The following is a 55349-nucleotide window of genomic DNA, read 5'->3' as shown; positions in this document are numbered from 1 at the left end:
TATGACCTATCAGTTCAGGTCGCGGGCGGAAAGCTCAATGGCTGCTTTTTCAGCGTAGCTGCGACTTGGGACTTGGATTCGCTTCAACATTTTCGGGCTGACGATGATCACTCGGATGCTGGCGCAGCAGTGCGATCTGGAGCCGGGTGAAGTCATTTGGCAGGGCGGGGACGTGCATCTCTATCTCAACCACGCACCGCTGGTGGAGGAGCAGTTATCGCGTATTCCGCAAGGCGCGCCGACATTACGGATCAATCGGCAGCCTTCATCCATTTTCGATTACAGGATCGAAGATTTCGAGGTGCTGGATTACAGCCCGCAAGCCCATATCGCTGCGCCGGTCGCCGTGTGAAAACCGACATCGACAGCGACAGGTAAAGAGTAATTTGGGTCAGCAAGGCTTGCCTTCCGGTGCATTGAAATATAATATCCGCCTAAAGCAATATTATTGCAATGCACCATAGGAGCCAGGATGAGCGATCCCATTGGATCAGTGGAAGGACAGGCCGGGCGCAACCTGCCTCCGCTAAAGTTGCACGTTCCCGAACCGCCGGCGCGGCCAGGTGAGGCGGCGGACTTCACCCATTTCGATATCCCTGCCGCTGGCGCGCAGCCGCGACCCGATGAGGCTGCTCAGCCGGCAGACATGCGCGATATGGCCTATGGGCTGGTTCGTGTGCTGGATGACGATGGACAGGCCGTCGGCCCCTGGGACCCGCGCCTGCCCGTCGAAACATTGCTCAAGATGCTGCGCTATATGGCGTTGACCCGCGCATTCGACGCCCGGATGTTTCGCGCCCAGCGACAAGGCAAGACCAGTTTTTACATGAAGTCGACGGGCGAGGAAGCGGTGTCGATCGGCGCAGCGATGGCATTATCGCGCGACGACATGTGCTTCCCTAGCTATCGTCAGCAAGGTATCCTGATTGCACGCGACTGGTCCCTCGTCGACATGATGAACCAGATTTATTCCAATAAGGGCGACCGGATGAAGGGCCGCCAGTTGCCCATCATGTATTCCGCGCGCGAGGCGGGATTTTTCTCGATCTCCGGCAATTTGACGACTCAATATCCCCAAGCCGTCGGCTGGGCGATGGCGAGCGCTGCGAAGGGGGATACGCGGATAGCGGCGACCTGGTGCGGCGAGGGATCGACGGCCGAGGGCGATTTCCATTCGGCCTGCACCTTCGCCAGCGTCTATCGCGCGCCCGTCATCTTGAATGTCGTGAATAATCAGTGGGCGATCAGCAGCTTTTCAGGATTTGCCGGAGCGGAGGCGACGACCTTCGCCGCGCGCGCCGTGGGCTATGGCATTGCGGGGCTTCGCGTCGATGGCAATGACGTGCTGGCCGTCTATGCCGCAACGCGCTGGGCGGCCGATCGCGCCCGCGCCAATGCAGGTCCGACGCTGATCGAGCATTTCACCTATCGAGTGGAGGGGCATAGCACATCCGATGATCCATCCGCCTATCGCTCCGCCGAGGAAAGCAGCCAATGGCCGCTTGGCGATCCGGTTGCGCGGCTGAAGCAGCATTGCATTGCGCTCGGCATCTGGGACGAAGACCGCCATGCCGCGATGGACAAAGAACTGGCCGAACATGTCCGCGACGCTGCGCGCGAGGCGGAGAAGAACGGCATATTGGGCCATGGCCTGCACCATCCTATGGAGAGCATGTTCGAGGATGTGTTCGAAAAGATGCCCTGGCATCTAGAGGAACAGAAGCAGCAGATGCTCGACGAATGGAAGGCGGCCGGCCTGTGAGCAAAGCGAACGAAACTGACGCTGTGAGCAAAGCGACCGAAACTGACGCTGTGAGCAAAGCGAACGAAGCCGGTGTTGTGAGTGAGGTCATGACGGAGGATGAGGCGCAGGCCGACGTGCGGCAAATGAACATGATTCAGGCGATCAACAGCGCGCTGGACGTGATGATGGACCGAGACCCGAACGTCGTCGTCATGGGGGAAGATGTCGGCTATTTCGGTGGCGTGTTCCGCGCCACGGCGGGGCTTCAGCAAAAATATGGCAAGAACCGAGTGTTCGACACACCTATCACCGAATGCGGGATTATCGGCGTTGCGGTCGGGATGGGGGCCTATGGATTGCGCCCGGTGCCGGAAATCCAGTTCGCCGACTATATCTACCCCGCGCTCGACCAGCTGGTGAGCGAGGCGGCGCGGCTGCGTTACCGCTCGGCGGGCGAATTCATATCGCCGATGACGGTGCGATCGCCCTTTGGCGGCGGCATCTTTGGTGGCCAGACGCACAGCCAGTCGCCCGAGGGTATCTTCACGCATGTATCGGGCGTCAAGACGGTGATCCCGTCCACGCCCTATGACGCCAAGGGGCTGCTGATCGCGGCGATCGAGGATAATGATCCAACGATCTTCTTCGAGCCCAAGCGCATCTATAATGGCCCGTTCGATGGCCATTATGACACGCCGGCGAAAAGCTGGGCCGGGCATGCTGAGGCGCAAGTGCCACAGGGCTATTATCGCATACCGCTGGGCAAGGCGCGCACAGCGCGGGCGGGCGAGGCGCTGACGATCCTATGCTATGGCACGATGGTTCATGTGGTCGAAAACACCGTGGCGGCGATGGGCATCGACGCTGAGATTATCGACCTGCGCACGCTGGTCCCGCTCGACATCGAAGCGATCGAGGCATCGGTGCGCAAGACGGGCCGTTGCCTGATCGTCCATGAAGCGACGCGCACCAGCGGGTTCGGGGCGGAACTTCTCGCCCAGGTGCAGGAACGCTGCTTTTATCATCTCGAAGCGCCGATCGAGCGCGTTACCGGCTTTGACACGCCCTATCCGCACAGTCTGGAATGGGCCTATTTCCCCGGACCCGTGCGCATTCGCGAGGCCATCACCAAGATCATGAAGGATTGAGCGCATGGCTCTCTTTACATTCAAGCTGCCGGATATCGGCGAAGGCATTTCCGAGGCCGAGATCGTCGGCTGGCACGTCAAGGTGGGCGACCGGGTCGAGGAGGATCAGCCGATCGCCGACATGATGACCGACAAGGCGACGGTCGAAATGGAAAGCCCGGTTGCGGGCACAGTCGTGCGACTGGCAGGCGAGCCGGGCGATCAGGTGCCGATCGGGTCGATGCTTGTCGAAATCGAGGTAGAGGGCGAAGTCGCTGCTGCGCCGCCGCCGAGCGAAGAGACGATCGAAGCGGAAACGCCGGGCGAAGCCATGGTGGAGGAGGCCGCTGCGCCATCAGCGCAACCCGCGCCGACCCCTGAACCCGACTCTGCGCCGACATCTGCGCCCGCGCAACAGCCAGTCGCGGCCGCTGTAAAGGACCAGCCGATTCTCGCTTCGCCCGCGGTCCGAGCCAGGGCGAAGGAGTTGGGTATCGACTTGGGCCAAGTGAAGCCCAGCGGTGATCATATCCGCCATGCCGACCTGGACGCCTATTTGCTCTATGGGGCCGGGCAGGGTTACGCGCCCGCCGGACGCTCGGCACGGCGTGCGGACGAAGAGGTCAAGGTGATCGGCATGCGCCGCCGGATCGCGGAGAATATGGCCGCGTCAAAGCGTCACATTCCGCATTTCACCTATGTCGAGGAAATCGACGTGACTGCGTTGGAGGAGTTGCGCGAACAGCTTAACGCTGGTCGCGGCGAACGGCCGAAATTGACGATGCTGCCGTTGCTGATCGTTGCGATCTGCAAGGCGATCCCGGATTTCCCGATGCTCAATGCCCGCTATGACGATGAGGCAGGCGTGGTGACGCGCCATGGGTCGGTGCATCTGGGCATGGCGACGCAAACCGATGCCGGACTGATGGTGCCGGTGATCCGCGACGCACAGGATCGCAACGTCTGGCAACTGGCATCCGAAATCCGCCGGCTGGCAGAGGCGGCGCGCAGCGGCAAGGCCAAGTCTGAAGAATTGAGTGGATCGACGCTGACGCTGACGTCGCTCGGGCCGCTCGGCGGCGTGGCGACTACGCCGGTCATCAATCGGCCCGAAGTCGCGATCATCGGGCCCAATCGCATAGTTGAACGCCCGGTGTTCCGGGGCAAGGAGGTCGTCGCGGCAAAGCTGATGAATCTGTCAATCAGCTGCGACCATCGCGTGGTCGATGGCTGGGACGCGGCGAGCTTCGTGCAGGCGGTGCGCAAATTGCTGGAAGCGCCGGCGTTCCTGTTCGTCGATTGATCAACGGGAGGGCGTTTATTTGGTCATCACGACGACCGCGCCCTCTCGCACGTCCGGTTTGAAGATCATGCGGGCGGCACGGGCGAGCATCTTCCAGCGGCGCTTGCTGAACCATCGGCCCGAATAGTCGCGCTGCTGGTAGAAGGTGCTGTAGAGGAGGGACGGCATCGGCAGGACGCGAAAGCCTGTGAAGCCTGCATCCCGGCCACGCGCCATGATAAGATGGGGTGGCATGTCGCGTTCGTTGACGCCGAACCGCGCCATCGCCGCAATCGATTCCGCCGACTGGCTGTGGCCTTCGCCGGGTTCGTGGGTGATGAGAATGCCGCCCGGCTTCAGCGCGCGCCAAGCCGCATGGATGGCGAGCGCCTCATCCTCCGCATGATGCAGCGAGTCGAAAAAAATCGCCGCGTCATATTGCGCGCCGAGCTCCATGTGCTCGAAATCCCCGCACAGGAAGTCCGTGCGCGATCCGACATCGTTGATCCGCGCATTGTCCCGCGCCACGGCGATCATGTCGGGCGCGATGTCCTGCCCTGTCACCTGATAGCCCAAGCGCGCGTAGAAGATGCTGGTCCAGCCGCCCCCGCAGCCCAGATCCAGGATACGGGCGGGAGGCGGTGGCAAAAGGCGCATGATGAAGCCGATGGCGGCCAGATGCATGCCGCACTCCGGATCGGAAAAAGGCTTGTTGAGCGAATGGTCGACGCCCTGGGCGCCTAGATTGGCGAGGTAGGCGCGCTCGGCGTCTTTGGGCATCATGGGGTCTCCGGTCGGCGCATCGCCCTAGGATAGCTGGCGATCGGCCTCAAGCCCCGGCGTTTTATCGCAGGGTGAGCCGATAACTGAGCCGGCCGGTTTGGCCGGGTGCCGCCTGCGCCAGTGGCCAGCGTATATGCGTGACATCGGCCGGGACAGCGCGGCGCACGCCGCCCAAAGGGGTTGGCAACCACAAGTCTTCAAGCCGTCCCCAATGCGCACCGCCATCGACCGAAATCTGCATCACCGGATCATCCAGGTCGGGTTCCGATCCATTCGGGACGGGGCGCGTGATGGCGACGTTGCGCAGCGGCGCTGGTCCGTCATTGCGCCAGTCGAGAATGACGATCAACTGGTCGCCGCGCATCGGCCTGTCGGTAGTGGCGATTATGCGGCGTGGGCGGCCATTGATGTCCGTAGCAACCCGCTCGACGAAAGTTTGACTTGTCAGCCGCAGGAGCGGTTGCGCCGAAGCAGGAATAGCGGAGGCGGCCACACCGGGGATTACCATGGGGACGATAAGCCGCAACGATATGATGTTCATGCCCCGCCCCCCATTGCCGGCACCATCCAAAATAGCGTGCAGATGCAAAAAATTGGTTAAGTGACTGTTTTCCTTTCGCGCGCTCTTGGCTTTGCAAATTGACGCGGGGGAGCGGGCAGCGCACATCCATTGTGTGGACGGCATGAAAGAATCGAGCGTGACGGCGGCGGAACAACAGGAAATCAACCGGCGGCGCGATCGGTTGCTGGCTTCGATCGCGCTGTCGACAGGGCTGGGCTTGATTCTGGCGCTGCCTTTCGCGTTACGCGCGGGGGCGGAATTTTTCCTGCCGCTGACGGCCGCCCTGGTCATAGCCATCGCCTTGGTGCCATTGCTGGAATGGATGGAGCGGCGCGGCCTGCCATCGGGCGTAGCGGCATTGCTGTCGGTGATCGGCTTTCTGCTGGTGGCCAATACCGCGCTGGTTCTGATCGTCGTGCCCGCCACGGATTGGTTCAGCGCGCTGCCGCAGCGCCTGCCGCAGATCCAGGCGAATTTGGCGCCGGTGATCGACCTTTATTCCAATCTCCAGCGCTTCGTCGATGAAACCCTCCAGATGCTGGCGACAGGCCCGGTCGCAGCGGCGCAGACGGCGGTTGTGGACGCGCCGCGATCACTGTTGCAATTTGCCGCGACGTCAGCGCCAGCGGCGATCATTCAGATGGTCTTCGCCTTGCTGATCATCTATTTTTTCCTGGCTGGGTGGACCCGGCTGCGGCGGCGGACGATCAACAGCCGGGGCAGCTTCGACGGGGCAATGGCGGTGGCCCGCGTGATCCAGAATGTGGTCGATGCGACATCGGCCTATGTCATCACGATCGCCACCATCAATCTGTGCCTGGGCCTGGCGGTCGCGGTGGCGCTGTGGCTCATCGGCATGCCTTCGCCGCTGATGTGGGGTGGGATCATCGCCCTGTTGAACTTCGTACCCTATTTTGGGCCCATGCTCGCGGCCGCGCTGCTGGCGCTGGGCGGATTGATGGTGTTCGACGACGTGTGGTTCGCGCTGCTTCCGGCCGCGCTGCAGATCGCGTTTCATCTGGTCGAGGCCAATGTCGTCACGCCGATGCTGCTCGGGCGGCGATTGACCATGAACCCTTTGCTGATCCTGGTGTCGCTCACTTTTTGGGGATGGGTATGGGGAACGCCCGGCGCGTTGCTGGGGGTGCCATTGCTGATTATCTTGCAAACCGTCGTGGCGGCCGCCGGAACGCCCGATATAGCCGGTTTCCTGTTCGAGCAGGGGACGCTGACGGTGCCGCGCATGAAAGAAAATGCGGATAAAGAGGAAACAGATGTTACGGACGGTTGACAGTATCTTCTGTCCCGCATAGACGGCCGCCCACACCGAACGCGGGTGTAGCTCAGTTGGTTAGAGCGCCGGCCTGTCACGCCGGAGGTCGCGGGTTCGAGCCCCGTCACTCGCGCCACTTTTCCGGACGGGAAAAGCGGAAAAAGGTTTTCAGATATGCATCGTCTGGCGACCATAGGGTCGTGATAGGATGCCGCCCTGCGCGGGTGTAGCTCAGTTGGTTAGAGCGCCGGCCTGTCACGCCGGAGGTCGCGGGTTCGAGCCCCGTCACTCGCGCCATTTCCTGCCATGAGGCAGAATATCAATATTTCTGCCAGATCCCGGTTTCCATCCACCGCATCAATTGCTTGAGCGGTAGAAGCCAGATCCACACGACGCCCAGCACGACATAGACCGGCACCTGAGCCCAGACGGGCAGGCTGCTGATCCAGCCGGACAGGCTGCCCACGAGTACGGCCCATAATAAAATGAGCGCAACGATCGCCAGCATGCCGACGGGCTTGCGCCAACTGGGCTGATGATGATGACGCGGGTTGATGGTCATGCCTTCGTCCCCTCAATCACTTCGACTTCGGTCAGGACCATATCGAGCGGAAGATCCCAGGGGTCTGCCGGCACGGCGTCCAGTTCCTGCGCTGACCAGGCAACACCGATGCGCAGGGCCTCGGGGAAGCGGGCAAGGGCGCGGTCATAATAGCCGCCGCCCTGACCCAGCCGGTTCATGCTGCGGTCGAAGGCGACAAGCGGCGTGACGATGACATCAGGGCTGACGACGCCGCCTGTCGGGTCTGGATGGTGGGTGCGATAGAGCCCGGGAACCAGGACATCATCCGCGTTCCACGCGATAAATTCCATGCTGCCGAGCCGGTCGATCACGCGTGGGAGGGCAATGGCCTTGCCCATGGCCTTAAGCTGCGGCGCGAGCCGTTGTGCCGGGGCTTCATCGTCAAGGCCCATGTAAAGCGCCACGATATGGGCATCGGCAATATGCCGGGCGAGCGGCGAAGGTACGACCTTGAACGCAAGCCGATGCGCCAGCGGATCGAGCGCGGCCACGAAATCGCGCCGACGCTGGCGGGCCGTTGCGCGCAGGCTGACCTTGTCGGCGGCGGGGCTCTGGTCGCTCATCATCGGCTTTCGTTCGGGCTGGAGAGGGTGACGGGACCGCCTCGGTCGTTTGCTGGAAAATCCTCTGACGCCTCAACGTCAGGTGGGGACCATGTAGATCGGGCCGGAACCCGCCCAGGGACAGCCCCCTTGGATGTGATTATCGCCTCAGGGATGTTCGCTAAAGCTCGTGCCGCGCAGTGCCCGTCGCTATGCAATCTAAGCGGCCGCAGCGGCCGCGGCAAGTGCCTCGCGCAGCTTTTCGATCCGACTCGCTAACTGCTCAACGGTGCGAGCCGCCTGTTCGTCATCAGCCTCCAAACTGAGCTTTTCCTGACGGCCCGCTTCCACCTTGCGCAGGTCAGTGAGTTCGTCGGCAAGAAACAGGGCAGCGAACAGCAAGGTGCGCACTTCGGTCAGGCCGGGTGTCGAACGCTGCGCCAGGCGTGCCTTGTCCTCGATCAGGCTTGCAAGTCGGGCAAGATGGGGTTCGTCGCCGTCGCGGCAGCCTATGTCATAACGGCGCCCGGCGATCTGCAATGTCATTTCAGCCATCGGTGCGCCCCTTGAGTTCGTCGATCAAGGCGTCGAGCGAGCGGAGCGCGGCATGCGCCGCGGGCACATCGATCTTCGGGTCGGGGGAGGCGGCGGCCGACATATAATGGGCCACATCCTGTTCGAGCCGGCTGACAGTACGCTCCAGCGTACCGATTGCCTGCATCATCCGCTCACTTGCCATGGACTCGTCATAGCCAAAGCGCAGGCTTCGCAAAAGCCCGACGACATACGGACCAGCGCGGCTTTGCCCCCGGCCATGCCCCGGCCATGGTTGACGCATGGGGCTTGACGCGACAAAGGAAGCCGCAACTCGACTCGCCGCATTGTGCGTGCACTTTTTCAGCGCGCCAGCCCAGGAAAGACGCCCGCTTGCCATGACCGTTTCCGAAAAGTCGCTCGCCAACGCCATTCGCGCGCTGTCCATGGACGCCGTGCAGGCCGCCAATAGCGGGCATCCCGGAATGCCCATGGGCATGGCGGACGTTGCGACGGTCCTGTTCAGCGATCATCTGAAATTTGATCCGGGCAAGCCCGACTGGGCCGACCGTGATCGCTTCGTTCTGTCGGCCGGCCATGGCTCCATGCTGATCTACAGCCTGTTGCATCTGACCGGCTATGCCCGCCCGACCATCGAAGACATTGCCAGTTTCCGCCAGTTGCACAGCCCGTGCGCCGGACACCCCGAAAATTTCGAGCTTGCAGGCGTCGAAGCCACCACCGGCCCACTGGGTTCGGGCCTTGCGACCGCCGTCGGCATGGCAATTGCTGAACGTCATTTGAACGCCCAGTTCGGCGACGATCTGGTCGACCACCGCACCTGGGTGATCGCGGGTGATGGCTGCCTGATGGAAGGCATTAATCATGAGGCCATCGGGTTGGCCGGGCACCTCAACCTGGGTCGCCTGATCGTCCTGTGGGACGACAACAAGATCACCATTGACGGCGCGGTCGACCTGTCGAGCAGCGAGGATGTGCTGGCGCGCTATGCCGCCACCGGTTGGCATGTCGTGTCCTGCGACGGCCATGACGTTGCTGACGTGCGCCGTGCACTGGCGGAAGCGGTCGCCGATCCGCGGCCGTCGATCGTCGCCTGCGCGACCAAGATCGGCTATGGCGCGCCTAACAAGGCGGGCACATCCGGCGTGCACGGTTCTGCGCTCGGCGAGGATGAAGTGGCCGCCGCGCGCGCGTTCCTCGGCTGGGACGCTGAACCCTTCGTCATTCCCGACGATATCGCCGCCGCCTGGAAGGCGATCGGCGCGAAGGGGCGCGATGTGCGTAGCGCTTGGGAGCAACGGCTGGCAGGCCATGCGCAAGGCGACGAATTTTCGCGTCGCATGGCAGGAGAATTGCCGGCCGACTTCTCGCTGGACCCCTATATCGACAGCCTGATCGCCAATCCCCAAAAGGTCGCAACGCGCAAGGCGAGCGAATTGGCGCTGGGCGCGATCAATGAGTTGCTGCCCGAAACGCTGGGTGGTTCGGCTGACCTTACGGGATCGAACAACACCAAAACGAAAACGACCGGGCCGTTGACGCGGGACGATTATGCCGGGCGCTATGTCTATTATGGCATTCGCGAATTCGGCATGGCCTGCGCGATGAACGGTATGGCGCTGCATGGCGGCGTCATTCCTTATGGCGGGACGTTCCTGGTCTTTTCGGACTATATGCGCGCGGGCATTCGCCTGGCGGCGCTTCAGCAGCAACGGGTGATCCATGTGCTCACGCATGATTCGATCGGCCTTGGCGAGGATGGCCCGACCCACCAGCCGATCGAGCATGTCATGTCGCTGCGGATGATCCCGAACCTGGACGTCTATCGCCCGGCGGACATTGTAGAAACGGCGGAATGCTGGGAATTAGCGCTCAAGGACGCGACCGGCCCTTCGGTGCTGGCGCTGACCCGGCAGAACCTGCCGCAGCTTCGCACCGACAAAAGCGAGAACCTGTCCGCCAAGGGCGGCTATCGCCTTGTCGCGGCGACGGCCGAACGCAAGGTCGTGCTGATCGCGACAGGTTCTGAAGTCGAAATCGCTGTCGCCACGGCCAAGGCGCTGGAGGAGCGGGGCATCGGCGCGGACGTCATCTCCATGCCCAGTTGGGCGCATTTCGAGGCGCAGCCGCAGGCCTATAAGGACGATCTGCTGCCGCAGCATGTGCTGCGCGCGTCGATCGAAGCGGGAACGACCTTTGGCTGGGAACGCTATACCGGCATTGCGGGGTTGCGCTTTGGCATCGACAGCTTTGGTGCGTCAGCGCCTGCGCCCGCGCTTTACGACCATTTCGGCCTGACCGCCGCGAAGATCGCGCCGCAGATTGAAGCGGCGCTCAATTCCTAACGGACAACAACACACCAGGAGGCTAGTGCAGTGGCAACGAAGGTAGCAATTAACGGTTTTGGACGTATCGGCCGCCTGGTGGCGCGCGCCATCTTGTCGCGCACGGACCACGACCTGGAACTGGTCAGCATCAACGATCTGGGCGATGCCAACGCCAATGCCCTGTTGTTCAAGCGCGATTCCGTACATGGGAACTGGGCTGGGGAGGTCAGCGTCGACGGCGATTTTCTGGTCATCGACGGCAAGAAGATCAAGGTGACGGCCGAGCGTGACCCCGCCAACCTGCCTCACGCCGAACTGGGTGTTGAGATCGCGCTGGAATGCACCGGAATCTTCACGTCCAAGGACAAGGCGAGCGCCCATCTGACCGCCGGCGCCAAGCGCGTGGTCATCTCCGCACCCGGCACCAATGTCGACAAGACGATCGTGTTCGGCGTCAACCATGACCAGCTGTCGGCTGATGACATCGTGATCTCCAATGCGAGCTGCACAACCAATTGCCTGGCGCCGCTCGCGAAGGTCCTGAACGATGCCATTGGCATCGAAAAAGGCTTCATGACCACGATCCACAGCTACACCAACGATCAGAACACGCTGGACCAGATCCACAAGGACATGCGTCGCGCCCGCGCCGCCGCCCTGTCGATGATCCCGACCACAACGGGTGCGGCCCGCGCCGTCGGCGAAGTTCTGCCCGAACTCAAGGGCAAGCTGGACGGATCGTCGGTGCGCGTGCCGACCCCCAACGTGTCGGTCGTGGACCTTAAGTTCATCGCCAAGAAGGCGACGACCAAGGAAGAGGTCAATGGCCTGCTCAAGGCCGCGTCTGAATCCGGCCCGCTCAAGGGCGTGCTTGGCTATTCCGACGAGCCTCTGGTGTCGATCGATTATAATGGCGACGCGCGCAGCTCGACCGTCGACAGCCTCGAAACGGCCGTCATCGACGGATCGCTGGTCCGGGTGCTCAGCTGGTATGATAATGAATGGGGTTTTTCGAACCGCATGATCGACACTACCGGTGTCATGGCGAAGTTCCTGTAAGCATTCCTATCGACCCCGCCGGAGCAAATCGGCGGGGTTTTTCTTCGAGCGATATCCCAATAAGATTTTAGGAGCGATCATGGCCAAGCCGTTCAAGACACTCGACGACATGGGAGACATCACCGGCAAGGTGGTGCTGGTGCGCGAGGATCTGAACGTGCCGATGCAGGATGGGTCGGTGACGGATGATACCCGCCTGCGCGCGGCTATGCCCACGGTGCTGGAATTGGCGGATCGCGGCGCGAAGGTGTTGATCCTCGCGCATTTCGGCCGTCCCAAAGGGCAGAAAAACCCGGAATTTTCATTGAGCAAGATCACCCGGCCACTAACGCAGGTGTTAGGACGCGAGGTTCAGTTCATTCCCGATTGCCAGGGCGAAGCTGCCGTGGACGGTATCAAGATGATGCGCAACGGGGATATCGCCATCCTGGAAAATACCCGTTTTTATGCCGGCGAAGAGAAGAATGACCCGGCGCTGGTCGATGCGATCGCCGCGATCGGCGACCTCTATGTCAACGATGCCTTCTCCGCAGCGCACCGCGCCCATGCATCAACCGAAGGGCTGGCGCGGAAAATGCCTGCCTTCGCCGGGCGATCGATGGAAAGGGAACTTGATGCATTGCAGGCCGCGCTGGGCGAGCCGGTAAAGCCGGTCGCTGCGGTGGTCGGCGGCGCCAAGGTTTCCACCAAGCTGGACGTGCTCAACAATCTGGTCGCCAAGGTAGACCATCTGATCATCGGTGGCGGCATGGCCAACACGTTCCTGTATGCCCGCGGCGTCGATATCGGCAAGTCGTTGTGCGAGAAGGAGTTGAGCGACACCGTCGATACGATTTTCGATCGGGCCGAGGCGGCCGGATGCACGATCCACCTGCCTTATGACGTTGTCGTCGCCAAGGAATTCGCCGCCCACCCGGCGTCATTGCGGACCTGCAACGTGCATGAGGTCGCCGAGGATGAGATGATCCTCGACGTCGGCCCTGCGGCGGTCGAGGCGCTGGGCGATGCGCTGAAAAATTGCCGTACGCTGGTATGGAACGGGCCTTTGGGCGCCTTTGAGATCGCCCCCTTCGACGCTGCGACGGTGGCGCTGGCCAAGACTGCCGCTGCGCTGACGAAGGAAGGTCAGTTAACATCCGTAGCAGGTGGCGGTGACACCGTTGCAGCGCTCAACCATGCCGGAGTGGCGGCTGATTTCAGTTTCGTGTCAACGGCGGGCGGCGCTTTCCTTGAATGGATGGAAGGCAAGGACTTGCCTGGCGTCAAGGCGCTGATGGGCTGATATTGAGAAGGCGTCAGCGCGGTGCGCTGGCGCCCCGGTCGAACAGCAGAAAACCAAGGGTAGCGATGCCACCGATGGCTGCGCCTGCCAGGGCGCTGGCCGACCAGCCGCCTGCTTCATAGGTTGCCGATCCAATGACCGAACCAAGCGCGCCGACAACGAACATGACAGTCATATAGGCGGCATTGATCCGTCCGCGCGCTTCGGGATCAATGGAAAAGATCAGCTTCTGCCCAGTGATTTGGCTCAACTGGACGGCCGCGTCGATGAGCACCGCCATGATTGTGAAGCCGATGAGACTGCCAGCCGCGACGGTCCAGTCCGCCAGCAGAAAGCCAACGGACAAGCCGGCGAGGCCGACGAGCGATGTGGGGCGGGTCAGGCGGCGGTCCGCGAGCCAGCCGGCAACAGGCGCCACCAGCGCACCGCCTGCGCCGGCCAGTGCAAAGGCACCTATACCAGCATGGCCGAGGTGAAATTCCCGGATCAATGCCAGCGGCGCTGCGGTCCAGAAAAGATTGAAGGCGGCAAACATCATCGACTGGTAAAAGGCGCGCATCCGCACCACGCGATGCTGCCGCAGTTGGCTGAAGGTCGATGCCAGCGCCTGGCTATAGCGCATCGTGCCCCGTGGGTGTCTTTGCGGGCACAGGAGCAACAAGGCGACGCCGATCAAAGCCATTGCGATCGCGGACAGGATGAAGATCGACCGCCAGCCAAAAGATCCGGCGAGAAAATTGGCTACCGGGCGAGCCAGCATGATGCCAAAGAGCAGGCCGCTCATCACCGTGCCGACGACGCGGCCCTGCCGTTCGGGCGCAGCCAGATGCGAGGCGAGCGGGACCAGAACCTGCGCGCCGGTCGCGCCCACGCCGGTCAAGATTGACGCCACAAGGAAGCTGGTCGGTCCTTGCGAGGCTGCGACAGCGAGGCAGGCGATGACGGTGACAATGATTGAGCCAAGTACGATACGGCGGTTTTCGAAAAGGTCGGCGACAGGGACGATCAGGAAAAGGCCGAGGCCATATCCCAATTGAGTAAGCGTCGTGATCAACCCCGCCATAGCTGCGGACATGCCGATTTCCGGTCCGATGACGTCGATCAGCGTCTGGGCATAATAGAGATTGGCGACGATGACACCGCAGGCCAGCGCCATCAGGAGAATGGCGGGTCTGCGGAGGTTGGGATGGGCCAGAGCGGGATCGGTCGTCATCAAGGCCTAATAAGTTCTGAAGTGAAACTGTTCAAGGCTGGCACACTTCGAAATTGTGCGATGCAGCAATTTATGATGCTGGCCTTTCACGCAGCAGCGGCATCAGAACACGATTAAGATCATCGAGGTCTAAGGCGCCCGATTGGGCGTACCGAAGTACACCGGCGCGATCGATCACGAAACTAGTGGGGACCCCGGTCAGCGGTCCATAAGGTCCCTTGATCCGCCGGGCGGAAGGGATGTTCATGGCCGCGAACAGTTTATTCAAGCGGGCCAATGGAACGGACCCTTCCGTCGTAATCGCGAAGACATTGAGGCCATGGGGTCGCTGAATGGCGTAATAGGTGTCGAGCGTTGGCAATTCCTTGCGGCAGGGAACACACCATGTCGCCCAGAAATTGAGGACCACGACCTGCCCCTTAAGGTCGGAAAGCGACACTTTACGGCCATCGAGGAGCGTGAGTTCAAAATCGGGGGCGGCTATTCCGACGACTGGCCTGGTTTCGGCATGGGCCGATATTGTCAGACACATCAGCGCCGCTATGGTCGCGACGACGGCGCGCAGATTATGCATGAATGACGGTCCCCTTCGTGCCCCAATTCCGCGTTAGCAGGGGGCGACCGGGCCGCAAAGAGCGAAAGCGGCGAACATTCTTGCGGTGCGGCATGGCGCTCGCTAACAGCCCAACAGGCAGGACGGAGCATTCGTCCGTGCGGCCCGCGCGCCTTAAGCGGCGGATCGCCCGATTTCGCGCTACCGGAGGGGTGGCGCCATGAGAGAAGGTATGTGCAGATGCTGGATCAAGATATGAAGCAGAAGATCGCCGAAGGGAACGGTTTCATCGCCGCGCTCGATCAGAGCGGCGGTTCAACGCCCAAGGCGCTCAAGGGCTATGGGATCGAGGAGGGCGCCTGGTCGAATGATGAGGAGATGTTCGGCCTGATCCATGAAATGCGCAGCCGCATCATCACCGCGCCGGCCTTCAGTGGGGAGAAGGTGCTGGGCGCGATCCTGTTCGAGCGCACCATGGACGGCACAGTCGACGGCAAGCCGACGCCTGCGGCGCTGATCGAGCGCGGCGTGGTTCCCTTCATCAAGATCGACAAGGGCCTGGAAGACGAGGCCAATGGCGTCCAGATGATGAAGCCGATGCCAGAGCTGGATGCGTTGCTCGCGCGCGCCAAGGGGCTGGGCGTATTCGGCACCAAGGAGCGTTCAGTCATCAACCTCGCCAACCGCGAGGGCATCGCCGCTGTGGTCGCGCAGCAATTCGATATCGGCCGGCAGGTGCTGGCCGGCGGCCTGATGCCGATCATCGAGCCGGAAGTGAACATCAAATCGCCTGAGCGTGCCGAGGCCGATCAGATCCTGCTGGAGGAAATCCTCAAGAATTTGGATGCCTTGCCGGATGGCGAGCAGGTCATGCTCAAATTGTCGTTACCTGCGACGGCTGGTCTGTTCGATCCGCTGGTCGATCACCCCAAGGTTTTGCGCGTCGTTGCCCTGTCCGGCGGTTTCAGCCGCACTGAGGCATGTGCTGAACTGGCGAAGAACCGCGGCATCATCGCAAGCTTCAGCCGTGCGCTGCTGAACGACCTGCGTCATCAGATGAGCGACGCGGAATTCGACGCGGCGCTGGGAGAGGCGATCGACGAAATCCACACCGCGTCAACTGCCAAGCAGCCGGTCGCGGCATAAGCCGATGAAGGGCGGCGCCGGGGAGGGTATGGACCCCGCCGGCGCCGCCTTTTTCTATCATCGTGCCGTCGCGCCGATGCTCTGGGTCCTGTTGAGCCTCATGCTGATCGAAACCATGGTGGTGCACCTGCTGGTTGCGTTGTGGAATGCGTGGGCGGCACTCATTCTGTCCATTATGAGTTTGACCCTCGTCGGCTGGTTCATATTGTTTCTCCGCTCGCTTAAGCGTCATCCGGTGTGTGTCGATGCGCGCGGCCTGACCTGGCCCATAGGATCCATGCGGAGCCTGACGATTCCGTGGCGGCAGGTGGTCGGAGTGCGCGCAGAATGGACACTTGCAGAGCTTCGGGCAGCGGGATTGTTCAATGGGGGGCTGATCGCCCATCCCAATATCGTGGTGGAACTTGATCCGCCGGTTCAAACCAGACGACGATCGATCCGCTTTCTGGCGCATCGGCTGGACGAACCGTCCGATTTCGTCGCTGCATTTTCAGCCTGGAACGTATCGGCGTCGAGCAGTTTCTCGCCCCGGCTGGACATGAAGGACTGATGTCAGGAGGCCGAAAGCCGGCCATTTGAGACCCGTCAACGCGCGATCTCCAGCATCGGCAGGACCTTTTCCAGGGGCAGCGCCTGCGCGGTCCCGCGATGGCCTTCAACCATATGCGCTTTGAACAGGGCGTTCAGGACGGCTTCCTCGGTCGCTTCGATCGCCGCCTGAAAAATCGGTGATATGCGGTCGTTGGGCAGGTCTTGAACGCTGGCGGCGTCCGTGCGCCTATCGGCGGTTCGCCGCACGGCCTGTGCGGTGGAAAAGGCCAGCGCATAGTCCCCTGATCCGTTGGAGAAGCTGGACCCGGTTCGGGCAATTCCGGCAAAGGCGCGCTCGGCAACCCGGCGCAAATTGCGATCGGACAACGGCGCATCGGTGGCGATGATGATGACGACGGAGCCATCGGCTTTCCTGTCTTCCACCTGTTGCCGATAGTCGTAGCGGCCGAGTTTGACCCCCACTGGAACGCCGGTAATCGTGAGGACACCGCCATAATTGGCCTGAACGAGCACGCCGATGGTCCATTTTCCGAGCGAGGCCGGCAATTGGCGGGAGGCGGTGCCGATCCCGGCCTTGAACCCGAAGGCGACGGTGCCCGCGCCAGCACCCACGACGCCTTCCTCCACCTGGCCATCGGCTGCGCTCTCGATGGCACGACGCGCATCGGCAACGGTGACATGGCGGGCGCGAATGTCGTTGAGCAGGCCGTCATTGGTTTCGCCAACCACGGCATTGACGGAGCGGACTTCTTCATTGCCTGGCTGCGCCAGGGTCCATTCGACGGCAGCGGCACCGGCCTCGGCGACATTCAACGTGTTGGTCAGGAGGATCGGTGTTTCCACTTCACCCAGTTCCACAACCTGTGTTGACCCCATGAACTTGCCGAACGCATTATAGGCGACAAAGCCGGCCGGCACCTTGTCCTGAAAGAGGTTGCCGCCGTGCGGCAGAATTGCGGTAACGCCGGTATTCACGTCGCGACTGCGCGGCAATGTCACCTGGCCCACCTTTACGCCTTTGACATCGGTGATGGCGTTGAGCGGGCCGGGTTGGAGAATGCCGACGATCACGCCTGCCTCTCTGGCGCGTGGCCGCATCTCCGCTTGGGCGTGAATCGGTGCGGAAGACAGAAGCAGCAAAAGTGGCAGGGCGCAGCGCATTGAAAAAATCCCCCAAGAAATCCAGCTATGCTATCAGCGGGGCAAGGATCGATCCATAGCCGCCCTTGGCGCGGGCGGCGGAGCAGCTATAAGGCCGCCATGACCGATTTTACCGATGTGGAACTGGCGCTCGACCCGCAGTTCGCCGCCCAGTTCGAGCAAGGCTTTCGCCCAGCTTGCCAGCTTTATCTTATTTCTCCGCCGGCCATCGACGCGGCCTTTGTCGATCGGCTCGCTGCCGCTTTAGACGGGGGTAGGGTCGCCGCCTTCCAATTGCGGTTGAAAGGCATGGATGAGGATGAGATCGCGCGCGCGGCCGAGCCTTTGCAAAAGCTGTGCGCGGAACGCGACGTCGCCTTCATCATCAACGACAGCGTGGCGCTGGCGCAACGTCTGGGGGCCGATGGCGTGCATTTGGGGCAGGGCGATGGTGACCCCAAAGACGCGCGCAAGCTGCTTGGCCCTAAGGTGCAGATTGGGGTGACCTGCCATGACAGCCGGCACCTGGCCATGGAGGCCGGGGAGGCGGGCGCGGATTATGTCGCCTTTGGCGCCTTTTACCCGACCACGACGAAGGACACGGTGCATCGCCCGGAGCCTTCGATCCTGGGATGGTGGACGACATTGTTCGAACTGCCGTGCGTGGCGATCGGCGGGATCACCGCGGACAATGCGGCGCCCCTGGTTGCGGCGGGCGCGGATTTCCTGGCGGTGAGCGGCGCGGTGTGGAACCATCCGGCCGGACCGCGCGCTGGGGTCGCGGCGTTCGCGGACGTCCTGGCGAGCAACCCGCCGCCGCCGCGCGCCTGACGCAAGGAGGCATCATGACCCGGACCGGCATCGTCACGGGCGGCGCGCAAGGCATCGGCAAGGGAATCGTTCAGCATCTGATCGCCGAAGGATGGCGCGTTGCGGCGATCGACAAGGATGGCGAAGCGGTACGCGATCTCGCGGCCGAGATGCCCAATGATCGCCTGCTGTCGCTCGAGGCGGACGTCAGCAATGAGACGGCCGTCGCCAAGGCCTTTAAGGCGATCGGCGACTGGTTGAAGGGTGATACGCCAGCCGGCATCGACTTGCTCGTATCCAACGCCGGGCTGGCCGATCCGGTGAGCGGCCCGATCGAGGATCTGACGCTCAAGAACTGGCATTTGTGGCAGGACAGCCATGTGACGGGCGCGTTCCTGATGACGCGCGCAGCCATACCGCTGTTACGCCGACGCAAAGGGAGCATCGTGCTGATGGCATCTACGCGAGCGATCCAGTCGGAACCCCATTGCGAGGCTTATGCGGCGGCCAAGGGCGCGTTGCTGGCGCTCAATCATGCGCTCGCCATCAGTCTGGGACCGGATATTCGCTGCAACGCCATTCTGCCTGGTTGGATCGAGACGGGTCCGTGGGCGAAGGCGTCTAAGCGCGTTGCGGCAGAGCATCGCGACATCGACCGGGAGCAGCATCCAGTCGGGCGGGTCGGCGAGCCGGGCGATATTGCAGCGACTGTCGCATTTCTGGCTTCCCCGAGCGCTGCGTTCATCACCGGTCAGCAGATCGCAGTAGATGGCGGCATGACGCGCAAGATGATCTATGCGCACTAGCCGCGCGCATCCCTTTTACCGGTAAGACGTTGTTGCTCCACCGGAATGGAGAACATGTCTTGAGAAATCCCGTCTTGCTCGCCGCGTTTTTGTGCAGCGCCTGCAACGTGACCGTCACGGACGCCAATGAAAGCCGGCCGGCCCAGGAGGCAGGCCAGTCGGGCAATGATGCCGCCACCCAGGCGGCCGTGAAAAATGCGGCCTATGATTTTGAGATCGTTCAGGAGCAGAATCCCAAACAGCCCAACCGTATCCTGATGGCGCAGGTCGCGCTGGATCGCTGGGGATTTTCGCCCGGCGTGCTCGATGGCAAGGATGGCATGAGCTACAAGGCAGCGTTGCGCGGCTTTCAGGAAGCGCACGACCTGCCGGTGACCGGCCTGTTCGACCAACCCACATCCAATATGCTGCTTGAGGGCGAAGCGCGGCCCACCACCTATCTCGTCAAAATCCCCGAAGATTTTGCGCGTGGGCCGTTTTTTAACATTCCAAGAGGGTTGAACGAGCAGGCCAGCCTGCCGGCGCTGACCTATCGCAATCTGATGGAAAAGCTGGCGGAGCGTTTCCATACGACGCCCGACGCGCTGGTGGCGCTCAATTCGCCGACGACGCAGGTCGGCGCCGGTGCGACCATCCGCGTGCCCGCGATCGACAATCAGCCGGTTGCGCAGATCGAGGGTGATGAGCGTGGATGGGGGGAAACTTTGGCAAGCCTGGGTGTCGCCAAGGAGCAGCCGCAAGCCGACCATATCGTCGTAGACAAGTCAGAAGGGCTGCTGAAAGCCTATGATGCCGACAACCGCATGATCGCGCAGTTCCCGGTGACCACCGGATCGCAGCATGATCCTTTGCCGATCGGCGAATGGACGATCAAGGGCGTAAGCCGCAATCCGGAGTTTCATTATAACCCGGACCTGTTCTGGGACGCGTCGTCCAAGGACGAAAAAGCGGTATTGAAGCCGGGCCCCAATGGGCCGGTCGGCGTCGTGTGGATTGACCTGTCCAAGGATCATTATGGCATTCACGGCACGCCTGAACCTCAGACGATCGGGCGAACCGAGAGCCATGGCTGCATCCGCCTCACCAATTGGGATGCCGCGCGCCTGGCGCAGATGGTGAAGACGGGCGTCAAGGCGAAGTTCCAGGCGTGAACCGTCGGGCGTGGGGCGGTGGGGCTGCTGCGCTCCTGCTCTGTGCTGCGTTCGCGCATTTCTGCGTGGGCATCGTCCCCGCCGAAGCGCCATCACCTTTGCCGTCTCCCTCCGTACCCCGTTCTTCGCAAACAGCCGCGCGGGGCAAGCTGGTCATTCCGGTCGAGGGAGTGCCGCCATCTGCTTTGGCGGATACATTCACACAGACGCGCGCGGGCGGCGCACGTCCTCACGACGCCATCGATATCATGGCGGCGCGCGGACGGCCGGTTGTCGCTGCCGCCGATGGACGCGTGGAAAAGCTGTTCTGGAGCGGGGAGGGTGGACGCACTCTCTACCAGCGCTCGACCGACGGCAAACGCATATATTATTATGCCCATCTCGACAGCTATGCGCTCGGACTGGGTGAGGGGCAGGCGCTTCAGCGCGGTCAGCCGATCGGCACGGTCGGCAGTACCGGCAATGCTGACGAGTCTGCGCCGCACCTCCATTTCGCCATCCACCTGGTACGGCCGGACGAGCCCTGGTATGGCGGGCATCCGATCAATCCCTATCCGCTGCTCGTCGGAAGTTGAATATGTTTGATCCGGGCGACATGGCCAGTTGGCGAGCGCCTCTTGCCCTGCCGCCGATCAGCAGGTAAAGGCCCGCGCAGCCTCGCATGAGGCCGGCTCTTTACCCATCCAGACATATAGGCAGGCTCTTCCCATGAAGATCAGCGGCGTCGAGATTCGTCCCGGCAACAACATCGAATATGACGGCAGCCTGTGGCGCGCCGTGAAGATCCAGCACACCCAGCCTGGCAAGGGCGGGGCCTATATGCAGGTGGAACTCAAGAACCTGATCGACGGTCGCAAGAATAATGTGCGCTTCCGGTCTGCCGAGACGGTCGAGCGCATCCGGCTTGATACCAAGGATTTCCAGTATCTTTATGCGGAAGGCGACATGCTCGTCTTCATGGACACCGAAACCTATGAGCAGATCAACCTGCCGCAGGATCTGGTCGGTGATGCTTCGGCCTTCCTTCAGGACGGCATGATGGTCATGCTGGAAATGTATGACGAACGGCCGATCAGCGTGCAACTGCCCGAAACGGTTGAAGCGACCGTGGTGGAAGCGGACGCGGTGGTGAAGGGCCAGACGGCGTCGGCCAGCTACAAGCCTGCAATCCTCGACAATGGCGTGCGCGTCATGGTGCCGCCGCATATCGTCACCGGCACCCGCATCGTGGTCGATGTCTATGAACGCGAATATGTGAAGCGGGCCGAGTAATGGGCATGGGGCGCGGCATGATGCTGGCGGGCGCGCTGGCGGCGGGTCTGGTTCCAGCCGCGCTTCACGCGCAGGCTGGGCCGTCCAAGGCGCAGCTTGCCAATGCAGCGTTCGTGCTGCGCGTCATGAGCAGCGCGCTCCAGTCCGATGAGGTCGAACAGCCGGTGAAGAACAAGCTATTCGAATGCCTCTACAGCAATTCGGTGTCGCAGATCAGCGGCGCGGTGGACAAGGTGGTTGCCGCCAATCCCGGCAAGGTCGATCGCAAGGACGCGTCGCAGATGCTGGCGGTGATCGCCGGCGCCTGCGGCTATCGTCCCGCCGCCGCGCCCCAGGCTGCCCCCAAGAAATAACCCAGCGAGCCGCCGGTACGGGCGGCGGAGAAAGAATATGGTATCGCATTCCGGCCTTCTCACCGTCATGGAGCGCGCCGCGCGCAAGGCAGGCTCGAAATTGCGTCGCGACTTCGGCGAGGTCGAACATTTGCAGGTCAGCCGCAAGGGACCGGCCGATTTTGTGTCCAAGGCCGATGAGCAGGCGGAACGCACATTGGTCGAGGAATTGCAGAAGGCCCGGCCGGACTGGGGTTTCCTGCTGGAAGAAGGCGGTGAAATCGCCGGCGATCCGACCAAGCCCCGCTGGATCATCGACCCGCTCGACGGCACGACTAACTTCCTGCACGGCATTCCCCATTTTGCGATCTCAATCGCTGTCGAAGAACCGCTCTATGGCGGCAACAAGCGCGAAGTGACGACCGGGCTGATCTACCAGCCCGTCACGGATGAAAGCTATTGGGCGGAAAAAAGCCGCGGTGCCTGGCGTCACGACCAGCGGCTGCGCGTGTCGGCGCGACGCGACATGGCCGATTGCGTCATCGCAACCGGCATTCCGTTCATGGGGCATGGCGACATGGCCCAATGGTCGCGCATCTTCGGCGCAGTCGCGCCCTCGGTGGCGGGGCTTCGCCGCTTTGGCGCGGCGTCGCTTGACCTCGCCCATGTGGCATCCGGCCGCTATGACGGCTTTTGGGAGAGCGGCCTGCGGCCCTGGGACGTGGCGGCGGGCATGTTGCTGGTCCGCGAAGCGGGCGGCTTCGTCAGTGATTTTCGTGGCGGTGACCAGATGATGGACCGCCGGGAAGTGATCGCGGGCAATGACGCGATCCATTCCAAATTGCATAAATTGGTTGCTGGCGCGTTGCGATGACCGACAAGGGCCAAGCGCTTCAATGACTTGGCCTTTTTGCGATTCATTCTCATGCCCTTGGCCCCTTGCTTCGCATATGCAGCGGGCCTAAAGCGCGCCCACAACCTTTTCGCCCAGGGGACTCCGTTGGTCGATCTTGCCCAATATCTGCCGATCCTGATTTTTCTCGGGATTGCCTTGCTGCTTTCCGGCACCTTCGTTTTTCTGCCGATGCTGGTCGGCCGCCTTACTGGCGCGCATCAGCCAGACCCGGCAAAGCTCAGCGAATATGAATGCGGCTTCCCCGCGTTCGAAGAGCCGCGCAGCCAGTTTGACGTACGTTTCTATCTGGTCGCCATCCTCTTCATCATCTTCGATCTTGAAGCGGCGTTCCTGTTTCCCTGGGCCGTAAGCCTGGAGCAGATCGGCTGGGCCGGCTGGGCGACAATGATGATCTTCATAGCGGAGCTGGTGCTCGGCCTCGTCTATGCGTGGAAGAAGGGAGCACTCGATTGGGAGTAGAACTTGAGCGGCCCATCCCCGGCACCATGCCGCCGGTGGGCACCCAACCCGACCAGGACTTCTTCAACGCGCTGAATGGCGAAGTCAGCGACAAGGGCTTTCTTGTCACTTCCACCGAGGAGCTGTTCCAGTGGGCCCGCACGGGTTCGCTGTGGTGGATGACCTTTGGCCTGGCCTGCTGCGCGGTCGAGATGATCCACGTCAATATGCCGCGCTATGACATGGAGCGCTTTGGCGCTGCTCCGCGCGCGTCGCCGCGCCAGTCGGACGTGATGATCGTTGCGGGCACGCTCTGCAACAAGATGGCGCCGGCCCTGCGCAAGGTCTATGACCAGATGTCCAACCCGAAATATGTCATTTCGATGGGCAGCTGCGCCAATGGCGGCGGTTATTATCATTACAGCTATTCTGTGGTGCGCGGCTGCGATCGCATCGTGCCGGTCGACATCTATGTCCCCGGCTGCCCGCCGACTGCCGAGGCGCTTCTATATGGTGTGATGCAGTTGCAGCGGAAGATCCGCCGCATCGGGACGATCGAGCGTTAATATGGCCCATTCTGCACCCCGGATCGCGACCATCGACGGCATCGCGGATGAAATCGCCGCCCTGCTGGGTTCGATGCTGGTCGAAACCGTCGATCATGCCGATGAACTGAGCTTCACTGTCGTGCGCGCGGAATTGGCGAACGCCATGGTCACGCTGCGCGACATGGGGCATTATCAGCAGCTGATGGAGATTGCCGGGGTCGATTATCCCGACCGAGCCGAGCGCTTCGAGGTCTGCTATCATTTGCTGAGCGTGACACGGAATCATCGTATCCGCGTGAAGGTGAGCACCGACGAAAATATGCCGGTGCCGACCGTCACGCACATCTGGCCGGTCGCCGGCTGGCTGGAACGCGAAGTGTTCGACATGTACGGCGTGGTATTCGAAGGCAATACGGACCTGCGCCGTATCCTGACCGATTATGGGTTCAGGGGCCATCCGCAGCGCAAGGATTTTCCGCTGACCGGCTATGTCGAGTTGCGCTATTCCGAAGAAGATAAGCGGGTCGTGTACGAACCGGTGCGTCTGGCCCAGGATTTCCGCAGCTTCGACTTCATGAGCCCGTGGGAAGGTGCGCAATATGTGCTGCCGGGGGACGAAAAAGCCGGTCAGGCGCCAGACGCGCCCACGCCTGCTGCCGCGCCACCGCCGCCGCCTGCCGCGCCAAAGGGGGAAGCGAAGGGTGACACGCCCAAGACGACCGAGAGCAAGAGCGATACGGGGGCTGGCGAGCCGGCCAACGCCAAAGCGGCGGCCAAGTCAAAGGATGCACCGGTAAAGCCGGAGGAGCATACCGACGAAGGCGAAGGCGCTGCCAAGCCGGAGGACAAGGCGTAATGGCCGATTATCTGGACGAACTGGACCATCGCACCGACGCGGCCGATCCGGCCTATGGTGATACCGAAATCCAGAATTACACGATCAACTTCGGTCCACAGCATCCCGCTGCGCACGGCGTTCTACGCCTCGTCATGGAGCTGGAAGGCGAAATCGTCGAGCGTTGCGATCCGCATGTCGGCTTGCTGCACCGCGGCACCGAGAAGCTGATCGAATATAAGACCTATTTGCAGGCGCTGCCCTATTTCGACCGGCTCGACTATTGCTCGCCGCTCGGCATGGAGCATAGCTATGTGCTGGCGGTCGAAAAGCTGCTGAACCTGGAAGTGCCGCTGCGCGCGCAATATCTGCGCGTGTTCTTCGCGGAGCTGACGCGCATCTGCAATCATATGCTGAACCTCGGTAGCCATGTGATGGACGTGGGCGCGATGACGCCCAACCTGTGGCTGTTCGAAATCCGCGAGGATTGCCTGAACTTCTTCGAGCGTGCGTCGGGCGCGCGCATGCACTCGGCCTATTTCCGGCCGGGCGGCGTGCATCAGGATGTGCCGCTCAAGCTGCTGACCGACATCGCCGACTGGCTGGACACGCGATTGCCGCGCCTGTTCGAGGATGCGATGAGCCTGGTGGTCGACAACCGCATCTTCAAGCAGCGCAATGTCGACATCGCCGTCGTCTCGAAGGAAGACGCGCTGAAATGGGGCTTTTCCGGCCCGATGATCCGCGGCAGCGGCATTCCGTGGGACATCCGCAAGGCGCAGCCTTATGACGTCTATGACCGCATGGACTTCGACGTTCCGGTCGGCACCAATTTCGACTGCTATGACCGGTTCATGGTCCGCGTCGAGGAAGTGCGCCAGTCCGCGCGGATCATGAAGCAGTGCCTCAACGAGATGCCCGAAGGGCCGATCGCGAGTTTCGACCGCAAGGTGGTGCCGCCCAAGCGCGGCGAGATGAAGCGCTCGATGGAAGCGCTGATCCATCACTTCAAACTTTATACCGAGGGCTTCCACGTCCCGGCGGGCGAAGTCTATGTCGCGACGGAAAGCCCCAAAGGCGAATTCGGCGTCTATCTGGTCGCGGACGGCAGCAACAAGCCCTATCGCTGCAAGATCCGGCCGACCGCCTTCTCGCATCTGCAGGCGATGGACTTCATGATGAAGGGCCACATGCTCGCCGACACTACCGCTGTACTAGGCGCGATGGATATCGTGTTCGGAGAATGTGACCGCTAATGGCTGACGCACCCCATATCCCTGACGAAGCCGAGACCCGCGCGCGCTGGGGCGCGTTTGCGTGGACGGCAGAGAATGCCGCGCAGGCCGAGAAGGTCATCGCCCGCTATCCCGCCGGCCGCCAGCAGTCCGCCGTGATGCCGCTGCTCGATCTTGCCCAGCGGCAGGTCGGTGCGGAAACGCAGACGCAGGGCTGGCTGCCCGTGCCGGTGATGGAATATATCGCCCGCCAGCTCGATATGCCCTATATGCGCGTCTATGAGGTCGCGACCTTCTACACCATGTACAATCTGGCGCCGGTCGGCCGCTATCATGTGCAGGTGTGCGGCACGACGCCGTGCATGCTCCGCGGATCGGATGATGTCTTTTCGGCGTGCAAGAACAAGGGGCTGATTAAGGGTTCGACCACGCCCGACGGCCTGTTCACGCTGACTGAGGTCGAGTGCCTGGGCGCCTGCGCCAATGCGCCGATGGTCCAGATCAACGACGATAATTTCGAAGACCTGACCTATGACAGCATGAGCGCGATCCTGGACGACCTGGCCGCCGGCAAGCAGCCCAAAATCGGCCCGCAGATCGACCGACAGACCAGCTGTCCCGAAGGCGGGCCGACCAGCCTGCCGGAAATGGTCGAGGACAATCATGATTATCGCGGCCAGTGGGGAGCCACCGCCGCATGAGCGCGCTTGTCTCCATCATCCTGGCGATCATCGTCTTCATTATCGCGCTCAAGATATTGGGTGCGGTGCTGGGCCTCGTCCTTGGGCTGGCGGTGGCCGTGCTCGCCTATTTCGTTGCTGAAAAACTGATCGGAAAGGGCCGATAATGGCCGAAGACACCGCGCCCCCCGCGCCGCCGCCGTTCGTCGGTCCGCTGGCCGACAAGGATCGCATCTTCACCAACGTCTATGGCTTCCAGGATTGGGGCATCGACGCGGCTATGAAGCGCGGCGACTGGGACAATACCAAGGCCCTGCTGGAGATCGGCCAGGACGAAATCATCAACCGCATCAAGGCGTCCGGCCTACGCGGTCGCGGCGGTGCGGGCTTCCCGACCGGCATGAAGTGGAGTTTCATGCCCAAGGAAAGCAAGGACGGTCGGCCGAGCTTCCTGGTCATCAATGCCGATGAATCCGAACCGGGTTCATGCAAGGACCGCGAGATTATCCGCCACGATCCGCACAAGCTGATCGAAGGCGCGCTGATCGCCGGTTTCGCGATGCGGGCGCGCGCGGCGTACATCTATATCCGCGGCGAGTTCATCTATGAGGCGAAGGTCCTCTTCGCCGCCGTTGAGCAGGCCTATGCCAAGGGGTTCCTGGGCAAGAATGCCTGCGGATCAGGCTATGATTTCGACGTGTTCGTCCATCGCGGTGCGGGCGCCTATATTTGCGGCGAGGAAACCGCGCAGATTGAAAGCCTGGAAGGCAAGAAAGGCCAGCCGCGCCTGAAGCCGCCATTCCCGGCTGGCGCGGGCCTTTATGGTTGCCCGACGACGGTCAACAATGTGGAATCGATAGCGGTCGGCCCGACGATCCTGCGGCGCTCGCCCGAATGGTTCGCTTCCATCGGGCGGCCCAATAATCTGGGCACCAAGCTGTTCCAGATCAGCGGCCATGTGAACAAGCCCTGCGTGGTCGAGGAGGCCATGGGCATTCCGTTCCGCGAGCTGATCGATCGCCATTGCGGCGGCATTCGCGGCGGCTGGGACAATCTGCTGGCGGTGATCCCCGGCGGTTCGTCGGTGCCGCTGGTGCCGGCGAAGGAGATCATGGACGCGCCGATGGACTTTGACGGGCTGAAGGCGCTTGGTTCGGGCCTTGGCACTGCTGCGGTCATCGTTATGGACAAGTCCACCGACATCGTCCGCGCGATCAGCCGCCTGTCCTATTTCTACAAGCATGAAAGCTGCGGCCAGTGCACGCCCTGTCGCGAAGGCACCGGCTGGATGTGGCGCGTGATGGAGCGGCTGCGCACCGGTGACGCCGACCAGAGCGAGATCGACATGCTGTTCCAGGTGACCAAGCAGGTCGAAGGTCACACCATCTGCGCGCTGGGCGACGCGGCCGCCTGGCCGATCCAGGGCCTGATCCGGCACTTCCGCCCGGAAATCGAGCGTCGGATCGCCGAGCGCGGCGCTCCGGTCATGGAGGCCGCCGAGTGATCGATCAGCCTGTCAGCGGCTACAAGACGATACGGGTGTTCGGATGGGGCTTTGCCCTCATCTGGGCGGCCTTCTTCGTCACGCTGGTGTTTGCGCTGGCCGATGCGCCATCTCTCTATGGTGAGCCGATCGTCATTGCGACGCTGGTGGGCATGGCCATGGCGATATACGGGGCATATCTCACCGGCCTGGCGAAACGCGTTGGTGTTTACCTGTATGTAGCCGGTGCCGGCATTCAGGTCATCAAGGGCTTTTTCCTGCCCCAGACATGGGGTTTTATCTGGGGCTATGCCCTGTTTCTCGTCATGTTCGTCGCGGTCGTCGTGCCGAACTGGAATCTATTCCGGGGTCGTCCCAATGCCTAAAGTCAAAGTCGACGGCGTAGAACTCGAAGTGCCGGCAGGCGCCACTGTCCTGCAGGCGTGCGAATTGGCGGGGAAGGAAATTCCGCGCTTCTGCTATCATGAACGCTTGTCCATCGCCGGCAATTGCCGCATGTGCCTGGTCGAGGTGAAGCCCGGACCGCCCAAGCCACAGGCTTCGTGCGCGCTGCCTGCTGCCGACAATCAGGAAATCTTCACCCAGACTGAAATGGTGAAGAAGGCGCGCGAGGGGGTGATGGAGTTTCTGCTCATCAACCATCCGCTCGATTGCCCGATCTGCGACCAAGGCGGCGAATGCGATTTGCAGGACCAGTCGGTCGCCTATGGCCGGGGCGGCAGCCGCTATGACGAAAACAAGCGTGCCGTCACCGAAAAATATATGGGGCCGATCGTCAAGACGGTCATGACCCGGTGCATCCAATGCACCCGCTGCGTGCGCTTTGCCGAAGAAGTCGCGGGGGTGCCGGAAATCGGCGCCATTTATCGCGGCGAGAATATGCAGATTACCACCTATCTGGAGCATGCCGCCAAAAGCGAGCTTTCGGGTAACGTGGTTGATCTTTGCCCGGTCGGCGCGCTGACGTCCAAGCCTTATGCTTTCGAAGCGCGGCCCTGGGAGCTGAAGAAGACGCACGCGATCGACGTCATGGACGCGGTCGGGACAAACATCCGGCTCGACAGCCGCGGTCGTCAGGTTCTGCGCGCGGTGCCGCGCATCAATGACGACGTGAATGAGGAATGGGCATCCGACAAGACCCGGCACAATGTCGATGGGCTGGTGCGCAAGCGGCTCGACAAGCCGTTCGTCCGCAGGGATGGCAAGTTGGTCGCGGCTACCTGGGAAGAAGCGTTCAAGGCGATTGCGGCGGTGCAGCATGGCGGCAGCGTCGCAGCGATCGCCGGCGACCTGCTCGACTGCGAGACCATGTTTGCCGGCAAGCTGCTGGTGCAGAAGCTGGGCGGCACGATGCTGGAAGGGCGTCAGACCGGCCTTGCCTATGACGTGTCAAGCCTGTCGTCGGTGGTATTCAACACCCCGCTGGCCGATCTGGAAACTGCGGACGTCATCCTGCTGGTCGGCACCAATTTGCGCTGGGAAGCGCCTCTGGTGAACACGCGCATCCGCAAGGCGATCAAACGTGGCGCGACAATATTTGCCGTCGGCCCCGAGGTCGATCTGACCTACAAGGTCGAATGGCTGGGGAATGACGCCTCGCTCCTCGGTAAGCTGCCGGAAGCCGTGGTTGAAGCCTTTGCCAAGGCTGCGCGTCCGACGATGATCGTCGGTGGCGGGGTGCTGGCGAAGGACGGCGCGCATGGCGACACGCTGGCGCTGGTCGATACGCTGGGCCTGATCAAGGATGGCTGGAACGGCTATAACGTCCTGCACTTTGCGGCTTCACGCATGGGCGGGCTGATGCTGGGCTATGCCATGGACGGCGGCATCAAGGCGATGGCGCAAGCCGCGCCCAAGTTGCTTTTTTCGCTGGGCGCTGATGAGGTCGATTATGCGGCGTTCGATGGCAGCTTCAAAGTCTATATCGGCCATCATGGTGACAAGGGCGCGCATGCGGCGGACGTGATTCTGCCTGGTGCAAGCTATGCCGAAAAGGCTGGCACCTATGTCAATCTGGAAGGTCGGGTGCAGCGGGGTGAAAAGGCCGTGTTCGCACCGGGTGACGCGCGCGAAGACTGGTCGATCCTGCGCGCATTATCGGATGTAATGGGGGCGACGCTGCCCTTCGACAGCTTCGAACAATTGCGCGCGGAGATGGCCAAGGCCGTGCCGGCGCTGGGGCAGGAAGGGCTGGTCGATTTCGATTGGTCCGTTCCGAGCCTGCCCAGCGGGGCGACCGGGGAGTTGGGTTCGCCGATCAAGGATTTCTACCTCACCAACGCGATTTGCCGCGCCAGCCCGACGATGCAGCAATGCTCGGCCGAGCTGATCCATGGTGAAAGCTTCGCGGAGGCCGCAGAGTGACCGCCTTTTTCCAAAATATGGGCCTGCCGTTCGAAGGCGCGTGGCTGCTTGCCACCGTCATCGGCATATTGCTGATTGCATTGCCGGTTATGCTGGCGGTTGCGATGTTCATCTACGCCGATCGCAAAATCTGGGCTGCGATGGCGCTGCGGCGCGGGCCGAACGTGGTTGGCCCCTTCGGCGTGCTCCAGTCCTTTGCTGACGGGGCCAAGGTCTTCCTGCAGGAAACCATCATTCCGTCGGCGGCGAACAAGACCCTGTTCCTGATCGCGCCGATCATCACCTTCACGGTCGCGCTGATGGCCTGGGCGGTGGTGCCGTTCCAGGTCGGCGTGGTGCTGGCGGACATAAATGTCGGCCTGCTCTATGTCCTCGCCATCTCCTCGCTTGGGGTTTACGGCGTCGTGTTGTCGGGCTGGGCGTCCAACTCCAAATATCCCTTCTACTCGGCGATCCGCGCCAGCGCGCAGATGATCAGCTATGAAGTCTCGATCGGCTTTATCCTGATCTGCGTCGTGCTGTGGGCCGGCAGCTTCAATCTGACGGCGATCGTGGAAAGCCAGAAGGGCTATTATGGGTTTCTGAACGGCAACGGCTTCAACCCGCTGCTATTCCCCATGGCCATCATGTTCCTGATTTCCGCGATGGCGGAAACGGCGCGTGCGCCTTTCGACCTGACCGAAGCGGAAAGCGAGCTGGTCGCGGGCTATCAGACCGAATATTCGTCGATGGCGTTTGCGCTGTTCTGGCTGGGCGAATATGCCAACGTCATTCTGATGTGTGCGCTCAACGCGGTGCTGTTCTGGGGTGGCTATCTGCCGCCGTTCGATTGGGCGCCGCTTTATTATGTGCCCGGCATCCTCTGGCTGTTCGCCAAGATCCTCTTTTTCTTCTTCGTCTTCTCCTGGGTGAAGGCGACGGTGCCCCGCTACCGTTATGATCAGCTGATGCGGCTGGGCTGGAAAATCTTCCTGCCAACCTCGCTGCTGTTCGTGTTCCTGGTTTCGGGCTTTCTCATGCTGACGCGCTATGGAGGCGCACAATGAGCCTCGGTTACTACGTCAAGTCGTTTACCCTCTGGGAGTTCGTGAAGGCGCACGCCCTGACCTTGAAATATTTTTTCAAGCCAAAGGCGACGATCAACTATCCCTATGAGAAGAACCCGATTTCGCCGCGGTTCCGGGGCGAGCATGCGTTGCGTCGTTACCCCAACGGCGAAGAACGGTGCATCGCGTGCAAGCTGTGCGAAGCGGTCTGTCCGGCGCAGGCCATCACGATCGAGGCGCAGCCGCGCGACGATGGCAGCCGCCGCACGACACGGTATGACATCGACATGACCAAGTGCATCTATTGCGGCTTCTGTCAGGAAGCATGCCCGGTGGACGCAGTCGTGGAAGGTCCGAACTTCGAATTCGCGACCGAAACCCGCGAGGAGCTGATCTACGACAAGGCCAAGCTTCTTGAAAATGGTGACAAGTGGGAACGCGCGATCGCCGCGAACCTTGCCGCCGATGCACCCTATCGTTAAGCCGCGCGCCAAGGGGAATATGATCCTGTGATTCACGTTGTCGCCTTCTATCTGTTCGCCACGATTGTGGTGTGCAGCGGCGCGCTGACGATCCTGTCGCGCAACCCGGTCCATTCGGTCCTGTGGCTGATCCTGGCCTTCTTCAACGCCGCTGGCCTGATGATCTTGCTGGGCGCGGAATTTATCGCGATGCTGCTGGTCATCGTCTATGTCGGCGCCGTCGCGGTGTTGTTCCTGTTCGTCGTCATGATGCTGGACATTGATTTTGCCGAATTGCGCGCAGGCTTCGTGAGCTATCTGCCGTTCGGCCTGCTGGTCGCGCTGGTGCTGTTGGCGGAAATCGTCCTCGGCATTGGCTTGTGGAGCGTCGGTCCGATCGAGCTGGCGCAGCGCGCCGGCCCGGTTAACCCGGAGCTCAGCAATATCCAGGCGATCGGCGCGCTTCTCTATACGCGCTACATCTTCCTGTTCGAAGCGGCGGGCATCGTCCTGCTGGTGGCTATGATCGGCGCTATCGTCCTGACACACCGTGCACGTGGCGGGGTTCGTCCGCAGAATATCGCGCGTCAGAACCAGCGCCGGCCGCAAGATGCCGTGCGCAACGTCAATCAGCCCGTGGGGCAGGGGGTGGAGCTGTGATCGGCCTGCAACATTATCTGGTGGTCAGCGCCATCCTGTTCGTGATGGGGGTGCTGGGCATCTTCATCAACCGCAAGAATGTGATCATCATCCTGATGGCGATCGAGCTGATCCTGCTGAGCGTAAACATCAATCTTGTCGCGTTCAGCGCCTTCCTCGGCGATCTGGTCGGGCAAGTGTTCAGCATGTTCGTGCTGACCGTCGCGGCGGGTGAGGCGGCCATCGGCCTTGCCATCCTCGTCATCTACTTTCGCGGTCGCGGCACCATTGCCGTCGATGACATCAACCAGATGAAGGGCTGAGCCGTTTCATGATCCAGCTTATCGTCCTTCTGCCGCTGCTGGCGGCTGCCATCGCTGGCCTTGGAAACAAGGCGCTTGGCAAGCTGCCGGCCAAGATCGTCACGACCGGCGCGCTGTTCATCGCCTGCGCAATGAGCTGGATGATCTTCGTCCCGTTCGTCGCCGGTCATGCAGAGGCGACCGTTACGCCTCTCTTTACCTGGATCGAAAGCGGCAGCTTCGATGCCCAGTGGGCGCTGCGCGTAGACACGATGACAGCGGTCATGTTGGTGGTCATCACCAGCGTATCCAGTCTCGTCCACCTCTACAGCTGGGGCTATATGGACGAAGAGCCGGATCAGCCGCGCTTCTTCGCCTATCTCTCGCTTTTCACCTTCGCGATGCTGATGCTCGTGACCGCGAACAATCTGCTCCAGATGTTCTTCGGCTGGGAAGGCGTAGGTCTGGCGTCTTATCTTCTCATCGGTTTCTGGTTCCGTAAGCCCAGCGCCAATGCCGCTGCGATTAAAGCCTTCGTCGTCAACCGCGTTGGCGATCTTGGCTTCATGATGGGCATTTTCGGCACCTATCTGGTGTTCAACACGATTTCGATCCCGGAAATCCTTGAGGCTGCGCCGTCAATGGCAGGCTCGACCATCGGGTTCCTGGGCTATCGTTTCGATACCATGACCGTGCTTTGCCTGCTGCTGTTCGTCGGCGCGATGGGCAAGTCGGCGCAGCTCGGCCTGCACACCTGGTTGCCTGACGCGATGGAAGGCCCGACCCCTGTGTCGGCGCTGATCCACGCCGCGACGATGGTGACGGCCGGCGTGTTCATGGTGTGCCGCCTGTCACCGATGTTCGAAACCTCGCCCACAGCGCTTGGCTTCGTAACCTTCGTCGGCGCTGCCACCTGCCTGTTCGCGGCGACGGTGGGCACCGTGCAGACGGACATCAAGCGCGTCATCGCCTATTCGACCTGTTCGCAGCTGGGCTATATGTTCTTCGCGGCGGGCGTCGGCGCTTATGGCGCGGCGATGTTCCATCTCTTCACGCACGCCTTTTTCAAAGCGCTGCTCTTCCTCGGCGCAGGATCGGTCATCCATGCGATGCATCATGAGCAGGACATGCGCTATTATGGCGGCCTGCGCAAAAGCATCCCCATCACCTTCTGGACAATGACACTCGGCACGCTGGCGATCACCGGCGTCGGCATTCCGCTCGTTGGTGTTGGCTTTGCCGGCTTCTATTCGAAGGATGGTATCCTTGAAGCCGCGTTCGCGGCTGGCGGGGCGGGTGTGGGGGCCTATTATGTCGGCGTGTTCGCTGCATTGCTGACCAGCTTCTACAGCTGGCGCCTGGTGTTCCTGACCTTTTTCGGCAAGCCGCGCTGGGCAGCGTCAGAGCATATCCAGCATGCGCTTCATGATGCCCATGGCCATGACGATCATGACACGCATGGCCATGGAGCAGAGCATCACAATGCGCCTGCGCAGGAAGATGCAGGCGATGAGCCGCATGCGCACGGTACCGCCGCGCATGCTTTGCCTGCGGGCACGGGTGGCTATCATCCGCACGAAAGCGGCCTGGTCATGCTGATCCCGTTGGTCGTGCTGAGCCTGGGCGCGGTTTTTGCCGGCTTCGTCTTCCACGACCAGTTCATCGGCGCGGAAGGCGGCATGGAGTTCTGGAACGGGGCGCTCGCCTTTAACAGCCATCTGATGCACGCTGCCCATGAAGTGCCGACCTGGGTGAAGTTCGGCCCGTTCACGGTGATGGCCATCGGGCTGCTGATCGCCTGGCTTGCCTACATCAAGAACACCGATTGGCCGCAGCGCTTCGTGTCGACCTTCGGTGCGCTCTACCAGTTCCTTCTCAATAAATGGTATTTTGACGAGCTGTATCACTTCCTGTTCGTCAGGCCCGCCTTCGCCATCGGCCGCTTCTTCTGGAAGTTCGGGGATGTCGGTTTCATCGACCGCTTTGGCCCCAACGGGCTTGCCGCACTGGTCGTGCAGGGCAACAAAATCACGCGTCGGATTCAGTCCGGCTACCTTTACACCTACGCGCTGGTGATGCTGATTGGCCTCGCCGCAGCCGCAACCTGGGCGATGACACGATAATGGACGGCTTCCCCATCCTTTCCCTGATGATGGCAGTGCCGATGGCGGGGGCCATCGCCTGTCTCTTTGCGGGCGCCAATAGCGCACGCTGGATAGCGCTGATCGCTACGCTGGTCGATCTTGTGCTCGGCATCGCGCTCTGGGCGAATTTCGATCAGGCTGGAACGGCAGCGCAGTGGCAATTTCAGGAATATGCGCCGATTTTCGGGCGCTTTGCCTGGGCGCTCGGCATTGACGGCATTGCGCTGATGCTGATCGTCCTGACCGTCTTCCTGATGCCAATTTGCATCGGCGCAAGCTGGCAGGCGATCCAGAAACGTGTCGGCGAATATATGGCGGCGTTCCTGTTCATGGAGGTGCTGATGATCGGCGTCTTCACGGCACAGGACATCTACCTCTTTTACGTCATGTTCGAAGCCGGCCTCATCCCGATGTACCTTATCATCGGTATCTGGGGGGGCGCGGACCGCATTTACGCGAGCTATAAATTCTTCCTATACACGCTCCTTGGCTCGGTCCTCATGCTGATCGCGATGATGTGGATGGTGCATGAAGCGGGCACGACCGAAATTCCCGCGTTGATGGCCTATAATTTTGCGCCAGAGGCGCAGACCTGGCTGTTCCTGGCCTTCTTCGCCAGCTTTGCGGTCAAGATGCCGATGTGGCCCGTCCACACCTGGCTGCCTGACGCCCACGTTCAGGCACCCACCGCAGGGTCGGTGATCCTGGCGGGTGTGCTGCTGAAAATGGGGGGCTATGGCTTCATCCGTTTCTCGTTGCCGATGTTCCCGGAAGCCTCGGCACAGCTCGCCTGGCTGATTTGGGGCCTGTCGATGGTCGCGGTGGTCTACACCAGCCTGGTTGCGCTGGTTCAGAGTGATATGAAGAAGCTGATCGCCTATTCCTCGGTTGCGCATATGGCGATCGTCACGGTCGGGCTGTTCGCCTTCAATCAGGCCGGGATCGAAGGCGCGATGATGGTCATGCTGGGCCATGGCCTGGTGTCGGGCGCGCTGTTCCTGTGTGTCGGCGTGATTTACGATCGCCTGCACACGCGAGAGATCAACCGATATGGTGGCCTCAGCATCAACATGCCCAAATATGCGGTGTTGTTCCTTCTGTTCACCATGGCGTCGGTCGGCTTGCCCGGCACGTCCAACTTCGTCGGCGAATTTTTGTCGCTGATGGGAATTTACCAGGCATCCAGCTGGGTGGCGCTGGTTTGCACCACGGGTATCATTTTGGGCGCGGCCTACATGCTCTATTTGTATCGGCGGATCGCTTATGGCGAACAGGTCAATGCCGATGCAGCAGTCATGCCTGACCTGTCCGTGCGCGAAATTGCCCTGCTGGCGCCAATCGCGGCGGCGGTGCTGTGGATGGGCGTCTATCCCGAAAGTTTCCTCGCTCCAATGCGGTCCGATATTCGCGCGCTCGAAGCGCGCCTCGCTCCTGCGGCACCCGCAGGTGATTCCCATATCAAGATGGGCGCGGCGAAGCCGGCTGGCGGCGCCACCCATGAAGAAGCAAGCGCGCACGGGGAGGCGCACTGATGATTGAATCCGCTTCCCTTCTGGCGGTCGCGCCGGAACTGGTCCTGACCGTCGGTGGTCTCGCTCTGATGCTGGTGGCCGCCTGGGGCGGCGAAGCGAGCAGCCGCGTCGTGAACTGGCTGGCCGTCCTGACACTGGCGCTGGCTGGCGTTGCCTTGTCGACCTCGCTCGCCAATGGCCCTGTTGCCTTCGATGGGTTGGTGCGGGCAGACGCCTTCTCGGCGTTTGCCAAGGGCATGATCTACGCCGCCGCTGCTGCCGCCATTCTTCTCGCCCCCCGCTATTTCCAGACGGACGGCAGGGAACGGCCCGAATATCCGGTGCTGATCCTGTTCAGCGCCATCGGCATGGGCATGATGGTGTCGGCAGGCGACCTGTTGACCCTTTATGTCGGCCTCGAAATGCAGAGCCTTGCAGCCTATGTGCTGGCAAGCTTCATGCGCCAGGACGCACGATCGTCCGAAGCGGGCCTCAAATATTTCGTGCTGGGGTCGCTGGCGAGCGGAATCCTGCTCTACGGTTCGGCGCTGCTGTACGGTTTTACCGGCACGACGGCGTTTGACGGCATTGCCGTGGCCATGGGTGACGGCGTATCGAATGGCGAGCTGTTCGGCATGGTGTTCCTGCTGGCGGGCTTGGCTTTCAAGATGAGCGCGGTGCCGTTCCATATGTGGACCCCCGACGTCTATGAGGGCGCCCCAACCCCTGTGACGACTTTCTTCGGCAGCGCTCCCAAAGTCGCGGCTATGGCGCTTGCGGTTCGGGTCGCGATCGAAGCGCTCGGTCCTGCGGGGCTGGACTGGCAGCAGATCGTAATTTTCGTCGCGCTGGCGTCTATCATCCTGGGTGCGGTCGCGGCTATTGGTCAGACCAATATCAAGCGTCTGATGGCCTATTCATCGATCAACAATGTCGGCTTCGCGCTGATCGGCCTTGCCGCTGGCACGCCCGCTGGTGTCGCCGCAACCATGAGTTACATGGCCATCTATGTCGTCATGACGATCGGTGCTTTCGCCTGCATCCTGCAAATGCGGGACGCAGATGGCCGCCCGGTCGAAAGCATCGCCAGCCTTGCCGGACTGTCGCAGTCGCGCAAGGGTCTGGCTGCGGCGTTCGCCATCTTCATGTTCTCGATGGCCGGCATCCCGCCGCTCTTTGGCTTCTGGGCGAAGTTCCTGGTGTTCGATGCCGCGGTCGCTGCGGATCTGACTGCGCTTGCCGCCTTCGGCATCGCTGCCTCGGTGATCGGTGCTTTCTATTGTCTCAAGATCATCAAGACGATCTATTTTGACGAGCCGGCCGCAGCCTATGAAGCCAAGGGCGGAATGGTCGAAAATGTCATCCTCACCGCCTGTGCGGTGGTCATCGTCTTTGGGTATCTGCTAAACCCGGCACTCGACGCGGTCAGCGCGGCTGCTGCCGCGTCACTCTTCTGACACTGATCCGCTTCGTAGCCGAAACCGGCTCCACCAATGCCGACATGCTGGCATTGGCGGAGCAGGGCGCGCCCGAGGGCAGTTGGCTCCGCGCCGGCAGGCAGACCGGCGGTCGCGGGCGGATGGGTCGACATTGGGAAAGCCCGGCAGGCAACCTTCATTCTTCCACATTGGTCAGAGTGCGGGCTGGTGATCCGCCCGCGCATACATTGGCGCTCGTCGCCGCCAATGCAGTTCACGCGCTGATTGCGCCCCTGTGCGTCGGCAATGCCCGGATCAAATGGCCCAACGACATATTGGTCGACGGCGCAAAGATCGCCGGTATCCTGCTGGAGCGGGCGGGCGACGCCGTCATTGCCGGCATCGGCGTCAACGTGACCGGTCATCCCGAAGATCTGGATCGGCCCGTCACCAGTTTGAAAGCGCAAGGTGCCATCGAAGCCGATGCAGGCGCGTTGCTGGAACGCCTCGCCGCGTTGTTTACCCATTGGCTTGCGGTATGGCGCGCGCAGGGGTTGGAGCCGGTCCGGGCACACTGGCTGCTCAACGCCCATCCACGAGGGACCGCCATGCGCGTGCTGCAGCCAGATGGCGAGCAGGTGGAAGGGGCTTTCGACACGCTGGATCAACAGGGCATGTTGATCCTTCGCTTGGCGGATGGCCAGAGCCGTGCCATTCACGCGGGCGACATCATCCTCAACTGAAGGGTCGGATCATGCTTCTCGCGATCGACGCGGGTAATACCAATGTCGTTTTCGCCTTGCTGGAAGCAGGGACGATCCGCGCGCGGTGGCGGATTGCGACTGATCCACGCCGCACGGCCGATGAATATGCCGTATGGCTGAACCAGCTTTTGATGCTGGAAGGCTTCACCATTGCTGATGTCAGCGCAGTAATTATCGCCACCGTGGTGCCGCGGGCGTTGCACAATCTGCAAGTGCTGGCGGACAAATATTTCAAGACATCGGCGCTGCTTGCCGGTCAAGGCGCGGTGCAATGGGGTATCCCTCTGGACGTGGCGGAGCCAGCATCCGTCGGAGCGGACCGGGTTGTAAACGCCATTGCCGCCCACCATCTTTATCCCGAGGATTTGATCGTTATCGATTTCGGCACTGCCACCACGTTTGACGTCGTTGATTATACCGGCGCCTATAAGGGCGGCATTATTGCGCCTGGCATCAACCTGTCGCTCGATGCGCTGGTCGCCGCAGCAGCCAAGCTGCCCAAGATCGCCATTGCGCCGCCCGAAAGCCGTTCCGTGATCGGCCGCACCACCGAAGCGCAGATGCATATCGGCGTTTTCTGGGGTTATGTGGCGATGATGGAAGGGCTGGTCGCGCGCATTCGCGCGGAAATCGGCCGGCCTGCCAAAGTGATTTCAACCGGGGGCCTTGCCGTCCTCTTTAATGACAATAGCGATATTTTCGATGCGATTGCGCCGGACCTGACAATTCAGGGCTTGGCGCTGTTGTACGAGCGGAGTTTGAATAGAGAATGACACCTGGAAATGAGCTGCTCTTCCTGGCCCTTGGCGGGTCGGGCGAGATCGGCATGAACGTGAATCTATATGGCTGCCAAGGCAAATGGGTGATGGTCGATCTTGGCCTCACTTTCGCTGACCCCGCCTATCCGGGCGTGGAACTGATCCTGCCGGACCTAAGCTTTATCGAGGACCGACGCGACGACCTCCTCGGCATCGTGCTTACCCATGGGCATGAGGATCATATCGGCGCGATCCCTTATCTGGCCGCGGACCTTGGTGTGCCGCTCTACGCGACGCCCTTCACGGCCGGCCTCATCCGGTTGAAGCTTGAGGAAGAGGGCCTGACCAACGATGTCGAACTCAACGTCATCGATAATGAGGGCAGCTTCGCTCTTGGTCCCTTCGGATTTCGTTATGTCCCGCTGGCGCACTCCATTCCAGAGGGCAATGCGGTACTGATCGACACGCCATATGGGCGCATATTCCACACCGGAGACTGGAAGTTGGATGAACGCCCGCTTCTGGGCCAACCGTCCACGCCTGAAGAATTGTCGGCGATCGGTGATGAAGGGGTATTGGCGCTGGTGTGCGATAGCACCAATGTGTTCAATGCAGAGGCGAGCGGATCCGAAGGCGATGTGCGCGAAGGCCTGATGCAGACCGTCGCCAGCGCAAAGGGGCGCGTGCTGGTGACGACCTTCGCCTCCAATGCTGCTCGTTTGCAGACTTTGGGCGAAGTCGCCAACGCGACGGGGCGCAAATTGTGCGTCGCCGGCCGTTCGCTGGACCGGATCATTGGGACCGCGAAGGCCGCGGGCTATCTTAAGGATTTTCCGCCGACGGTCGATTGGGACGACGTGATGGCCTTGCCGCGCAGCGAGGTGATGATCATAGCGACAGGCGGGCAGGGGGAGGCCCGCGCGGCGCTGTCACGCATTGCCTTCAACAGCCATCCGATCAAACTGGCCGAAGGCGACATGGTTGTCTTTTCTTCCAAGCAGATACCTGGAAACGAGATTGCGATCGGGCGCATTCAGAATGCACTGGCTACGGCTGGCGTGTTGATGGTCACCGATCGCCAGGCCGAGGTTCATGTGTCCGGCCATCCCGGCCGACCGGAACTGGAAGCTATGTATCGCTGGATTCGGCCGGACATTCTCCTGCCGGTGCATGGTGAGCGCCGGCATATGGCGGAACAGGCGCGGCTGGGGCTGGCAAATGGCATTCGCCATGCACCGGTTCAATCCAATGGCGATTTGCTGCGGCTGGCTCCCGGGGCGCCGGAAATCATTGGCCATCAGGAAACCGGGCGATTGGTCTTGGATGGCGACGTCATCCTGCCGGCGGATGGGACGACGATCAACGAGCGTCGCAAGCTGGGTCTTCACGGTCAGATCAGCGTCGCTGTCGCCATTGATCGCAAGGGGAAGCTGATCGGGACCCCGGCATTGCGCACGCAGGGCGTGCCGGTCGAAGAGGATAAGGCGGCTTTCCTGGAAGAAGCTGCGCAAGAGGTCGGATCGGTTATCGCCAAGGGCTCACAGGAGGACGAGGCCCTGAGAGAGCGCGTCCGTCTGGCCGTTCGACGCACGGCGACGCGCTGGACAGGCAAAAAGCCTTTGGTGGACGTGCTCCTCATTCGCGCCTAATCAGGCCACATGAACTGGTACGCGATTTTCGCCATTTATTTTTTGATGTGGGTCATATGCGCCTTCGTCATGCTGCCTTTCGGACTGCGCACGCCCGACGAAACGGGTGAGGCGCTGCTCCGGGGGCAGGCGGACAGTGCGCCCAGCAATTTCCGCCCAGGAATAGTGGTGCTCCGCGCCACGATCTTATCGGCCTTTTTATTCGGTCTTTATTATCTGAATTATACCCAAGGTTGGGTCACGATCGACATGGTTCCGGGGTACCGCTCCGCCTCATCGTAGCGGGTGGCCGCAGCGGCTGAGGCGGGGGAAGGCAACAGATCCGTCGCAAGGGGCAGCGCCCTATAGTCGAGTTCGACGCCAAATGGCGTCTGCCGGTGGTGCTATATCTTCCAGACAACAGCCTCTGCGAAGGCGGGGCAGTATCTTCGTGGCGACACGTTCGCTCATGCCCTTTGGTTCGAGCCGTAGCGACCGTGATGTCGTCAATGGCGGCCTCAGCGCGATAACCGATCCTTATTGCCGGAGCCGCTCTATCGCCTGCGCAAGGGCGACGTAGAGCTTGCCCATGTCCGATGACAGGATCGCAACGCCCAGCGCGTTGCCATCGCGTGAGGACAGGATCACGCGCAACATGGCTTCGAAGTCATGGATATAGCGGTTCACATGATCGCGAAATTCCGCATCGTCGTCATAATGCAGGGCTATCTCACGCGATTCCCCGGCATCAAGCAGTTTGACGGCGCGGCGGGTGAATACGCCACGGTCGCCCTTGAGATAGGCCGACCAAGCGGAATCGGTGACATCGTTCGACAATATCTTGGCGACATCGATCGCGGTGCTGTTGAGCGACTCGATCAGCAAGGCCGAACGGCGGGCGAAGTGATCGCGATCACGTTCTTCCGTCGCATGTCTGGCTTCTTCGATGCGCTGATCGATGCTGGCACTGGTGTCGGCAATCGTCAGGAGCTGGCGGGTCAGCCGTTCCGATGCCTGTTGTGCAGCCTTCACCGCTTCATCGGCAACCTGAGCTATCTGGGCGATCTGGGCGGTCACCTTCTCACTGATGACGCCTTCAACGGCCTGCTCGCTGGCATCTGCCAATTGTTTGGCGGCATCCGGAATGACCCGTCCAAGCGCCTGACGGGCCCGCTCGGCTGCTTGTTCAGCGGTGTCCTTGACGCGCAGAAGCGCTGTCACGAGGAGGGGACCTGCGCCTTCGGTAATGCGGCTTGCATCCTGATGTGCCGCATCCAGCGCCGCGCGCAACCGGTCTATAAGGTCACGATTGGCTTCCAATCCACCCTGTGTGCTTTCGAGCCATTCGGTAAGGCGCGCACCCTGACCACGCAACAAGGCTTCCGCCTCCTCGGCACGACCGACCAGGGCTTGGGAAATGGCCTCCAATCGTTCCATCTCCGGCGCGGTGTCGCCCAGCAGACTGCGGCTCTGCTCCATCCTGCTGTCGAACCGGTCCAGCGCGGCGGGATAAGTTTCGTCCAGTTCGCGAACGCTCGCGTCGAGCGCAACCATCAGCGTCTCTGCGTTGCCGATCAGCCGGTCCGCAGTCGCGCCGCCAGCATTCAGCGCCTCATCGATTCGTCGGGTTTCCGCCGTCAGTCGTTCCAGCGCCCCGGTCAGCCTCTGGTTCCTGGCCATTGCTGACTGTTCCAGAGCCTCGAACCGCGTTTCCGCCGCACTCGCGCTGTCCTGCAATTCGACATGAAGGCTGGTGAGCAGAGTGCGCTGCCCTTCAACCATGTCGTTAATCTGATGCAGACGGCCTTCAACATCACCGATCGCGTCGGTCAGGCCCACCACGGTTTCGTTGCCGATCATGTCCAGATGGGTGCGCGAACGGGAAATGAGATCGGTGAGCGCGTCCGACTGGAAGCTCAACCTGCCATCAGTGAGTGCCAGCGCCTCCTGCGCCTGATCGAGCGCCGCGCCCAGCCGGCCCCGCAAATCCTGCTCGATATGATCCATGTCGCGGGCCAACGCGGCGAGCGCCTGTTCGCTGCTGGCGTCAATGCCTGTCTGCGCGGCCGCCACCAACGCCGTTAGCGAATCGGCGCGCCGGGTCAGACTCTCGTCGATCGTCGAGAGCGTCTGTCGTGTTCTTTGCGCCACTGCGCTCAAGCGCTCGTCGATTACTGCTTGGGTTGTTTCCAGATCATCCAACAGAGCGGTGCGGACCTGTTCGCTGGTGCGGGCGAGCCCGTCCTGCGCGCCTTCGATTAGCTGCGAGAGCGCCGCACACTGGTCTTCCAGCTGCGCCCGGCTGTGGTCCATCGCCAGACGCGCACCCGTGGCGGTTGCCTCGATCCGATTTGCGGCGATGTCCGCCATGCCCGACACTTCGTCGCTGGATGCGCGGGTGGCTTCCTGCAGCTGGCTTAGCTGGCTGGTCAGGCTCTTGGTGGCGGCCAGCATGCGCGCGCGCGCGTCGTCAGACAATTCGGTGAGCCCGTGTAGCCGCGTTTCCAGCGTATCGATTCGCTCGCCCAGAGCGTGACCATTGTCCATGATCTGCGCGGCGATGCGCGCGCTACCCTCCTCAAGGGTCGGGATGGATGCGATCAGCGCCTCCATCCGATTGAGAAGGGCTGCGCCGGCGTGCTCGGCTGCCTCGGCGCGATCTGCTGTCACTTGCGCACGGCTTGCAATCAGCTCAGCCGACGCTTCCATATTGCTGCTCGCAGCGGCACCATAGCTGTCGAGCAGTTCGGCCTGATCCTGCATCGTCCGGCGCGCCGATTCCAGCTGGGTCACAATATGACCAAGGCGCAATTCCAGCAGATCGGCTTCTGCGCGCATTGCGCGCGCCGTATCGCGATAGCGCCGCGATTCCGTCCTGCTGTTCCTCATCACCAACATATAGACAACGCACAACAGGATGAGGGGCACGGCCATGGTGGCAACCGCTTGGCTCCACCCAGCCGGGCCGGCGCGCAACTGGCCAGAGACCATCACGCTCCAGCCCGCAAAAACAATCCAAGCCAGCGCCAGAATGGCAAGCGCGGCCGTGACCGGGCGCGTCCATTTAGCGTCTCGATCATTGGTCGCTGGCGCCTCGTCAATGTCCATGACGGCCTGTTTCAACAACAAGATGTCATCGGATTGCGCCTGTGATTCCGTCGCGATCGGTTCATCGCGCCAAAAATCGACGATTGTGCTGCCCCCTGTCATTTCACCACCTTAACAGCTTTTGCGCGCGGGCAAATGCCCCGTTACCAAAACTTAACGCAAGCCAGATAGCGTTGGTCGCCATGTCCTATGATCCTGGCGCTCTCGATGCGGCATTGGCCGCCGCCGTTGGCGACGATACCGCGCTTATCGCGGATTTGCGTGTCGCGTTCCTGGAAAGCGCCAGCCGCCAGATAGATTTGCTGGGCAGGGCGCGTTGCGATGCCAACTGGCATCTGGCTGCCTGGCGGCTGAAAGGCCTGGCGGCAAGCTTTGGCCTCACATCCCTGATGGCACTGGCGGAAGAAGCGGCACAGTCGGCCCCCGGCGATCCGAAAATCCTGCGTCGGCTTCAGGCGACGCTCGATACCTTGGCTCGCGACTGATACCGGGCTTGCGTCCGTTGCTTGCGCTTGCGAAAAGGTAGTCAGTCAAGAACGGGTCGTCGTCATTACATCATGAGTTTCGCCGCAATTTTGAGCGCCAGTCGCGCACCCGCCGATTCGTCGGGGGGCCTGCGCGCCTGTCTGCATTTCGCGGGGCAGACGCTGGTCGAATATCAGGCGCGTCAGGCCGTGCGTGCTGGGGCGGACCGGATTTTCGTAATGGTCAGCGTTATCACGCCTGCCCTGTCGCAGGCGGTCGATCGTTTGAGTGCGGACGGGATCGCTGTCGCGCTGGTCCGGGATATGGTGTCGATGGTGCGTGACGCGCCGCGCGATGCGGACGTCTTGCTGATCGCGGACGGCGCGATCGTCAGCCAGGCGCATGTCGATCATCTGGGTTCGGCGATGGGCGATACATTGCTGGTCGCCGACGATTCCCGCGCAAGCGCCCCATTGGAAAGGATCGACGCCGGTCAGCGCTGGGCCGGCTTGGCGCGCATAAGTCCTGCCCTTTTGTTCGGAACGCTCGACATGATCGGCGACTGGGACCTGGCGTTGACGCTGGTCCGGAGCGCGGTTCAGAAGGGCGCGCGTAGGATCACCGTGCCAGAGGCTGACTTGCTCGAAGGCAGGGCGGCCATGGTCGAAAGCCAGCAACAAGCCGATCTTGTCGCGCAGGCCATAACCTCTGCAGGGGCCGATCGCGCCTATGACAGGGGCGGCCTGGAACATTATGTTCTTGCGCCGTTGGCACGATCCATCGGCGGAGCCCTGATGCGGCTGCAAGTGCCCGCCTTTCAGGTGCGTATTGGCGCGATGGCGCTCGCGGCAATCGCTCTTGTTCCCATTGAGCTATCCTGGGTTCTGCCGGGTTTTTGCCTGATGCTGGTTGCCATCCTGCTGTGCGATTCCGCCGATCGTCTGGACGAACTGGCATTGCGCCCGCCCCCGCGAGGGTGGACTGCCTTCGTCGCGCCTGCCTTGACCCTCATCGGTATCGCTCTCGCTGGCGAAAGTGCGGTCGCATTTGATCTAGCCATGTTGGTGATGCTGCTCACGCTGGCGGTTCGCTGGCGACGGTTGGGAGGGGTAATGCCCTGGATGGTTTTTACGCCAGCGACACTTCTGGTCTTGTTGATTATCGGGGGTGCGCTGGGCTTCATGCAGGAAGCCTACCGCTTAGGAATGCTTGCCGCCATCGCATCAGCAGGCGCGCTTATCCTGCGGCGGCCAGCCTGAATTTTTCCTCGCACGGTTTAGTGCATTTTAACGACGTGCATTTATGGTTGTGGTCATGAGCGGCCCGTCCACTATTTTGCGCGCCAGGTTGTCGGCGGACGGGAGGCTGCTGAGCGCCGATGCGGCGCTGTTAGCGTTGCAGAAGGAAGCTGGAGGCGACCTTGGAACGCCGATCGCCGTGCCGCAACTCGCCGCGATCGCTCGCCTGACCCATCGTATGGGTGCGGCGGTGTCCCGTCCGGTCATCGCGGCGGCCGAGCGGGGATTGATTGATATGTGGGTGAGGGCGCGCCCGGATGGGGGCGGCGTCGCACTGGCCATTATTGATTGGTACGAGCGTCCGATTGAAGGCGATTCCACTGAAACATTGCGGCGAGAGGCTGATCTGGCCGCTCTGGCGGAAGGATGGGCCTGGCAAATCGATACGGAATTGCGGTTCGAAATGATAGCGGCGGGACATGGACCTCAAGGGGTCCTGCCGGCGGCTCCACCCGTGCCCGGCTCACGCTTTGCCGGTTTTTTCGAACTGCGTGCGGAGGACGACGGGGATCTGCCGATGCTGCGCGGGATCGCACAGCGTCGGGCGTTTCGTCATCAGGTGGCGGCCCAGGCGAGCGACCCCGGACGGCTGTTTCAGTTGTCCGGCTATCCCTTGTTCGATCTGGCCGGGCAATTGATCGGATATCGCGGCTCGGCTTTCCCCTTGGATCAGATGATATTGGCGCCGTTGGGACGGGAGCCCGAGGTCACGCTCTACCCAGCGGACTTCGGCAAGCGCCTTGACCGGTCCCTGCGCCAGCCGCTCGGACGCATCATCGCCAATGCGGACACGATCAGCGCCCAGATGGGAGGACCCCTACGGGCCGATTATGCCGGCTATGCCGATGACATTGCATCGGCGGGTCGGCATCTCATGGCGTTGATCGACGACCTGGCCGATCTTCAGGCGATCGATCGCCCGGATTTCTCTGTCACACTGGAAGAGGTGGACCTGGCTGACCTTGGCCGACGCGCTGCCGGCTTGCTTCGCGTGAAGGCCCTGGATCGACAGATCCTGATCGTTCCGCCCCCTGAGGATGCGAGTGCGACGGCCACGGGCGAATTCCGGCGGGTCCTGCAAATATTGGTTAACCTGATCAGCAACGCGGTCCGTTATTCCCCCCAGGGCAGCATGGTGCGCGTCGTCACCGAACAGGCGCGCGGGCAAGCACGGATCATGGTGATCGATCAAGGCAGTGGCGTTGCAATCGCGGACCGCGAGCGCATTTTTGATAAGTTCGAGCGGCTGGGGCGCGATGACGCTGGCGGTAGCGGGCTTGGCCTCTACATTTCGCGCCGCCTGGCGCGGGCCATGGGGGGCGATATCGAAATCGGCGGCGCGGTCGGGGAAGGCGCGCGCTTCATCCTCAGCCTGCCGGCGCGTACCTAGCCCTCCTACGCGCTACCGCCCCAAAGAAAACGGCGCCCGAAACGGGCGCCGTTTGTTTTCGATGATGATCCGGCTTAGCGCTTGTCGACCGGCACATAATCGCGCTGCGTTGGCCCGGTATAGAGCTGGCGAGGACGGCCGATCTTCTGCGCGGGATCGGAAATCATTTCGTTCCACTGCGCGACCCAACCGACGGTGCGAGCCAGCGCAAAGAGCACGGTGAACATTTCGGTCGGGAAGCCGATCGCGGAGAGAATGACGCCCGAATAGAAGTCGACATTCGGGTAGAGCTTCTTCTCGATGAAATAGGGGTCGTTGAGCGCGATCTGCTCCAGTTCCTTTGCGACATCGAAGATAGGATCGTCGACACCCAGCTTTTCCAGCACGTCCTTGGCCGTCTTCTGCATCACGGTCGCGCGCGGATCGTAATTCTTATAGACGCGATGGCCAAAGCCCATCAGGCGGAACGGATCGTCCTTATTCTTGGCGCGTGCGATATATTCGGGAATGCGGTCCACCGTGCCGATTTGGCGCAGCATGTTGAGCGCCGCTTCATTGGCACCACCATGCGCAGGCCCCCACAGACAGGCGATGCCCGCCGCGATGCAGGCAAAGGGATTGGCACCCGACGAGCCGGCAAGCCGCACGGTCGACGTCGACGCATTCTGCTCATGATCGGCGTGCAAGATGAAGATCTTGTCCATCGCATCGACGATGACCGGATCGACCTCATATTCTTCCGCCGGGACTGAAAAGGTCATGCGCAGGAAGTTTGCAGTGTAGCTGAGGTCGTTACGCGGATAGACGAAAGGCTGGCCGACCGAATATTTATAGGCCATCGCCGCGATCGTCGGCATCTTGGCAATCAGGCGGTGGCTGGCAATCCGGCGCTGTTCCGGATCATTAATGTCTGTCGAGTCGTGATAGAATGCCGACAGCGCGCCCACGACACCGCACATGATCGCCATCGGATGCGCGTCCCGGCGGAAGCCGCGATAGAAGGTCGTCAGCTGTTCGTGGATCATGGTATGGCGCGTGATCGTGTGCGTGAACTCGTCCAGTTCCTTGGCCGAAGGCAGTTCGCCGTTCAGCAGGAGGTAGCTTACTTCCATGAAGCTGGACTGTTCGGCAAGCTGCCCGATCGGATAGCCGCGATGCAGCAGCACGCCTTCGTCGCCGTCGATATAGGTCAGGCCAGAATCACAGCTGGCTGTCGAGGTAAAGCCCGGATCATAGGTGAACATGCCGGTATTGGCGTAAAGCTTGCGAACGTCGATGACCTGGGGACCCATGGTGCCATCCATGATGGCATAGTCCTGGGCGTCGCTGCCCATTGTCAAAATGGCCTTATTATCCGACATGTTTTTCTCCTTGAGTGCCATCAACTGGCCGCAGCGTGCCCGGCTGCGATCAGTCGATCCAAGCTTTCTTCTCTCCCCAAAAGGAAGAGGACGTCAAAAATGCCCGGCGAGACGGTACGGCCGGTAAGCGCAGCGCGCAGCGGCTGCGCCACCTTGCCAAGCCCCAGGCCAGCATCCTCTGCCACGCGGCGTATCACGTCCTCGATCGCTTCGACCGTCCAGGACGGAACGGTCCGCAGAGCGTCGGCTGTCTTTATCAGCAGCGCACGCGCGGGTTCATCTAGCAGAGCCGTAGCCTTCTCGTCAAAGTCGAGCGGGCGAGATTTGAACAGGAACTCGGCCCCTTCCGCAATTTCATTTAGGGTTTTGGCTCGAGGCTTGAGCGATCCCATCGCCTGCCGCAAAATATCGGCTTGGGCAGGTGCAAGGCGTGTATCCAGACGCGATTCGACGCGGGGCGCGACGAGCGCCGCAAGCCGAACATCCTCAGCCTCCCGCAGATAATGGCCGTTCAGATTTTCCAGTTTCTTGATGTCAAAACGCGAAGGCGACCGACCGACGCCATCGATGTCAAACAATTCGATCGCGCGGTCGAGCGAGATAAGTTCTTCGTCGCCATGCCCCCAGCCAAGCCGCAACAGATAGTTGAGCACTGCTTCGGGCAGCATCCCCATTTCGTCGCGATAGGCGTCTACGCCGAGCGCACCGTGCCTCTTGGACAACTTTGCGCCATCCGACCCGTGAATGAGCGGGATATGCGCGTAAACCGGCTCATCCCATCCAGTTTCGATCTGGGCCATCGCCTTGATGATCGTTAGTTGGCGAAAGGCATTATTGAGGTGATCATCGCCACGGATGACATGCGTCACACCCATATCGCGATCGTCGACGACGACGGCCAGCATATAGGTGGGCGTTCCGTCCGATCGTAACAGGATCATATCGTCCAGTTCGGCATTCTGCACGACCACACGGCCCTGAACGGCGTCTTCAACGACCGTCTCGCCTTCGCGCGGCGCCTTGATACGGATGACGTAGGGTGCGCCTTCGGGTGCTTCGCCGGGATCGCGATCCCTCCAGCGGCCATCATAGCGCATAGGCAGCTTTGCGGCCCGCTGCTGTTCGCGCAATTCGGCGAGTTCTTCGGGGGTCGCAAAACATTTATAGGCGTGGCCCGCGGCGAGTAACTGTGCGGCAACTTCGGCATGGCGCGGGGTCCGTTCGAACTGAAAGACCGCCGGTTCATCACCGCCAAGACCAAGCCAGTCCAACCCATCGAAGATGGCTGCAACGGCAGCCTCGGTAGAACGGGCGCGGTCGGTATCCTCAATCCGCAGCAGGAACTTGCCGCCATGATGGCGGGCGAACAGCCAGTTGAACAGAGCGGTCCGTGCGCCGCCAATATGCAAATAACCCGTGGGGGACGGGGCGAAACGGGTCACCACCTGCTTGCTTTTTCCCGTTGCGCTCGCCGTCATATTCTTTGACATTCGCCTTATCTGATCCATGAATTCGACGCCCCCTAGCATGGCTTTTGAGCCACGACAAACCTCCTGTCGCGGGCGGCTCAAGACACGCGCAATGCTGATTTTTTCAGCGCTCGAAACATGGCTGGAAACGGAACGCGAGCAGGTTGGGCTTTGGGCGCCTGTCGGGCTCGGCGCAGGCATCGTTGCCTGGTTCTGGCTGCTCGATCCTGCACAGTGGCTTGCCTTTTGCTGCTTCGCGCTGGGTGTCGCGGCGCTGGCTGCTTTGTCGCCCGGATCGGGACGGTTGCGCCATGTCGTGATGGCTGGGGCCTTGCTGGCGACGATCGGCTGCCTTTTGATATGGGGGAAGGCGACGTTGCTGGGGCAACCGCCGCTGGGGCGCGCGACCTTCGTCGAGATGACCGCGGAAGTTCGGTCCGTTCGGCCGGTGCCCGCGCGGAATATAGTGCGCGCCATGTTGCGGCCGATCGATGCGCCTGGCTTGCCTGCCACGGTGCGCGTCAACATTCCGTCCGAGGATGTTCCCAAGGGTCTGGGCGAGGGCGCTGTTATACGGTTTCGCACCCGCCTGATGCCACCAGCGCCGCCCGGCGTGCCGGGCGCATACGATTTCGCGGCGCGAGCCTATTTCCAGGGTATTGGCGCGACGGGAAAGGCGTTGAGGCCGATCAGGGTGCTGGCGCCGACGCGCGAAACTCCACCGCTACGCGCACGGTTGTTTGCACATATAGTGGATCAGGTCGAAGGGCCGGCTGAAGGCATAGCTGCGGCGCTAGCCACCGGCGATCAGGGGGCGATCAGTGATGCCGATGCCGAAGCGATGCGGCGTAGCGGCCTCGCGCATCTGCTGTCGATCAGTGGCTTGCATGTCACCGCATTGATCGGCGCGGCGATTTTCCTCTTGATGCGGGTGATGGCGCTTAGCCGCAGGGCCGCGCTCGACTGGCCGCTCATGCTGATCGCAGCGGGTGGGGGCGCCTTGGTTGGTATCGGTTATACCTGGCTGACCGGCGCCGAGGTGCCTACGGTGAGATCCTGTATTGCCGCCCTGCTTGTTCTGGGCGGGCTCGCGTTGGGCCGCGACGCGATCACACTGCGGCTGGTGGCCACGGGCGCGCTGATCGTCCTGTTCCTCTGGCCGGAATCGCTCGTCGGACCGAGTTTTCAAATGAGTTTCGCGGCGGTGACGGCGATCGTCGCATTGGCTGAGCATCCTCGATTTCGCGCCTTCGCCGCCGCACGAGAAGAGAATTGGTCGTGGAAACTGACGCGGGCGTTGGCGGTGACGCTGGCGACGGGGCTGGTCGTTGAATTGGTGTTGATGCCGATTGCTTTGTTTCATTTTCACAAGGCCGGCCTGCTGGGGGCGTTTGCCAATCTGATCGCCATTCCGCTCACGACCTTTGTCGTCATGCCATTGGAGGTGCTGGCGCTGCTGTTCGACCTGGTCGGACTGGGCGCGCCCTTCTGGTGGCTGACGGGCCATGCGCTCGATCTGTTGCTGGCCGTTGCCCATGGAGTGGCCGCAAGCCCCTTGGCGACGCTGCTGGCGCCGGCCATGCGACCGGTGCTGTTTGCCTTGGTCATCGTCGGGCTGCTCTGGTGCCTCCTCTGGCGCACGCGATGGAGATGGCTTGGTTTGCCGCCGGTCCTTGTCGGCGTCGCTTTGGTGCTGGTCGCGGCCCCGCCCGATCTGCTGGTGACGGGGGATGGGCGTCATGTTGCGGTCCGATCCGGGAGCGGCATGGCGATCCTGCGCGATCGGGCGGGGGACTATGTTCGTGATACGCTGTCGGAAAGCGCCGGTTACGAAGGCGACCTCAGCGCTATTGCGGACCTGCCGATGGCGCGTTGTTCTACTGACCTTTGCGCCCTGGACATGCACGATCCGGCTGGGCGGACATGGCGTTTGCTGCTGACGCGCAGTGACATGCTGATCGACCGGCCGGCCTTTGCACCGGCTTGCGCACGCGCTGATATCGTGATCAGCGATCGTCGCCTTCCGCTATGGTGCCGCCCGCGCTGGTTGCGAATCGACCGCCAGCTCCTAGCGCGAACGGGTGGCCTGTCGATCAGCCTGGAAGAAGGCGAAGTTCACACCGTTCATCGGCCAGGCGATGCGCATCCCTGGATCGTCAAGTCCCGGATGCGAAAACGCCGTCCTTCCCGTCAGTTATAGCGGCGCAACAGGCCCGCGAGCTTGCCCTGAATACGCACCTGACGCGGATCGTAAACCTGCGGTTCGTAAGCCGGGTTTGCCGGGTCCAGCCGCACCCGCGCACCGTCGCGTCGGAAATATTTGAGCGTGGCTTCATTGTCGTCGATCAGGGCGACGACGATCTGTCCCTCACGCGCGACATCGGTGCGTTGGATGAGCGCGAAATCACCATCGAGAATGCCCGCCTCGACCATAGAGTCGCCGGACACTTCCAACGCATAATGATCACCCGAGCCAAGCAAGGCGGCTGGAACAGACAACATCGCCTGCCCCTCCATCGCCTCGATCGGGACGCCAGCCGCGATCCGGCCATGCAAAGGAATTTCCAGAACATCATTGGCTGCGATCGGAATGGGTGCCGCCGCCTTCGCCGCCAGGGCGACCGGCGGGACAGGGGCGCGATGCATCGCGTCGGGAAGCTTCAACACTTCAAGCGCGCGGGCGCGATTGGGCAAGCGCCGGATGAAGCCACGCTCTTCCAGCGCGTTGATCAGACGATGGATGCCGGATTTGGATCGCAGGTCGAGCGCGTCCTTCATCTCCTCGAACGAAGGCGAAACGCCGCCTTCTTCCAGACGGTCGTGAATGAAGCTCAGCAATTCCTGCTGCTTGGGCGTCAACATCGCTGCGATCCTTCTTTGGAACGAATAAGGAACGCATAGGAAACACATGGAGATTAGTCAAGCGCCGCAAACCTTGACGACACAGTCATGTGGATCACCAATTCAAAGAGGAAGAATTGTGACGCGATCGCCGGGCTGGGCGGGCGGGGATTGGGCGGGGCGCAGGATCAGGCAATCCGCCTTCGCCATCGCGGCGGTGGCGGCGCTGTCCTGGGACGTCACCGACACGACGCCGTCGATTCCACGCCATGCGCGCAGATAGTCGTCACGATCCCCGGTCGCGGGCAGGGGCGAAGCCAGCGCGGCGTCCGTAAGGAAGGGCAGCGGGCGCGCAGCGCCCGAGAGATGGCGCACCAGGGGAAGCAGGAACAATGCGCCCGTCACGAACGCCGACACCGGATTGCCGGGAAGGCCGAGAAACAAGGATTTGTCCAGCGTTCCAGCCATCAGCGGCTTGCCCGGCCGCATGCGGATCTTCCAGAAGTCGAGCGTGCCGCCCGCCGCCGCAAAAGCGGGACGAACCAGGTCATGGTCGCCAACGGACGCTCCCCCCGTTGATACGATGATGTCCGCCTGCGTCGCACGGACAAAAGCGGCTGTCATGGCGTCGAGATCGTCCGAAACGATGCCAAGGTCCATCACGTCGCACGGCAGGTCGGCGAGCAGCGCGGCCAGCATGGGTGCATTGGAAGAGGGCAGCATGCCGGGCGGCGTGTCGGCCCCCGGCGGCACCAGTTCGTTGCCGGTCGACAGCAGTGCCACGCGGGGACGGCGATGCACCGCCACGCGGCCATGGCCGCCAAGGACCGCGAGCGCAACCTGAGCAGCGCCCAGGCGCGCACCATTGTTCAGCAATTGGGTTCCGCGCGCAAAATCGGATGCCCGCGCACGGATGTGGCGACCGACCGGCAAGGGATCTCCGCTAGCCATGAGCAAGTCGCCATCGCGTGTGGCGTTTTCCTGGATCAGGATGGCGTCGGCCCCGGGCGGCACGGGCGCTCCAGTAAAGATGCGCAAGGCCGCTCCTGCCGAAAGCGGCGCGGGCGTCGCGCCGCCGGCTGTGCTTTCCCCCGTCACGCGCCAAGGCCCCGGATGCTCGGCCGCGCGCACCGCATAACCATCCATCGCCGACAGATCGGCCCAGGGCTGGTCGCGCAAGGCAATCAGATCCTGCGCCAGCCAGCGGCCGACAGCCTCGCCGATCGGCACCGTCTCCGCCGACAGCGGTTCTGCAAGAGCGAACAAGCGGGCCTGCGCCTCTGCGACCGGCAGCAGGCTCATTCCGGTCGCCGCCAATCGCCCGACTTGCCGCCGGTCTTCGCCCTCAGCCTGACGTCGCGGATGACCATCGCCTTGTCCAGCGCCTTGGCCATGTCATAGATAGTGAGGAGGGCGACCGAGGCGGCCGTCAGCGCCTCCATCTCCACGCCGGTTTGGCCCGCCGTTCGTGCTGTCGCCTCGACCGTGACGCCATGATCGTCGAGCGTAAAATCTACGGTCACTGCGCTGAGCGCGATCGGATGGCACAGCGGGATAAGGTCGGCGGTCTTTTTTGCCGCCATGATGCCCGCCACACGTGCGACCGCCAGCACATCGCCTTTTTTGACCAGGCCCTCTGCGATGGCCCGCGCAGCCTCATCGCTCATGTCGATCCGACCTGCGGCGATGGCTTCGCGCGCAGTGACGGCCTTGGCCGACACGTCGACCATGCGGGCAGAGCCGTCGGCGTCGAGATGGGTGAGGCCGCTCATGCCCCGGTCAACAAGGTACGCGTGGCGGATTCGACATCGGCCTGTCGCATCAATGTTTCCCCTACCAGAAAACAGCGGACGCCATGATCGGCCATGGCGACAAGATCGTCATGACTGCCAAGCCCGCTTTCGGCGACGAAGGTGCAGCCTGCCGGCGCCTTGTCGACCAATTCATAGGTGCGCGCAAAGTCCACACTGAAATCTCGCAGGTCGCGATTATTGACGCCGATGAGACGAGAGCGCAATGCAAGGGCGCGCTCTAGTTCGGCCTCGTCATGCACCTCGATCAACGCGTCCATGCCAAGGCCCAGCGCGGCATCCTCTATCTCGCGCATGAGGCCGTCATCCAGCGCGGCGGCG

At 61.9% G+C, this 55349-nt stretch carries 56 protein-coding genes, 2 tRNA genes and 1 pseudogene (1 of these 59 only partly in view); 43 read left to right on the top strand and 16 right to left on the bottom strand.

Features of this window, described 5'->3' with window-relative positions; translation table 11 throughout:
• The 4 genes and pseudogenes from thyA to SKA58_RS07325 all read left to right on the top strand — a co-directional run.
• Positions 1–352, top strand: a pseudogene (thyA, locus tag SKA58_RS07340) (thymidylate synthase); the annotation flags it as partial.
• Positions 353–472: 120 nt separating this feature from the next.
• A complete protein-coding gene (locus tag SKA58_RS07335; protein WP_009821757.1) occupies positions 473–1762 on the top strand; it encodes a 3-methyl-2-oxobutanoate dehydrogenase (2-methylpropanoyl-transferring) subunit alpha in 1290 nt (429 codons plus the stop codon).
• Between the two features lie 125 nt (positions 1763–1887).
• Positions 1888–2892, top strand: a complete 1005-nt coding sequence (locus SKA58_RS07330) for an alpha-ketoacid dehydrogenase subunit beta (protein WP_037542719.1) — start codon at positions 1888–1890, stop codon at positions 2890–2892.
• A 4-nt stretch (positions 2893–2896) separates the two neighbouring features.
• On the top strand, positions 2897–4174 hold the full coding sequence (locus tag SKA58_RS07325; RefSeq protein WP_009821755.1) for a dihydrolipoamide acetyltransferase family protein: 1278 nt from the start codon (positions 2897–2899) through the stop codon (positions 4172–4174).
• Between the two features lie 15 nt (positions 4175–4189).
• Here SKA58_RS07325 and SKA58_RS07320 read toward each other — a convergent pair whose 3' ends face one another.
• The gene (locus tag SKA58_RS07320; RefSeq protein ID WP_009821754.1) at positions 4190–4936 is read right to left on the bottom strand and encodes a class I SAM-dependent methyltransferase; all 747 of its coding nucleotides are present in this window, start codon (positions 4934–4936) and stop codon (positions 4190–4192) included.
• Between the two features lie 61 nt (positions 4937–4997).
• Positions 4998–5477 carry a hypothetical protein gene (locus SKA58_RS07315; RefSeq protein ID WP_009821753.1) on the bottom strand — a complete coding sequence of 160 codons (480 nt, stop codon included), beginning with the start codon at positions 5475–5477 and terminating at the stop codon, positions 4998–5000.
• A 142-nt stretch (positions 5478–5619) separates the two neighbouring features.
• Here SKA58_RS07315 and SKA58_RS07310 point away from each other — a divergent pair, with 142 nt between their 5' ends.
• The 3 genes from SKA58_RS07310 (at position 5620) to SKA58_RS07300 (ending at position 7068) form a co-directional block, all read left to right on the top strand.
• A complete protein-coding gene (locus SKA58_RS07310) occupies positions 5620–6789 on the top strand; it encodes an AI-2E family transporter (protein ID WP_266100968.1) in 1170 nt (389 codons plus the stop codon).
• 41 nt (positions 6790–6830) lie between these two features.
• Positions 6831–6907: transfer RNA gene (locus SKA58_RS07305), tRNA-Asp, on the top strand.
• A gap of 84 nt (positions 6908–6991) precedes the next feature.
• Positions 6992–7068, top strand: a tRNA-Asp gene (locus SKA58_RS07300).
• A gap of 22 nt (positions 7069–7090) precedes the next feature.
• Here the strand turns inward: SKA58_RS07300 and SKA58_RS07295 are convergent.
• The 4 genes from SKA58_RS07295 to SKA58_RS20035 all read right to left on the bottom strand — a co-directional run bounded on the left by SKA58_RS07295 (position 7091) and on the right by SKA58_RS20035 (position 8734).
• Positions 7091–7333 carry a DUF2842 domain-containing protein gene (locus SKA58_RS07295; RefSeq protein ID WP_009821751.1) on the bottom strand — a complete coding sequence of 81 codons (243 nt, stop codon included), beginning with the start codon at positions 7331–7333 and terminating at the stop codon, positions 7091–7093.
• Positions 7330–7917, bottom strand: a complete 588-nt coding sequence (locus tag SKA58_RS07290; protein WP_037542254.1) for a 5-formyltetrahydrofolate cyclo-ligase — start codon at positions 7915–7917, stop codon at positions 7330–7332. Before SKA58_RS07290 ends, SKA58_RS07295 begins: the two co-directional genes overlap by 4 nt.
• Before the next feature lie 198 nt (positions 7918–8115).
• Positions 8116–8451 (bottom strand): cell division protein ZapA, encoded by a 336-nt coding sequence (locus SKA58_RS07285; protein ID WP_009821749.1) that lies wholly within the window; start codon positions 8449–8451, stop codon positions 8116–8118.
• Positions 8444–8734 carry a hypothetical protein gene (locus tag SKA58_RS20035; RefSeq protein ID WP_037542252.1) on the bottom strand — a complete coding sequence of 97 codons (291 nt, stop codon included), beginning with the start codon at positions 8732–8734 and terminating at the stop codon, positions 8444–8446. Before SKA58_RS20035 ends, SKA58_RS07285 begins: the two co-directional genes overlap by 8 nt.
• 94 nt (positions 8735–8828) lie before the next feature.
• On the opposite strand from SKA58_RS20035, the gene tkt reads away from it, so the two are divergent.
• The 3 genes from tkt (at position 8829) to SKA58_RS07265 (ending at position 13119) form a co-directional block, all read left to right on the top strand.
• A complete protein-coding gene (gene tkt, locus SKA58_RS07275; RefSeq protein ID WP_009821747.1) occupies positions 8829–10796 on the top strand; it encodes a transketolase in 1968 nt (655 codons plus the stop codon).
• Between the two features lie 30 nt (positions 10797–10826).
• Positions 10827–11837 (top strand): type I glyceraldehyde-3-phosphate dehydrogenase, encoded by a 1011-nt coding sequence (gene gap, locus SKA58_RS07270; protein WP_009821746.1) that lies wholly within the window; start codon positions 10827–10829, stop codon positions 11835–11837.
• A 79-nt stretch (positions 11838–11916) separates the two neighbouring features.
• On the top strand, positions 11917–13119 hold the full coding sequence (locus SKA58_RS07265; protein ID WP_009821745.1) for a phosphoglycerate kinase: 1203 nt from the start codon (positions 11917–11919) through the stop codon (positions 13117–13119).
• Between the two features lie 13 nt (positions 13120–13132).
• Here the strand turns inward: SKA58_RS07265 and SKA58_RS07260 are convergent, their stop codons facing one another.
• On the bottom strand, positions 13133–14332 hold the full coding sequence (locus SKA58_RS07260) for an MFS transporter (protein WP_037542250.1): 1200 nt from the start codon (positions 14330–14332) through the stop codon (positions 13133–13135).
• A 70-nt stretch (positions 14333–14402) separates the two neighbouring features.
• A complete protein-coding gene (locus tag SKA58_RS07255) occupies positions 14403–14906 on the bottom strand; it encodes a TlpA family protein disulfide reductase (RefSeq protein ID WP_009821743.1) in 504 nt (167 codons plus the stop codon).
• Between the two features lie 219 nt (positions 14907–15125).
• Here SKA58_RS07255 and SKA58_RS07250 point away from each other — a divergent pair, with 219 nt between their 5' ends.
• Together SKA58_RS07250 and SKA58_RS07245 are read left to right on the top strand one after the other, a co-directional pair.
• Positions 15126–16031 carry a fructose bisphosphate aldolase gene (locus SKA58_RS07250; RefSeq protein WP_009821742.1) on the top strand — a complete coding sequence of 302 codons (906 nt, stop codon included), beginning with the start codon at positions 15126–15128 and terminating at the stop codon, positions 16029–16031.
• 4 nt (positions 16032–16035) lie between these two features.
• Entirely contained in the window at positions 16036–16581 is a 546-nt protein-coding gene (locus SKA58_RS07245) for a hypothetical protein (RefSeq protein WP_009821741.1), read from the top strand.
• A gap of 35 nt (positions 16582–16616) precedes the next feature.
• Here SKA58_RS07245 and SKA58_RS07240 read toward each other — a convergent pair whose 3' ends face one another.
• Positions 16617–17744, bottom strand: a complete 1128-nt coding sequence (locus SKA58_RS07240; RefSeq protein WP_009821740.1) for a DmpA family aminopeptidase — start codon at positions 17742–17744, stop codon at positions 16617–16619.
• A 99-nt stretch (positions 17745–17843) separates the two neighbouring features.
• On the opposite strand from SKA58_RS07240, the gene thiE reads away from it, so the two are divergent.
• The 27 genes from thiE (at position 17844) to SKA58_RS07110 (ending at position 41588) form a co-directional block, all read left to right on the top strand.
• The gene (gene thiE, locus SKA58_RS07235; protein WP_037542713.1) at positions 17844–18554 is read left to right on the top strand and encodes a thiamine phosphate synthase; all 711 of its coding nucleotides are present in this window, start codon (positions 17844–17846) and stop codon (positions 18552–18554) included.
• Between the two features lie 14 nt (positions 18555–18568).
• Complete coding sequence (locus tag SKA58_RS07230; protein WP_037542248.1) at positions 18569–19339, top strand: SDR family NAD(P)-dependent oxidoreductase; 771 nt, start codon at positions 18569–18571, stop codon at positions 19337–19339.
• A gap of 59 nt (positions 19340–19398) precedes the next feature.
• On the top strand, positions 19399–20490 hold the full coding sequence (locus SKA58_RS07225) for a L,D-transpeptidase family protein (RefSeq protein ID WP_037542246.1): 1092 nt from the start codon (positions 19399–19401) through the stop codon (positions 20488–20490).
• Positions 20487–21065, top strand: a complete 579-nt coding sequence (locus SKA58_RS07220; protein ID WP_037542244.1) for a M23 family metallopeptidase — start codon at positions 20487–20489, stop codon at positions 21063–21065. Before SKA58_RS07225 ends, SKA58_RS07220 begins: the two co-directional genes overlap by 4 nt.
• Before the next feature lie 133 nt (positions 21066–21198).
• Complete coding sequence (gene efp, locus SKA58_RS07215) at positions 21199–21762, top strand: elongation factor P (protein WP_009821735.1); 564 nt, start codon at positions 21199–21201, stop codon at positions 21760–21762.
• A 17-nt stretch (positions 21763–21779) separates the two neighbouring features.
• Positions 21780–22115, top strand: a complete 336-nt coding sequence (locus SKA58_RS07210; RefSeq protein WP_228222590.1) for a hypothetical protein — start codon at positions 21780–21782, stop codon at positions 22113–22115.
• A gap of 37 nt (positions 22116–22152) precedes the next feature.
• Entirely contained in the window at positions 22153–22968 is an 816-nt protein-coding gene (locus SKA58_RS07205) for an inositol monophosphatase family protein (protein WP_009821733.1), read from the top strand.
• Positions 22969–23094: 126 nt separating this feature from the next.
• On the top strand, positions 23095–23469 hold the full coding sequence (locus SKA58_RS07200; protein ID WP_009821732.1) for an NADH-quinone oxidoreductase subunit A: 375 nt from the start codon (positions 23095–23097) through the stop codon (positions 23467–23469).
• The gene (locus SKA58_RS07195; protein WP_031297956.1) at positions 23460–24014 is read left to right on the top strand and encodes a NuoB/complex I 20 kDa subunit family protein; all 555 of its coding nucleotides are present in this window, start codon (positions 23460–23462) and stop codon (positions 24012–24014) included. The genes SKA58_RS07200 and SKA58_RS07195 overlap by 10 nt, the downstream gene beginning before the upstream one ends.
• A gap of 1 nt (position 24015) precedes the next feature.
• On the top strand, positions 24016–24852 hold the full coding sequence (locus SKA58_RS07190) for an NADH-quinone oxidoreductase subunit C (protein WP_009821730.1): 837 nt from the start codon (positions 24016–24018) through the stop codon (positions 24850–24852).
• Positions 24852–26087, top strand: coding sequence for an NADH-quinone oxidoreductase subunit D (locus SKA58_RS07185; RefSeq protein WP_009821729.1), 1236 nt, complete (start codon positions 24852–24854; stop codon positions 26085–26087). Before SKA58_RS07190 ends, SKA58_RS07185 begins: the two co-directional genes overlap by 1 nt.
• Entirely contained in the window at positions 26087–26767 is a 681-nt protein-coding gene (gene nuoE, locus SKA58_RS07180; RefSeq protein ID WP_009821728.1) for an NADH-quinone oxidoreductase subunit NuoE, read from the top strand. The genes SKA58_RS07185 and nuoE overlap by 1 nt, the downstream gene beginning before the upstream one ends.
• Positions 26764–26913, top strand: a complete 150-nt coding sequence (locus SKA58_RS20030) for a hypothetical protein (RefSeq protein WP_009821727.1) — start codon at positions 26764–26766, stop codon at positions 26911–26913. Before nuoE ends, SKA58_RS20030 begins: the two co-directional genes overlap by 4 nt.
• Entirely contained in the window at positions 26913–28250 is a 1338-nt protein-coding gene (nuoF, locus tag SKA58_RS07175) for an NADH-quinone oxidoreductase subunit NuoF (RefSeq protein WP_009821726.1), read from the top strand. The genes SKA58_RS20030 and nuoF overlap by 1 nt, the downstream gene beginning before the upstream one ends.
• Positions 28247–28615: a hypothetical protein gene (locus SKA58_RS07170; RefSeq protein WP_009821725.1), complete on the top strand. Its 369-nt coding sequence runs from the start codon at positions 28247–28249 to the stop codon at positions 28613–28615. Before nuoF ends, SKA58_RS07170 begins: the two co-directional genes overlap by 4 nt.
• Positions 28608–30614, top strand: coding sequence for an NADH-quinone oxidoreductase subunit NuoG (gene nuoG / locus SKA58_RS07165; RefSeq protein ID WP_009821724.1), 2007 nt, complete (start codon positions 28608–28610; stop codon positions 30612–30614). The genes SKA58_RS07170 and nuoG overlap by 8 nt, the downstream gene beginning before the upstream one ends.
• Positions 30611–31660, top strand: coding sequence for an NADH-quinone oxidoreductase subunit NuoH (gene nuoH / locus SKA58_RS07160; protein ID WP_037542242.1), 1050 nt, complete (start codon positions 30611–30613; stop codon positions 31658–31660). The genes nuoG and nuoH overlap by 4 nt, the downstream gene beginning before the upstream one ends.
• Positions 31657–32142 (top strand): NADH-quinone oxidoreductase subunit NuoI, encoded by a 486-nt coding sequence (nuoI, locus tag SKA58_RS07155; RefSeq protein WP_009821722.1) that lies wholly within the window; start codon positions 31657–31659, stop codon positions 32140–32142. Before nuoH ends, nuoI begins: the two co-directional genes overlap by 4 nt.
• Positions 32143–32169: 27 nt before the next feature.
• Complete coding sequence (locus SKA58_RS07150) at positions 32170–32781, top strand: NADH-quinone oxidoreductase subunit J (protein WP_009821721.1); 612 nt, start codon at positions 32170–32172, stop codon at positions 32779–32781.
• Entirely contained in the window at positions 32778–33083 is a 306-nt protein-coding gene (gene nuoK / locus SKA58_RS07145) for an NADH-quinone oxidoreductase subunit NuoK (protein ID WP_009821720.1), read from the top strand. Before SKA58_RS07150 ends, nuoK begins: the two co-directional genes overlap by 4 nt.
• Positions 33084–33091: 8 nt before the next feature.
• Complete coding sequence (nuoL, locus tag SKA58_RS07140; RefSeq protein ID WP_009821719.1) at positions 33092–35185, top strand: NADH-quinone oxidoreductase subunit L; 2094 nt, start codon at positions 33092–33094, stop codon at positions 35183–35185.
• Positions 35185–36738: an NADH-quinone oxidoreductase subunit M gene (locus tag SKA58_RS07135; RefSeq protein WP_009821718.1), complete on the top strand. Its 1554-nt coding sequence runs from the start codon at positions 35185–35187 to the stop codon at positions 36736–36738. Before nuoL ends, SKA58_RS07135 begins: the two co-directional genes overlap by 1 nt.
• Positions 36738–38174 (top strand): NADH-quinone oxidoreductase subunit NuoN, encoded by a 1437-nt coding sequence (gene nuoN / locus SKA58_RS07130; protein ID WP_009821717.1) that lies wholly within the window; start codon positions 36738–36740, stop codon positions 38172–38174. The genes SKA58_RS07135 and nuoN overlap by 1 nt, the downstream gene beginning before the upstream one ends.
• Positions 38175–38176: 2 nt before the next feature.
• Positions 38177–38878, top strand: coding sequence for a biotin--[acetyl-CoA-carboxylase] ligase (locus SKA58_RS07125; RefSeq protein WP_083784857.1), 702 nt, complete (start codon positions 38177–38179; stop codon positions 38876–38878).
• 11 nt (positions 38879–38889) lie between these two features.
• Complete coding sequence (locus SKA58_RS07120) at positions 38890–39672, top strand: type III pantothenate kinase (RefSeq protein ID WP_009821715.1); 783 nt, start codon at positions 38890–38892, stop codon at positions 39670–39672.
• Positions 39669–41306, top strand: a complete 1638-nt coding sequence (locus tag SKA58_RS07115) for a ribonuclease J (protein WP_009821714.1) — start codon at positions 39669–39671, stop codon at positions 41304–41306. The genes SKA58_RS07120 and SKA58_RS07115 overlap by 4 nt, the downstream gene beginning before the upstream one ends.
• A 9-nt stretch (positions 41307–41315) precedes the next feature.
• Positions 41316–41588 (top strand): DUF1467 family protein, encoded by a 273-nt coding sequence (locus SKA58_RS07110; protein WP_009821713.1) that lies wholly within the window; start codon positions 41316–41318, stop codon positions 41586–41588.
• 234 nt (positions 41589–41822) lie between these two features.
• Here the strand turns inward: SKA58_RS07110 and SKA58_RS07105 are convergent, their stop codons facing one another.
• On the bottom strand, positions 41823–44495 hold the full coding sequence (locus SKA58_RS07105; protein WP_009821712.1) for a hypothetical protein: 2673 nt from the start codon (positions 44493–44495) through the stop codon (positions 41823–41825).
• Between the two features lie 80 nt (positions 44496–44575).
• Here SKA58_RS07105 and SKA58_RS07100 point away from each other — a divergent pair, with 80 nt between their 5' ends.
• From SKA58_RS07100 to SKA58_RS07090, 3 genes are all read left to right on the top strand, one after another.
• A complete protein-coding gene (locus SKA58_RS07100) occupies positions 44576–44878 on the top strand; it encodes an Hpt domain-containing protein (protein WP_037542240.1) in 303 nt (100 codons plus the stop codon).
• A 72-nt stretch (positions 44879–44950) separates the two neighbouring features.
• Positions 44951–46117, top strand: a complete 1167-nt coding sequence (locus SKA58_RS07095) for a hypothetical protein (RefSeq protein ID WP_009821710.1) — start codon at positions 44951–44953, stop codon at positions 46115–46117.
• A gap of 55 nt (positions 46118–46172) precedes the next feature.
• The gene (locus SKA58_RS07090; protein WP_156784150.1) at positions 46173–47546 is read left to right on the top strand and encodes a sensor histidine kinase; all 1374 of its coding nucleotides are present in this window, start codon (positions 46173–46175) and stop codon (positions 47544–47546) included.
• A gap of 74 nt (positions 47547–47620) precedes the next feature.
• Here SKA58_RS07090 and SKA58_RS07085 read toward each other — a convergent pair whose 3' ends face one another.
• Together SKA58_RS07085 and gltX are read right to left on the bottom strand one after the other, a co-directional pair.
• Positions 47621–48907: a citrate synthase gene (locus SKA58_RS07085; RefSeq protein ID WP_009821708.1), complete on the bottom strand. Its 1287-nt coding sequence runs from the start codon at positions 48905–48907 to the stop codon at positions 47621–47623.
• Positions 48908–48927: 20 nt separating this feature from the next.
• The gene (gene gltX / locus SKA58_RS07080) at positions 48928–50385 is read right to left on the bottom strand and encodes a glutamate--tRNA ligase (RefSeq protein WP_037542709.1); all 1458 of its coding nucleotides are present in this window, start codon (positions 50383–50385) and stop codon (positions 48928–48930) included.
• A gap of 103 nt (positions 50386–50488) precedes the next feature.
• Here gltX and SKA58_RS07075 point away from each other — a divergent pair, with 103 nt between their 5' ends.
• Complete coding sequence (locus SKA58_RS07075) at positions 50489–52576, top strand: ComEC/Rec2 family competence protein (RefSeq protein ID WP_009821706.1); 2088 nt, start codon at positions 50489–50491, stop codon at positions 52574–52576.
• Here SKA58_RS07075 and lexA read toward each other — a convergent pair.
• The 4 genes from lexA to trpC all read right to left on the bottom strand — a co-directional run.
• The gene (lexA, locus tag SKA58_RS07070; RefSeq protein WP_009821705.1) at positions 52567–53238 is read right to left on the bottom strand and encodes a transcriptional repressor LexA; all 672 of its coding nucleotides are present in this window, start codon (positions 53236–53238) and stop codon (positions 52567–52569) included. The two genes, SKA58_RS07075 and lexA, sit on opposite strands and share 10 nt — an antisense overlap.
• Before the next feature lie 102 nt (positions 53239–53340).
• Positions 53341–54519: a molybdopterin molybdotransferase MoeA gene (locus SKA58_RS07065; protein ID WP_009821704.1), complete on the bottom strand. Its 1179-nt coding sequence runs from the start codon at positions 54517–54519 to the stop codon at positions 53341–53343.
• Positions 54516–54989 (bottom strand): cyclic pyranopterin monophosphate synthase MoaC, encoded by a 474-nt coding sequence (gene moaC / locus SKA58_RS07060; protein ID WP_009821703.1) that lies wholly within the window; start codon positions 54987–54989, stop codon positions 54516–54518. The genes SKA58_RS07065 and moaC overlap by 4 nt, the downstream gene beginning before the upstream one ends.
• Positions 54986–55349: the 3' portion of an indole-3-glycerol phosphate synthase TrpC gene (gene trpC / locus SKA58_RS07055; protein ID WP_009821702.1), read on the bottom strand. Its footprint extends 428 nt past the window's final position; 364 of the gene's 792 nt are visible here — the last part of the coding sequence; the start codon falls outside the window, past its right edge; it ends in the stop codon at positions 54986–54988. Before trpC ends, moaC begins: the two co-directional genes overlap by 4 nt.

Origin of the sequence: Sphingomonas sp. SKA58 (assembly GCF_000153545.1) — a bacterium.
Lineage (GTDB): Bacteria > Pseudomonadota > Alphaproteobacteria > Sphingomonadales > Sphingomonadaceae > Sphingobium > Sphingobium soli.
This window is presented reverse-complemented; position numbering and strand designations above follow the sequence as displayed.

Coding starts and splice junctions, on each gene's coding strand:
- SKA58_RS07075 (WP_009821706.1), top strand. CDS start 50,489: ATGCTGATTTTTTCAGCGCTCGAAACATGGCTGGAAACGGAACGCGAG.
- SKA58_RS07185 (WP_009821729.1), top strand. CDS start 24,852: ATGGCCGATTATCTGGACGAACTGGACCATCGCACCGACGCGGCCGAT.
- SKA58_RS07310 (WP_266100968.1), top strand. CDS start 5,620: ATGAAAGAATCGAGCGTGACGGCGGCGGAACAACAGGAAATCAACCGG.
- nuoG (WP_009821724.1), top strand. CDS start 28,608: ATGCCTAAAGTCAAAGTCGACGGCGTAGAACTCGAAGTGCCGGCAGGC.
- SKA58_RS20035 (WP_037542252.1), bottom strand. CDS start 8,734: ATGCGTCAACCATGGCCGGGGCATGGCCGGGGGCAAAGCCGCGCTGGT.
- SKA58_RS07295 (WP_009821751.1), bottom strand. CDS start 7,333: ATGACCATCAACCCGCGTCATCATCATCAGCCCAGTTGGCGCAAGCCC.
- SKA58_RS07315 (WP_009821753.1), bottom strand. CDS start 5,477: ATGAACATCATATCGTTGCGGCTTATCGTCCCCATGGTAATCCCCGGT.
- nuoF (WP_009821726.1), top strand. CDS start 26,913: ATGGCCGAAGACACCGCGCCCCCCGCGCCGCCGCCGTTCGTCGGTCCG.
- nuoE (WP_009821728.1), top strand. CDS start 26,087: ATGGCTGACGCACCCCATATCCCTGACGAAGCCGAGACCCGCGCGCGC.
- moaC (WP_009821703.1), bottom strand. CDS start 54,989: ATGAGCGGCCTCACCCATCTCGACGCCGACGGCTCTGCCCGCATGGTC.
- thiE (WP_037542713.1), top strand. CDS start 17,844: ATGACCGATTTTACCGATGTGGAACTGGCGCTCGACCCGCAGTTCGCC.
- SKA58_RS07100 (WP_037542240.1), top strand. CDS start 44,576: ATGTCCTATGATCCTGGCGCTCTCGATGCGGCATTGGCCGCCGCCGTT.
- SKA58_RS07065 (WP_009821704.1), bottom strand. CDS start 54,519: ATGAGCCTGCTGCCGGTCGCAGAGGCGCAGGCCCGCTTGTTCGCTCTT.
- SKA58_RS07110 (WP_009821713.1), top strand. CDS start 41,316: ATGAACTGGTACGCGATTTTCGCCATTTATTTTTTGATGTGGGTCATA.
- SKA58_RS07085 (WP_009821708.1), bottom strand. CDS start 48,907: ATGTCGGATAATAAGGCCATTTTGACAATGGGCAGCGACGCCCAGGAC.
- SKA58_RS07190 (WP_009821730.1), top strand. CDS start 24,016: ATGGCCCATTCTGCACCCCGGATCGCGACCATCGACGGCATCGCGGAT.
- SKA58_RS07115 (WP_009821714.1), top strand. CDS start 39,669: ATGACACCTGGAAATGAGCTGCTCTTCCTGGCCCTTGGCGGGTCGGGC.
- SKA58_RS07260 (WP_037542250.1), bottom strand. CDS start 14,332: ATGACGACCGATCCCGCTCTGGCCCATCCCAACCTCCGCAGACCCGCC.
- SKA58_RS07330 (WP_037542719.1), top strand. CDS start 1,888: ATGAACATGATTCAGGCGATCAACAGCGCGCTGGACGTGATGATGGAC.
- SKA58_RS07250 (WP_009821742.1), top strand. CDS start 15,126: ATGCTGGATCAAGATATGAAGCAGAAGATCGCCGAAGGGAACGGTTTC.
- SKA58_RS07325 (WP_009821755.1), top strand. CDS start 2,897: ATGGCTCTCTTTACATTCAAGCTGCCGGATATCGGCGAAGGCATTTCC.
- efp (WP_009821735.1), top strand. CDS start 21,199: ATGAAGATCAGCGGCGTCGAGATTCGTCCCGGCAACAACATCGAATAT.
- SKA58_RS07090 (WP_156784150.1), top strand. CDS start 46,173: ATGAGCGGCCCGTCCACTATTTTGCGCGCCAGGTTGTCGGCGGACGGG.
- gltX (WP_037542709.1), bottom strand. CDS start 50,385: ATGACGGCGAGCGCAACGGGAAAAAGCAAGCAGGTGGTGACCCGTTTC.
- SKA58_RS07135 (WP_009821718.1), top strand. CDS start 35,185: ATGGACGGCTTCCCCATCCTTTCCCTGATGATGGCAGTGCCGATGGCG.
- nuoN (WP_009821717.1), top strand. CDS start 36,738: ATGATTGAATCCGCTTCCCTTCTGGCGGTCGCGCCGGAACTGGTCCTG.
- SKA58_RS07245 (WP_009821741.1), top strand. CDS start 16,036: ATGAAGGGCGGCGCCGGGGAGGGTATGGACCCCGCCGGCGCCGCCTTT.
- SKA58_RS20030 (WP_009821727.1), top strand. CDS start 26,764: ATGAGCGCGCTTGTCTCCATCATCCTGGCGATCATCGTCTTCATTATC.
- tkt (WP_009821747.1), top strand. CDS start 8,829: ATGACCGTTTCCGAAAAGTCGCTCGCCAACGCCATTCGCGCGCTGTCC.
- SKA58_RS07205 (WP_009821733.1), top strand. CDS start 22,153: ATGGTATCGCATTCCGGCCTTCTCACCGTCATGGAGCGCGCCGCGCGC.
- SKA58_RS07285 (WP_009821749.1), bottom strand. CDS start 8,451: ATGGCTGAAATGACATTGCAGATCGCCGGGCGCCGTTATGACATAGGC.
- SKA58_RS07105 (WP_009821712.1), bottom strand. CDS start 44,495: ATGACAGGGGGCAGCACAATCGTCGATTTTTGGCGCGATGAACCGATC.
- SKA58_RS07210 (WP_228222590.1), top strand. CDS start 21,780: ATGATGCTGGCGGGCGCGCTGGCGGCGGGTCTGGTTCCAGCCGCGCTT.
- SKA58_RS07255 (WP_009821743.1), bottom strand. CDS start 14,906: ATGCATAATCTGCGCGCCGTCGTCGCGACCATAGCGGCGCTGATGTGT.
- SKA58_RS07230 (WP_037542248.1), top strand. CDS start 18,569: ATGACCCGGACCGGCATCGTCACGGGCGGCGCGCAAGGCATCGGCAAG.
- SKA58_RS07290 (WP_037542254.1), bottom strand. CDS start 7,917: ATGAGCGACCAGAGCCCCGCCGCCGACAAGGTCAGCCTGCGCGCAACG.
- SKA58_RS07320 (WP_009821754.1), bottom strand. CDS start 4,936: ATGATGCCCAAAGACGCCGAGCGCGCCTACCTCGCCAATCTAGGCGCC.
- SKA58_RS07335 (WP_009821757.1), top strand. CDS start 473: ATGAGCGATCCCATTGGATCAGTGGAAGGACAGGCCGGGCGCAACCTG.
- SKA58_RS07265 (WP_009821745.1), top strand. CDS start 11,917: ATGGCCAAGCCGTTCAAGACACTCGACGACATGGGAGACATCACCGGC.
- nuoL (WP_009821719.1), top strand. CDS start 33,092: ATGATCCAGCTTATCGTCCTTCTGCCGCTGCTGGCGGCTGCCATCGCT.
- SKA58_RS07240 (WP_009821740.1), bottom strand. CDS start 17,744: ATGCGCTGCGCCCTGCCACTTTTGCTGCTTCTGTCTTCCGCACCGATT.
- SKA58_RS07095 (WP_009821710.1), top strand. CDS start 44,951: ATGAGTTTCGCCGCAATTTTGAGCGCCAGTCGCGCACCCGCCGATTCG.
- lexA (WP_009821705.1), bottom strand. CDS start 53,238: ATGTTGACGCCCAAGCAGCAGGAATTGCTGAGCTTCATTCACGACCGT.
- nuoI (WP_009821722.1), top strand. CDS start 31,657: ATGAGCCTCGGTTACTACGTCAAGTCGTTTACCCTCTGGGAGTTCGTG.
- SKA58_RS07120 (WP_009821715.1), top strand. CDS start 38,890: ATGCTTCTCGCGATCGACGCGGGTAATACCAATGTCGTTTTCGCCTTG.